Raw genomic sequence first — 57,671 nt, 5'->3', positions numbered from 1 at the left:
CGCTCCTGGCGGCCCAGCACGGGATGCTCTGGGTGAGCCTCGGCCTCCTGCCGGGCTGGAACACCACCACGTCCAGCCCGGAGGACGACAACCGCCTCGGCTTCTACCTCGGCGCCGGCGCACAGAGCTTCAACGACACCCCCGCGGTCCACGACGCGGACCTGAGCACCGCCCGCCACCTCGGCCGGCGCGTCGCCCAGCACACCCGGATACACCGCGCCGGACTGACCGCCGCAGCGCACTGAGCGACTCTGCCGGAGATCTTGTGGATCGGGCTCACCTTCCTCGCCGCCACCAGCATTCCCAGGTCAGGCCGCGTGAGTCGAGGTAACGCCGGGAGACCGTGGGGTGCCGAGGTCCCTGGCGGCGTGGTGACGTTCGTGAAGCGAGGCGCTCAAGGTTGACGGCGATGCCGGTCAGCACGTGTTGGACGTGGGTCTTGCGAAGCCCGTGGTGGCGGCTGCGCCGTGCCTGGTGCCCATCGACGAATCCGCAGATGGTTCCTTCGACGCCGGACCGGGCGGAGCAGAGCCGTCTCCACTGGAAGTCTTGCTGCTCGGTGCGGTTGCGGATCTGAAGTTCGTGCAGGTGACGGGGGAGGAAGTGCACGGTGCGGGCCGAGGTCCGCCGCGTGCAGGAGGACCGGTCGGGACACGGGCCGCACCGTCGTGGGTGGACTCGGGCGACGGTACAGGGAGCCATGGCGGGCGGTGTGATCGGACGTCCCGGGCGGCCTCCCGGACCGCCTCCGCCGCCTGCCGGTCGGACAGGTTGAACAGGAACTGCGGCACGCACACCATGGCCGGTTGAGCAGGAGAGAGACCGGGGCGGCCATCGCGTGGGTACCCGGAGACGAAGTCCTGGTCGCTCCACAGCCCGTCAAGGTGGTCGCGCACTCACATCGCCGTTGTGCCGCGAGGGTTGCCGTGGCGCCGTCCCGGGAATCCCGAGATCCCCGACAGAGCCGCTCACCGACGCAGGCGTCGTCACCGTTCCCGAATGCGCCACCACCACCAGCGCCCCGCCGTCCACCCGCTCACCCGGCCCGGGTTCGGAAGAGTCCGACGTTCGAACTCCACATCGATTCGCTTCACCAAGCGGCCCAGGTCTGCTCGGGCTCCTCCGGGCAGGTGCAGCAGGGCGACTTCCAGGTCATCTCGTCCGTCCTCGATCTCGATGCCGGGACTCTCGCCAGGACCAGTCAGATACCGTCCCGGCTGCCTGAAAGCCCACTCGAAGCGGCTGAGAGCGTCAGCAACTGCGTCCGGCCACAGGTATTCGGCTTCAACGCGTCGTACCGCTGCCCGAGTTCGGGCTGATACGCCCGAGATCCGACGGACCGGCAGGTGCTTGGGCGGCCGCCACCGCTCGGCGCGGACGGCCTTCGGACGCCTACGCGGCATCGCCCTTTCGGATCAGAACCATGCTGGCATTCTGCCACGGTCCGCATCCAGCGAGAGGGCCAACGGGCCCGGCCCCTCTCCTCAGCGTCTCGGTTCGGGCCAACGACGTTCGAGAGCGGCTGGCGCCGAACGCTTCCGCCCTGTTGTCCGTTCTTCAGATCGGCGAGGGTGACCGCCTGCGCGTTTCCTGGCACACGGGCACAGGACCCTCTGCATGCAACGGAACAGAGTCGAGAGGGAACGGCGGTCACGTCCCTACCGCCGCGGGAGCGCAGCAGTACTCGCCCGTCCGCATGCACGGCGAGCCGGACGTGGTAGCCGTCCTTCTCCAGAAGTGGAGCGAGGACGTGCCGGTGACCGGGTCGACCACGTCGGCGAGCACGTCCAGGAGCACCACGGTGTCGGCGGTGCGCTCCGCGGCGACTGGTGGACCTGCAGGGTGCCGCGGCGAGTGGTGGCCGGCCAGTGGATCCGTCGCTGACGTTCGCCGCGCACATTCGGGTGCACGCCGGTGACCTCGACGCCCTCGCCGTGCTGCACGGCGGTGTGCTCGCCGAGCCGTTGCGGCAGCCGGACCAGGATGGGTGTGAGGCCGGCGTGTCCGGGCAGGGGGAGGACGGCGACCTCTGCGAGTTCGGCCCGCACGGTGCAACGGGCCAGCCCGCCGCGGTCGTAGACGTCGGCATCGACCGTGCCGAGCTTCCAGCGGCCCCAGCGCTGCGCGGTCAGGACGAGATCGATGCGGTGCGGGCCGACCGCGAGGTGGTCGAGCCCGACCCCGTGTCCGAGGGTGACGCCGGGGTCCAGGCGGCCGGACTCACCGTCGTAGGCCACCGTGATCCGCACCCTCACCTGCTCGCCCTCGAAGCACCGCCGCGGCTCCACCTCCGCCTCGGCCGTCACCGCCTTGGGGCGCGGCCCGCTCGGCGGCGCGAAGGCGATCAGCACCAGGGGCGCGGCCGCGAGAGCAAGTACCCAGGGGCGCCCGGTGACCAGCGCGGCGGCCGGCGCGACAACGGCCGACGTGCCCAGCCGCAGAGCGCGTTCACCGGCGCGCCAGCCGGGCGGAGGCGGCGGCGGGGGTTCGGCGGTCACGTCGTGGCGGCCGTCCAGGGCCCGCCGGACGGCGGCGGCCGCACCGCGGGCCGGCATGGGCCGCGTCATGACGCGATCGACGCGCGCGGCAGGGTCTGCGGGGCGCGCACGGATTGCACGATCTCGCGCATCACGTCGATTGAACGGTGCAACGCGGATGGTCGGGGTTACTGACGTGCTGCGGAGAGACGGCCGTCGAAGGTGATGTCGAAGGTGTTCAGCGCGGTCTTCCAGCGCATGGTCCAGCGGGCCTGCCCCTTGCCGGCCGGGTCCAGGGACATGATCGCCATGGAGACGCACTTCAGGGCCGCGGTCTCGTTCGGGAAGCGGCCGCGGATGCCTTGACCGCCCTCCGGATGCGGGCGTTCGCGGACTCGATCGCCTTGGTGGTGCAGACGATGCTGGACGTGACGCGTGCGCCGCCGACGGCCACGGGGGCGGACGGAGGAGACCGGGCGCCGCGGCCATCGGCGTGCTACCGGCACCCTGCGCGAGTGAAGCGGATTCAGCGGGCGTCTTAGGTCGACTGCGGATCCGACGGGGAACAGCCCCGTGGGCCGACTGCCGGTCGTGGACTCGTCCCGGGTTTCGGGAGCCGGAGAGCGCGGAGCGGGCTGTGCGGGTGTGCCGGACCTTGGCACACCCGCACTTCGCCTGCGGTCGTTCGGGTCAGCCGACATAGCCGGTGACGACGCGCCGGGGCTGTCGGCCGGTGGCCTGTTACGCCTTACGGGGGTCGTGCCCGCCGTAGCCGGGCTTGTCCTTGAGGGTGGTGGTCGCGGTGGCGGTGCTGGTGCCGGTGGTGCCGCCGCCGGTGATGGTGGCGGTGTTGGTGACCTGTTTCGGCGCGTCGGCGGCGATCTGAACGGTGAGAGTGAGGGGTGGATAGCTGGCGCCGGGGGCGAGGACGTCACTGCGCGTGCAGGACAGGGGAGTGAGGGTGCAGGTCCAGCCGGTGCCGGAGAGACTGACCGGGGTCAGGCCGGCGGGGAGGGTGTCGGTGAGGGTGACGGTGGTGCCGTCGGTTGCCGCGTTGCCGGTGTTGGTCGCGGTGAGGCTGTAGGTCCCCTGTCCGCCGCGGACGAACTGGCCGCCGGTGGTGAGCTTGAGCAGCTTCAGCGCCGGCGCCATCGGCTTCGGCACCACCGCGAACGCCAACGCTTCCGGGGCGCGCAGACCGGTGATGGTGTCGGTGACGGTGTTGGTGGAGGTGTCGATCACCGACACCGAGCCGTCGGCTCTGTTGGCGGCGTAGACGAAGGAGCCGTCCGGGGCGACCGCCACCGGGAGCGGCTCGTCGCCGACGGGGATGGTGGCGGTGACGGTGTTGGTGGAGGTGTCGATCACCGAGACCGAGTCGCCCAGGTCGTTGGTGACGTAGACGAAGGCGCCGTTCGGGGTTACCGCCAGTCTCATCGGGAAATCGCCGACGGGGACGGTGGCGGTGACGGTGTTGGTGGAGGTGTCGATCACCGAAACGGCGTCGTCGTTGCCGGCTGTGACGTAGACGAAGGCGCCGTTCGGCGACACCGCCACCCCTTGGGGGTTGTTGCCGACGGGGATGGTGGCGGTGACGGTGTTGGTGGAGGTGTCGATCACCGAGACCGTGTTGTCGTTCTGGTTGGTGACGTAGACGAAGCCGCTGTTCGGCGACACCGCCACCTGCTGGGGGTTGTTGCCGACGGGGATGGTGGCGGTGACGGTGTTGGTGGAGGTGTCGATCACCGAGACCGAGTTGCCGAGGGTGTTGGCGGCATAGACGAAGGCGCCGTTCGGCGACGCTGCCACACCACGCGGTCGGTTGCCGACGGGGATGGTGGCGGTGACGGTGTTGGTGGAGGTGGCGATCACCGCCACCTGATCGGCGAGGAAGTTGGTGACGTAGACGAACTCGGCACCCGGCAGCACCGCCACACCACGCTCGCTGGTGCTGACGTTGACGGTGGTGACGATCGTGCCGGTGGCGGTGTCGATCACCGGTACCGTTCCGCCGTCCTGGGCGATGTAGGCGTACGTACCGGGCGGCAGAGCGTGCGCGGGCTGCGCGGACAGCACCGGCAGGGCCAGGCCGGCCACCAGGACGAGCCCTGCGACCAGTGCACGGATGCCGGCCCACCGCCACCCTGGCGGCCACGAGCTCTCTGCAGGGGGAGGGGCAGCACCGCCGGGGCCCGCAGCGGCCGGGAGACGACACGTAGTCACACAGTCCTCCAAAAGGGGAATGAGAGGCGAACCCCGGGGCGCGGCGTCACCCGGTGTGCGCCCGCTCGGACCGGACACGACAGGTACCACGGCACCCGCAGGTACCCGAACTGGTCGTGTGCGCCCGGCATCGTGTCTGAATTCTTTGCAGTAGCGTGTGCCGCTGCAACACGACCACCGCCATGACCTCGGGGAGCTGGGTCGTGCGTCAGGCGCGAACCTCCCCGAGGGAGTCGCCTGACGAACAGGACGATCGATCACTCGACCGAGGCGGCGGCCGGTGTGTCGCCTGCCGGGGCGTGGACGGCGCCCAGAGCGCGATGCGAGGACGACGAGGACCGGGCCCTGGGCGAATGGGCCGAGTCTGCCGCTGCTGGACGAACTGGAGATCCCTGCCGCCGAGGAGGTCCGAACCGGTGAGGGACTACGGCTGATGGGTGAGGGCGGGATCCTGACCGAGCGGGCCCGGCACCTGCCGCGGGCCATGCCGGAGGCCGGGACGGACCCGCACCTCCAGACGGGGGCCGTGCACCACCCGTGCCAGGGGCGTGCGACATCTGCCACGTCAACGCCTTCCAGGCCCAGCCGGACACGGAGAAGGAGGGGCTCCGATCTGCTGCTCCGCGACGGCTCGGGCGCCGTCGTCATGGACGGGGAAGGGGGCGATGCCGGACGGGGCCGCTGACCGGCCCCGCCCATGCCGTGGCCCTGCGCACCACGGCCACCGCCTTCGACGCCCACCGCGGCGAGGCCTGGTGAAGAGCACGTGTCCGAAGACGCCGCATTCCCCACCAGACGGCGATCAGCACCGTTGTCGACTGGGCATACGGGCGGGGTCGCGCACTATGCGGTCGCAACGCCCAGGAAGCGCAGCACCGCCAGGACGCGGCGGTGGTCGGCGTCGGCCTTGGGCAGGTCGAGCTTGGTGAAGATGCTGTTGATGTGCTTGGCGACCGCGCTCTCGCTCACCACCAGTTCGGCGGCGATGCCGGAGTTGGACCGGCCGCCCGCCATCAGCTCCAGCACCTCCCGCTCGCGTGGCGTCAGCCGGTCGAGCGGATCGCTGTGCCGGCGCACCAGCAACTGCGCGACGACCTGCGGGTCGAGCGCGGTGCCGCCGGCCGCCACCCGGCGTACCGCCTCGGCGAACTCCTCGACGTCGGCGACCCGCTGCTTGAGCAGATAGCCGACGCCCGAGGTGTTGGCGGCGAGCAGATCGGCCGCGTACCGCTCCTCCACGTACTGCGACAGCAGGAGCACGGCGGTACACGGGTACTGGCGGCGGATCACCAGCGCGGCGCGCACCCCCTCGTCGGTGAAACCGGGCGGCATGCGCACGTCGACCACGGCGATGTCGGGCCGGTGCTCCTCGACGGCCGCCAGCAGCCCTTCTGCGTCGTCGACTTGCGCGCACATCTCGAAGCCGGCCGCCTCCAGCACCTTGACCACACCGATGCGCAGCAAGAGGGAATCCTCGGCGATCACGGCGCGCACGGCAGCTCCACGGTGATGACGGTCGGCCCCCCGGTGGGGCTGCGGCAGGAGAACGTGCCGTCGACGGACGCGACGCGCCGGGCGAGCCCGGCGAGCCCGGTGCCGCCGGCCGCCGCGAGATCCGCGCCGCCCGCTCCGTCGTCCGCGACGACCACCAGCAGTGTCCCCCCGATCCGGTTTACGGTCACGTCCGCCCGGGTCGCCCGGGCGTGTTTGACCACGTTCGTCAGGGCTTCGGAGACCACGAAGTACGCGATGGCCTCGACCGTGGGTGAGGGGCGCTGCGGCAGGTCCACCGCCACGCGCACCGGGATCGGAAGGCGGGCGGCGACCCCGGACAGCGCGGCGTCGAGGCCGCGGTCCTCAAGGACGGCCGGATGCAGACCGCGCACCAGGTCGTTCAGCTCGGCGATCGCTTCCTTCGCCTCGCGGTGCGCCTCGTCGATCACCTTGCGGGCGTCCTCCGGCAGGTCGCCGAGGGTGGACCTGGCCAGGCCCAGGTTGACGGCGAGTGAGACGAGGCGCTGCTGCGCGCCGTCGTGCAGGTCGCGCTCGATCCGCCGCCGCTCGGCGTCGGCGGCGTCGAGCACGCCGGCCCGGCTCTCGGCGAGGTCGGCGACCCGGCGGGCCAGCTTCTCCGTGCGGCTGGGGCCGAGCAGGACCTCGGCCGCCCGGGTCTCCAGCCGCACCAGAGCGCCGGTCAGCCGGGGCCCGAGGAACAGCAGGGCGAGACCGCCGGCGGTGATGTACGCGGCCTGCGTGGTGTACCCGAGGTCCGTGACCCGCCACTGCGGGGGCAGCGCCCAGATCCACACGTAGATGGAGGCGGCCACGAGAGCGACGGCCCAGACGGCGAGGACGGCGAGGTCCAGGACGGCGAGCAGCGGACCCGCCACGGCGTGGTAGCAGACCTGCCGCCACAGGGCCCGCGTGGTCAGCCGGCGCACCGCCGACTTCCAGTTGCGTCCCGGCCCGGGTGCGGCGGGGCGCGGGAGATCCTTGCCGACGAGCGCCCGGTAGCGCCGCCGCTGTCCGGCGGTCAGCAGGGGTGTCACCACGAGCGTGAGCAGCACGGGCAGCGCCACGAGCGTGAGCAGCACGGGCAGCCGAGTCGCGGCCGGCACCAGCGCCGCCATCGTGCCGGCCAGCCAGAGCCACAGTGGCACCACGGCGAGGTGGAGCGGCAGGCCGGCGGCGACGAGCGCGGTCCGGTGTCCCGTCCTGCGGAACGGCCGGCCCGGCACCAGCTGCGGCCACGTCGTGAGTTGCATACGTCAGACGGTAAAGCCGCAGGCCATCCCCATGCCATGACGTTTCCGCCCGGTTCGGGGGTGCACTTTTCTCCACCCCGGGTCGGAACCCTGCGTGACTGACGGCGCCCCAGTGCACGCCGGAGGCTGGAGTACGTGAAGGGGACAGCCGGCGGGGAGCGGGGGAAGAGGATGCGTCAACTGGCGTTGTGCGATGAGGAAGCGGCCGGCGCGGAGGTGATCCCGCTCCACGAAGAGGCGGAGGAGCCGCGCCCGGCGCGGGGCATGCGGCGGGCCGGGGGGCTGCTGGTCGCCTGCGGGCTCGGCCTGCTGCCGTGGCTGTACGTGCTGGCCACCGGCCTGCCGGCCACCGCGACCGCGGCGCACTGGCCGGTCGCCTGGGTAGGGCTCGACGCGATGGAGGCGCTCGGCCTGATCGCCACCGGCCTCCTCGCCGCCCGCGGCGACCGGCGGCACGCCCTGGCAGCCGCCGCGACCGCGACGCTGCTTGCGGTGGACGCCTGGTTCGACACCACGACCGCGGCCCCGGGCGGCGACTTCGCCACCGCGGTCGCCATGGCGCTCGGCGCCGAACTGCCGCTCGCCACGCTGTGCGGCCGGCTGGCGCTGCGGACGCTGAGCCGGCCCGCGTGACGCCGACCGCCCGACTACGTACCACGGACCGAATCGATCCACCGGAGAACACCATGCACCGCATCACCACCGCCCCCGTCGCCCCGATCCCGGCCCGGACCCGCTGGGCGGTCGCCGCCGGCGCGGGCGCCGCGTTGGCCGCCGCCTGGTGGCTGGGCGACGCGGCGCCCTATCCGTACGCCCAACGCGGCCTCCTCGACGTACCGTTGCCGTTCCTGACCGCCGGCCGGATGGACGCCGTACTGCAACCGCGGCCGGGGGAGCGGATCCTGGAGATCGGCCCGGGAACCGGACTGCAGTCGCTGCACGTCGCCCCGCAGCTCGGGCCGGAGGGACGGCTCGATGTGCTCGACATCCAGCAGGAGATGCTCGACCACGTGATGTGCCGCGCCGAGCGCGACGGCCTGGCGATGATCAGGCCCACCTGCTCGGACGCACGTGAACTGCCCTACGCCGACGGGACATTCGACGCCGTGTACGCCGTGACCGCGCTCGGCGAGATCCCCGGGCCGGACCGGGTACTGCGCGAGGCGGCACGGGTGCTGGCACCAGACGGGCGACTGGTGATCGGCGAGTTCTTCGACCGGCACTGGATCCCCTTCGGCCGGCTGCACCGGCTCGCCGACGCCGCCGGCCTCCACCTGACCGAGCGCCGCGGCCCAAGCCCGGCATACCTCGCCCGCTTCCGCCCCTGCAGAGCCGACGCGCCAGGCCACCGGAGCGAGCGCCTCGCCCGGCGCGACGACAACGCGGCGACCGCCGCGCAGAGGTAGCCCGCGCAGGCAGTCATGCCCCACAAACGGTGCGGCTCGGGTGCCGTGATCAGCGGGAAGACGGCGGCCCACACGGCGGCCGCAAGCCAGCCGCAACACCACAATGTGCGGTTGTCCGAGGGAAGTTGACGCCTATGAGTCAGCACCCGTCCATTGCACCGGGAGCGCCTTGCCGGGGCATGACAGCCAGGTCGAGACCTCAAGGTCGGGTTTACCCGACCATGGAACCGATGCGCACCGCAGGGGGTCTCGGCATCAGGGCAGGTCAGCTTGTCTCAAAGTCGTCAGCAAGGGATCAGCGGGATCTACGCTCGGTGGCGTCCTGTGATCTTGAAGGAGCAAGAACAGCATTGAAGAAGAAGCGAGTTGTCATCGTGACCGGCGGAGGTACGGGCATCGGGGAGGCCACCGCCCGGCTGCTGCGCGAAGGAGAGCACCATGTGGTCGTCTCCGGCCGGCGCAGCGAGCCGTTGCGACGCCTCGCACAAGAGACCGGGGTGCTCGCGCATCCGTCCGACGTGCGAGACCCCGAGGCCGCCGACAGTCTCGTCGCGACAGCGCTGGCCGCGTACGGACGGATCGACGGACTGGTGCTCAACGCGGGCATCGGTCGCGGAGGAACCGTGGGCGACCTGTCGTTGGAGGACTGGGACGAGGTGATGCGCACCAATGTCACCGGCCCGCTGCTGCTCCTGCGCGCGGCGATCCCGCACCTGCTGGAGGCGAGCGGCGCGGTCGTCGCCGTCGCTTCGGTGTCCGCGCTGCGCAACGGCACGAGCAACGCCCCGTACGCCACGTCCAAGGCAGCCCTGCTCCAGCTGTGCCGTTCCGTCGCCGTCGACTACGGCGGTCAGGGGGTGCGAGCCAACGTCGTGTGCCCGAGCTGGGTGCGGAGCGAGATGGCCGACCGCCGCATGGCGCGCTTCGCCTCCGAAGCGGACCTGCCGGGAGACGGTGTGGACACGGCCTACGAGGAGGTGACCGGATTCCTTCCGCTGGGTCGTCCGGGTGAGCCGCGTGAGATCGCGGAGGCCGTTGCCTGGTTGCTGTCCCCCGCGGCGTCGTATGTGAACGGCGCCGTGCTCACCGTCGACGGCGGGGCGACGGCCCTGGACCCCGGGACGCTCGGCTTCGACTTCCGGGTGGTGCCGCGCCACGACGACGAGGCGGGCACTCGTCGGTAGCACCGCCGGTCCCGCGCCTCTCGGCCCGTCCCCTGTCGCCCGCGATCGGGTGGGTCAGGGCCGCCGGGCCGTGACGGCTTCGCTGTCGCACGGCAGCGCGTCCGTCATCGACGGCCACATCCGGGCGATCGTCAGCAAGGTCGGCCCCGCGCGACCAGGCGTTTCGCCTTCGACCGCAGCGCCTCCACCTTGGCCGGCACCGCGTTCAGGCTTGAACATCGCGGCCGACTCCTGCCAGATCAGCGGCTCTTGATGGAGCCGGTGCCGATCCCCGAGGGCCTCAAGGATGCGCTGATAGTCCACCGACAGCACCGACCGGTCCAGCCGCTCACGCCATACCGGCACCTGCGACCTGGGCATCGCGGCCCCCGCCGACGACGTCTGCTGGGCCCGTCCGCCGGCCCTCAGCACTGTCCTGCCGACCTGGACGTGGCCCTGCTCGGTCTCCTCGACCGGGTCCAGCACCTCGCCGACCCGCGAGCGGCGCCGGCCCATTCCTTCCAGTCCCGCTCGGCCATGGCAGCTCGGCCTGGATCCGGTCGGCCTTCTCCCGCAGCTCGTCCACCACACGCCGAGCCACGAGCTCGCGCTGTTCAAGCAGCCCCACGACCGACGGCATCCACGACCTCCACGGGAACGGCGACACGACAGGCCACCACTCCCACAGAGCCACCAGCCTTTGCCTGACCGGAGGAAACGCAATCTACAAGCTCGGAAAGACAACAGTGCCTAACTCTCTACCAGGCCCTCGACGCTCTCCAGGACCTGCTGAGGTGCTGGACCGGTACCTGCACCACCCGCGGACACCCCCTCCCCAGCCCTCGGAGCAGTCATAGACAGTTGGTGAGCCTTTGATTCTGCGGGTCGAGAGACGGGAGGGTTTCCACGGGTCTGGCTCGGAGCGGAGATCACTTGCGAGTGGGCCAGTGCTGGGGCAAGCGTGCACCACACGCCGGGGCGTCCCGTCGACCCGACTGCGTCGGCGCCAGTGGCATGCAGAACGCGGCTCACGTCGTACTGCAATCGCCCGGCGTGCGACGGCAGCCCCTTAATTTCCATCCGTCAATGTGCACAGTTGCCGGAAACCCGGCCCCAGTGGGTGGGCGCTGGTTTGTTGTCCGGCCACCCCACGTACACCTTGATGCACCGGGCGGTGGCTCTGTCGTACACGGTGCGTGTCCCGAGCGGGCGGCTCAGGGTGGTGGACACCGGTCCCATCGCTGAGTTAGCCGCGCATGCCGACCTCTTCCTGTCGTGCGTGATGTTCAGAGACAAGGTGACGGTTTTGTTGGTTTCCGACGCGGTCAAGTAGGCGTGGGTACACCCACCGACGGCGGCATGACCGGTGAGGGTGCGTCCGCTTGTGTCCAGGACGACGGGGCCGACCACCGGCGCGCCACCGCTCTTGGCGGGAGGCTTCGGTATGCCTGCCTTGGTTGCGTGTCCGCATCCGGCCAGAAGTACGCCGACGGTCAGGACACATGATGCGATCCGAAGGCGAGATGCAGGTCTCATACTCTTTGGATGCGTTGTGATGGCAGCAGGTTCCAACATGTCGCCTACTTGGCCGGATTCGGCTTCAGGTTGAGGTCCTTCAGGATGTCAGGGACTTCGGTCCATTCGAATAGTTGGACGCGTCACTCGGATCCTCTGTTGTGGTTTCATGTCCTGCTGAGACTATGCCGCGGGCCTGGACGCTGGAGCCGTTGTCGGCATAGACCATTCCGCCGCTGTCTCCCTCGGCAACTGTCCAGTCATTGGTCGGTAGACGGGTGCCTTCAACACCACGCGTCGTGTGCTGTTTACCGTCCGAGGAGACGATCGTGTAGGTGATATCCTGGTTTTTGACCTCTATGCCGCATACGGCGCCGAAGCCCATGAAGAACGACGCGATGCCGTCCTGGCATACGTAGTCGCCGTTGTACGAGTACGCGGTGCTAGCGATAGGCTTCCAGCTCGTACTGTCGCTGATGTCGGCACTGTTGGAACTGCCCACGAGTTCTTCCGCGTCGTAGTAGTAGGAGAAGAGCGGATCAACCGTGCCGACGTACTTGTCTTTTCCGGTGTCCGGCGCGGTGTAGAACTTCCCGGTTGCAGGCGCCGGGGGGTTGTGCGTGTAGATCCGATCGCTCGGGCGGTAGCAGTGGGCAGCGGTCAGCAGAGCTTGCTTGCCATCACTGTTGCGCACGGTGGGCAGGCCGGCCGTACATCGGTTGAGGTAATTCGGGCCGTCAGCGTGGTCGGGCCCCACAAGGCTGTCCCCGCCGATGTAGGGGGCGCTGTCGCTCCATTTGATGTCACGCCAGGCTGTCGGCCTGACTGCTGCTGCTTTGACGAATCGGATCTCGACCGGGGCCGGGTCACCCGTCAGCGGCGCGAGGGGGGCGGTAGCCGCCTGATCCGGGTCCGGGGTTCCTACTTCCAGGCCGCTGCCATCCGGCTCGACGGCGACATAGCTGAGGCGGTACTGCAGTTTCTTGTTCTGTTGCTGGATACAGAGAGCACTGCGTGCCGCATGGAGTTGAGTGAGGGTGTAGCGGGCCTTGCGTACATCGATGCTGCCCGCACGTATGCGTGGGTCACGCTTCTTGGCGGCGCGTATCAAACTGGCTGCCTGTGCGGGGTCAGTGACGTAGAGGCGGACGACGCCCGCAGGGGCGTCGATGCTCAGGCTGGAGTAGATGGCCGGGTCGACGTCGACGGTGTCGGGGTGTGCCGCATACTGCGCGCACGCTCGGATGCCGTGATCATCGCCGTAACCGCGTGCGGTGAGGGGGCGGACCGGGTCGTCAGGCACCCCCTCCCGCACCTCGGGACCAGGTCCGCCGCCCGCGGAGTAACAGGCGGGGGACGACCCTTCTCGCGTCCCGACACCATCCCGCTCGGCCAGTCCGGGCGAAGGAGTCAAGCCCCGGCCGGCGGTGCGGGCGTGATCGGCTCCACCGGCCAACGCGTATACGCACCCGTCCACCGCGCTGCGTATTCACTCATGAGCGGCAGCCCGAGAGTGGCAGCCGGCGTCTTCAGTTGCTGTGCCGCTGTGTCCTCGGGGACGGCTTCGCCATCGAGGAGGAGGCGGCGGATGCCTGCGTGGTCGGGGTGGCCGAAGTGGCCGAGACGGCAGGGGTGTCGCTCGCACCGGCCGACGGAGTCGGCGACGCGGACGGGGAGGTGCTGTCGGTGGGACCGGCGGACGGCGGCGTCTGGCCGAGGGGCACCAGAACCGCGTCGGTGACCAGGCCGTCGCGATTCGCCGTCAGGGTGACGGGGTTGGAAACGTCGAGGAGCGTGCCGCAGCCAAGGTCACTGAACGTGCCGTTGGCGCGTGCGGCGAGGAAGGCGAACAGGTTCGGCGCGGTTCCCGGGTCGGGCGAGGGCGCAGCCTCGAAGATCGCCTTGTCCTTGAACACTCGCTGGATGCCGGCCGGGTCACCGAAGAGGGTCCTGCAGTAGGAGGCCCCGTCGCCGTCGCCGTCGGCACCGAGCGCGGGCATGTTCACTCCCGTCCGGTAGGCGTTGGTCTTCTCGACGCTGACACGGCCGTCGACGAGTGTCATCGGGTCGTTCTGCGGGATCAGCGCGATCGGCTCCTGCTGGTTGGCCGCAGCGGACAGTTCGTCCAGCGCCAGGGCGGACGTGGCACGGCCGTCACTGGACTGGTTGGGAGCGGTGAACGGCTTGCAGCCCAGGGCCGGGTCCATGAACTGGGTCAGCAGCAGGTTGTCGCTGCCGTTGGCCAGGTCCGTGAGGGCGTTCGCCTTCGCCGACCTGACCCTGCCGTCGTGGCGGTGGCGGCGGTCGCCGCGGTTGTCCAGTCGCTTGGTCCTCGTCAGGGCCTTCCTCCCGGCGGCGTTGTTCTGGACGATCCGGCCGCGGGCGTCGGCGAGATAGTGGGTGACCACGTTGTCGCTTCCGTCCTGGTCCACGACGGAGAAGTCCCTCGTGGTCGGGCAGGGCAGGCCGTCCTTGGCGGTCCCGAGCCCCGGGATCGTGAGCTTCTTGGCTGCGCTCAGGTCGCCCGCGGCCTTGAAGAAGGCCGGGGCGTTGCAGTACGCGAACTGACCGAAAATGGAGTTCTGTATGCCGTTGGCACACTTGCCCTGACCGAGGCCGTCGGACCGCCCGCTCGCCTTGAGGGTCAGGTTGGCGTTGTTGAAACCGAACCATATGCCGACCGTGGAACCGGCAGGCACCGAGGGACGGACAGGACGCGCGGCCGGTCTCGTCCCCTTGTCGACGACGAGCGGGTTGTAGATGGAGAGTTTGCCGTCCTTGGTGAGGATCGCGGCTTCCACGAACGCCGCCTGGTCCGGATTGGCCTCGTGACACGACCCCTGCGCCGGGTCCGTCGCGACGAGTTCGTAGGGTGTGGCCAGCCCATCGGCGGTGAGCGGCTGACCGGGGACCTCCAGCGCGCAGTTCGCGTTGGGCTCGCCGGCCGGTGTCGGTTGCGCGGAGGCCTCCTGGGTACCCGGGCGATGGTGACGACTGCCCGCCGCGAACACCGATCCGGCGACCACCGCGAGGATCAGCGGCCCGCCGACCAGGGCGGCCGAGACCTTTGACCGCTTCCAGCGTCTGGCGTGATCCCGCCGCGACGTGCGCGAGTACTGTGTCAGATTCTTTCGGGGCACTGAACTTGCTCCTTGCCTTGTCTGCTGTTCCCCCGTGACGGCGAAAAATGACCGCTCCTGACATACGACGCTCGTCGCGGTTCTGACCAACCAACGCAATGGGTGACGGGACCAATCACCCTGGTGGCACGACGAATCCGTCCAACCTCACACGTCGGATCACATGTCACATGACGGTAACAGTGAGACCTCCGGTCGTACACAGCGATTTGCCAGATCGCGAATCATCAGTGCAGTTGGCACAGGCGGGAGTGTCTAATCAACGGCCCTGTCTCACATTCGGTGGTGACGGAGCGTGCTGCTATCCGAGGAGGATGCGGTGGCGGAGGAGGGTGAAGCCCGCGCGTCCGTGCGTCTGGCGCGCGATCCGCTTGGTCTTGGCGTTGACACCCTCGGTGGGGCTGTTGCTGTACGGAAGCGTGAGTGCGGCGTTGACGGCGTCGCGGTCTCGTTCCAGCCCTCGTGTGAAGGCGTGCAGGTGGGGCAGGGCGGCCCCGCCGACCTGGGTGGCCCAGCGGGTGAGCGCGTCGGCATTGTCGGCGTGAGGCGTAAGGAGTGGGGCGAAGTCCCGGGTACCTGCGGCCAGTTGGGTCATCTCGGGGCAGGCGGCGGTGAGCTTGGTCAGGAGCTCGTGTTGCTCGGTCTTGAGGTTGTCGGGCCTGGCCAGCAGCATCCGGGCGAGCCCGCGCGGGGAGATGTGGCTGCGGTCGGCGTCCGCGCGGCCCTGGTTGATGTACTTGTGCAGGAGATTCAGGCAGCCCGTGAAGCCGAGGGCCTTGATCTCTTCGAAGAGGTGCTTGACGGGGACGGCGGGGTCCTCGGCCCGGCGATTACGCAGGTGCTCGCGGTAGGGATCGACCAGGCCGGCCCGGTACTTGGGGACGCGGGGCATCCGCTCGGGACGGTCGGCCCGCGCGTAGCGTTTGACGGTGTTCAGGGCCAGTTGCAGGCGGCGTGCGCATTCGAGCGGGCCCACGCCCTGGTCGAGCAGGCCGTGGACCTGGTGCCAGCGTTCGAGGGTGGTCTGGGCGCGGGGCCTGTCGTAGATGGGCGCGTCCAGCACGGCAGCCCAGCAGGTGCTGTGCGCTCTGACCTCGCTCAGGGCTGCTTCGCACAGGTTGTGCCACACATGCCAGCGATCAGCGACCTGGACCGCGTCGGGCAGAGCGCGGCGGATGGCCTCGGCACAGGTGGCGGAGCCGTCCCGGCACACGACCTCGACGCCCGGACGCTCGCGCAGCCACGTCTCCAGCATGTCGGCCGTGCGGTCGGGCAGCACGTCGATCCGCTCATGGGTCTCGGCGTTGATGATCACGGTGGCGTAGCGGTGCCGCCGGCGCAGAGCGAAGTCGTCCACGCCGATCACACGGGGCACCCGCCCGACGGGCAGCGGGACCCGCAGCAGTGTGCGCAGGGCCGTGCGACGCGGCAGGCCCACCGCGAGCATCGCCGGCAGACGCGTCCCGGCCCGGCCCGCCAACTCCTTGACCACGGCCTTGACCTGCCTGGTCAGACGGGTCGTGCGGCGCTGATACCGCTCCAGCACCCCGGGCACCTGCTCGCGGAAGGTGCGGCAGCAGCCGCACGTGGGACACACCAGACGCCGCACCCGCACACGGACCACCACCCGACGCTCATCGACCGGCACGTCGAGCGGGTCAGTGCCGAGGAGCTGCGGGCTCTGGCCGCGTAGCCCGGAATCCCGGGTGCTTGCAGGAGGGGAGGGACTGCGGGCTCTCCGCCCCGCGGTTCAGTCCTCCGTGGGGTGGACGACCTGGACCCCGCGTGCCTGCATCGCCTCGACCACCGGGTTGTCTGGCGCCGCATCCGTGACGACCAGTGTGATCTCCTCCAGCGGGCAGATCCGTCCGAGCGCCGTGCGGCCGAGCTTGTCGGCCGTGGCCACCAGGATGACCCGCTGGGCCGCTTCGAGAGCTGCCCGTTTCACGCGGACGTCGTCGAGGTTGTAAGCGGTGGCCCCACGGAGCGGGTCCACACCGCAACAGCCCAGTACAAAGGTGTCGAAGCACAGATCCTTGAACGTCATGGCGGGCGTGTCGCCGTAGAAGGAGAGCTCCCCCGAACGGATCTGGCCACCGGGCAGCAGCAGCTGGATGCCAGGGTATGCGGAGAGGGCGAAGGTCGCGTGCAGCGACAGAGGGGTGACCGTGAACTGCCGGTCCTCCATGGCCTTCGCCACGGCCACGAGGGTGGTGCCGGTGTCCAGGGCGATCGTTTCCCCGTCCGTCAGCAGGGACAGCACCGTGCGCGCGAGCCGCTCCTTCGTCTCTGCGCCCGACATCGCGCGGATGGCATACGGCGGCTCGACGCCGCCAGGCATGTTGCTCACTGCGCCGCCGCGCACTCTGCGCAGGGCACTGCGGGACTCCAGTACTTCCAGATCCCGGCGGATCGTCATCTCCGAGGCCCCTGTCGCGCGAGCGAGGTCGGCGACGGTCGCGCGGTTCTCGCGCATGAGCAGCTCAATCACGAAGTTGTGTCTCTCCATCACGTTCACGTCAGTGATGGTATCGGCGAACCACGCGGGATGGCGACAGATGAGCATCCACTCTGTTTGAATGAACGTGAGATGTGAGAGAGTTGGTATGTTGATCTCATGTGAACTGCACTTTTCTGGTGGGTCGGATGTGCGTTCACCAGTCGTCCCTTGAGGAGTTCGATGTCGACAGCCCGAAGAGCCGATCCGTCCCGGGCCTCACAACCACTGCTCACGACCGTGGCGATCGTCGCCTCTTGTGTGGCATTCGTGGTGATCGGAGCCCTCCAGGCCCTGTACGGGCCCGCGATCCCGGCGCTGCGCAAGGACTTTGGCATCAGCCCGGCCGTGGCCGGACTCAGCCTGAGCGCACACTTCGCCGCCGCGGTGGTCGGCGTGCTCGGCTACCACCTGCTGCGCGAACGACTGGGCCACCGGGTCCTGCTCGGCGCCTCCTACCTGCTCATGGCACTGGGGGCAGTGGTCTTCGCCACCGCGCCCAACTGGCCCCTGGCCCTGGTCGGTACCTTCGTCATCGGCCTCGGCTTCGGCGGTGTCGACTACGGCCTCAACCAGTTGTTCGCCGTCGCCTTCGGCCGTCGCAGCACCGCGATGCTCAACCTGCTCAACGGGCACTTCGGCGTGGGCGCGATCGCGGGGCCCGCTCTGGTGGGATGGCTCGGCGCCGGGCACTACCCGGGCATCTTCCTCGGCGTCGCCGTCGTCTGCGTACTCATCCTGTTCACACTCGGCGGTGTGGCCTCCCGGGAACCCGAGCCCGTCGTCGAGGTCGCGTCCGGCGCTGGTGCGCGCGTCGCGCCGATCATCGCCGCGTTCATCGGCGTCTACGTGCTGCACGTGGCCATCGAGACCGGAGTCGGCGGATGGGAGCCCACGCATCTGGAGACCGTGGGCTTCGCCGCCGCGACAGCGGCCACCGCCACGTCGGCGTACTGGGCCGCGATGACCATCGGCCGCTTCGTCGTGGTCCCGCTCTGTCTGCGCTACTCGGCGCCCGCGATCCTCACCGTGTGCTGCGCGGGCATGGCCGGATTCCTGCTGCTCGCGACGCTTCCCTCGGCGGCGCCCTACGCCTACTTCGGGGTGGGTCTCGCCATCGCGCCGATCTTCCCCACCTGTCTGCCCTGGCTGAACCGGGCGGTGCCCAGCGTCGCCGCGGCCGGCGCCTATGTGATGGCCGCATCGATGATCGGCGGTGTCGCCTTCCCCCCGTTGCTCGGTGTCGTCATCGACGGTCTGGACGTCAAGGCACTTCCGGTCGTCCTGTTCGCCCTGGCCGGCGTCTGCCTGCTGCTCAGCTTCTGGCTGCGCGGCAACGCCCCCGATCCCGACGGGCCGACCGCATCGAACCCCGGCTCCGCCGGGACCACCAGACCTTCGGAGGTGCAGGCATGAAGGCCGTCCTGTTCGACATGTTCGGCGTCCTGGCTCGCGTCCAGTCACCGGCATCACAAACTGTGATTGAACGAACAGCTGGTGTGAGCGGAGAGGGATTCTGGGACGCCTACTGGGGGCTGCGCCCCCCGTACGACCGTGGTGACGTCATGGGCCCCGCCTACTGGAAGAACGTGGGCGAACGGCTCGGCACGCCGTTCACCGGCGGTCAGGTCGACGACCTGATCGCAGCAGACCTGGCCAGCTGGAGCGAGATCGACCAGGAGAGCGTGGACTTCCTGGCCGAGCTGGCCCGCCGGGGCGTGCGGCTCGGACTTCTCTCCAACATCCCGGAGGAGCTCGCCGTCCACTACGAGGCCACCCAGGAGTGGCTCGGCCACTTCAGCGTGGTCGGACTGTCCTGCCGGATCGGCAGCGCCAAACCGGAACCGGCCGCCTACGAGTGGTGCAGGCGCGAACTGGGGCTGTCCGCCGAGGAGATCCTCTTCGTGGACGACCGTTCCGACAACGTTCTCGCGGCCTGCGAGGTCGGCATGCGCGGCCATGTCTTCACGGGCGTCGGTGCCCTCGCCGCAGCGCTGGGGGAGGGGATCACGGGGTGACGTCGACGCCTCTTCTCCTGGCGTTGTGCGGCACGGGAGAAGGGGGAGCCTGGCCGTGGCCGGCCCGGATCGAAGCCGGACGCGCGATCGTCGGGGCGGCGCTGTACGAACTCGCGCTCGCCCGGCGGCTGGAGCTGCTGGACGACCGTGTTGTGCCGTGCGGCGTCGACACGACGGATGACCTGGTCCAGGACGAGGTGCTTCGCTGCGTCTGCGCGGCTGGCCGGCCGCGGCCGCCCTGGGAATGGGTGGAGACGCTTGGCTCCGGCGCACTGAGGCGCGTCGAGGAGGAATGTGCCGGAGCCGCCTTGCTCGGCACGCTCGGTACGCGTGTGAGCGAGGCGAGGGCGCGAGTGCGTCGCGCCGCCGAAGGGGCCGACGTCTCGGACGCCTCGGCCCTGGCGGTCGCCGTGCTGCTGGTCGCCGCCCGCCAGGGACATCTGGTGCGGCCGACGGCCCTGCCCGCGGACCGGGCGCGCCACGCGGCACAGGCGCTCGCGCTGTTGGCACGCGGCGTGCCGCATGCTGGCCGGGCACTGGGCAATGCCTCGGCCGCGGTACGGCGCTCGATCGAGATTTCTGCTGCCGCTCTGGCCTTCCCTGGATAGTAGTTGCTTGCGAATTTCCGCCCGCACTTGCCAGCGAGGCATCCGATATGATCTTGTTGCTGCGGGGGCGTTGAGTGAGTTCAGAGCACACCGCAATTCCACTCCGCCCCGTCTCCCCTGCACCGTACTCCGCACTGGCGCGGACGTGTTCAGTGGCCGGATTTAATCCACACAACTCATTGGCAATAGAGAATCGAGCGGGCGTGTACTTCATGTCTGTCTCAGGGGGAAGTAATGGACACCAAGACAGTTACCGATCACCTTTATTATCCCGTCAGCGCACAAAAGATGGACCGGGGTGAAGGCGTCTATCTGTACGACTCTGGCGGAAACCGATACCTGGACTGTGCGTCGGCGACGTTCAACCTCAGCCTGGGGTACTCCCACCCGGCCGTGATCGCGGCGATGAAGGACCAGCTCGACAGGGTGGTTCATCTCACGTCCTCGTACCAGAGTGATCCGATCAATGGGCTCGTGCAGCGGCTCGTGGAGACCTCGCCGGCCAATCTGACCCGCGTCCACCCCAAGGTCTCCGGCGGGTCGTCCGCCAACGAGGGCGCCGTCAAGATGGCGCAGCACGCCACCGGGAAGACCGAGGTCATCACGCTGTTCCGCAGTCACGTGGGACAGACGATGATGATGGCATCGATGTCGGGAAACGCGTTCCGGCGCGAGCCCTTCCCGCTTCTCTATCCGGGCAGCATGCAGGTTCCCGACCCGTATTGCTTCCGCTGCTTCTACGGGCAGAGCAAGGAAACGTGCGGCCTGATGTGCGTCGACCGCATCGACGATTTCATCGAGTACGCGAGCAGCGGCCGTGTCGCGGCCGTAATGATCGAGCCGATTTCCGGAAACGGTGGAAACATCGTGCCGCCGGACGGCTACATGCAGAAGCTGCGGGCCTTCTGCGATGAACAGGACATCGCCCTCATCTTCGACGAGATCCAGACGGGCATCGGTCGTACCGGCCACATGTTCGCGGCCCAGCATTTCGATGTCGAGCCAGATGCCATCACCACGGCGAAGGGCCTCGGCGGTTCCGGCGCGCAGGTCGCCGCCATTCTCACCAACGAGCGTCTTTCCGGCCTTCCTGCGCATCACCACTCGTTCACCTACGGGTCGAATCTCCTGGCCGCCGCAGCCGCGAACGTTACTCTCGACATCGTCCGGCAGCCGGAATTCCTGGCGAATGTCAGGCACACCGGTGACTATATTCTTGAGCGGCTGCGCGACATGCAGCTGCGCTATCCGGCCATCGGCGACGTCCGCGGCGTCGGCCTGATGATCGGCTTCGAGATGTGCGAGCCCGACGGCAAGCCCGCGGTCAAGCTCACCAACCACCTGGCGAGCGCGGCGATGGAGCACGGGCTCATCCTGCGCACCTCGCGCTACGGCTACGGAAACGTCCTCAAGATCCGTCCTCCGCTGATCCTGACCATGACTCAGGCGGAGGAGATCTGCGACAAGTTGGAGAACCTCTTCATGGCGGAGCTGGCCCGGTGAAGAAACTGCTCAAGGGCCTCGGCGAACACGTCCGCGCCGAGCTGCTGACCTACGGCCGACAGGGCCTGGCCCGCCAGGTGCACGGCGATTCCCCGGGCGGCGATGCCCAGTTCGATGTCGACGAGGTGGCCGAGAAGGCCGTCCTGGACTACCTGCGTGCCCACGCCGAGGTGCCCGTCGCCGTCTACACCGAGGACGGCGCCTTCGTCGAACTCGCCCCCGACCCGCAGTATCTGCTCGTCGTCGACCCCATCGACGGCACCCGCCCCACCTCGGCCGGCCTCGAGATGGGCGTGGTCTCCATCGCCGCCGCCCCCTACGGCGATGGCCAGCCGACCCTCGCCGACGTCACGGCCGCCTTCCTGCTGGAGATCAAGAGCGGCGCCTGGATCTACGGTGACGACACCGAGGGCCTCTCCAGCGGCGGTCACCCCACCGCCGTACCGCGGCTTAGCCGGACCACCGATCTGGCGAAGATGTTCTGGTCCATCGAGTTCAACGGCCACCCCATGGGCCTGATGGACGCGGCCTACTCCCACCTCGTGGACCAGTCGGCCAACACCGGCGGCGTGTTCGTCTTCAACAGCGCCAGCTTCTCCATCTCCCGCGTCATCACCGGACAGCTCGACGCCTACGTCGACATCGGCAACCGGATCCTGCGCGACCACCCCGACACCGAGGCCGAGTTCCTGCGCGTCGGACGCGGATCGATCCTGCACCTGTTCCCGTACGACATCGCCGCCGCGGTCTACCTCGCCCGGCAGGCCGGTGTCGTGATCACCGACGCCTACGGCGACGACCTGGGCTCGACCTCGCTGGTCGACCTCGGACCGCTGAATCAGAAGTCGTGCATCGCCGCGGCGACGCCCGAACTGCACAAGCAACTGATCGACTCCATCCGCTGGGAACTGGGCCGTGACACCGCGTCGGCCGCCAAGGGGGACGCATGAAGGCACTCACGCTGACCGGGGACCGTTCCCTGGAACTGGTCGACCGGCCCAAGCCGGAGCCTCGCGAGGCCACCGATGTCGTCATCCGCATCGTCCAGAGCGGAATCTGCGGTACCGACCGCAGCGTGCTCGTGGGCAAGTTCCCGGCCGAGCCGGGTGTGGTGATGGGACACGAGGCCGTCGGCATCGTCGAGGCCACGGGCCCCGGCGTGACCCGTTTCGCACCCGGTGACCGGATTATCGTCAACCCCACCCTGTACTGCGGCAGTTGCGTCACCTGCCTGGAAGGGCACTGGAACTTCTGCGGCAACAAGGCCGGAACCGAGGTGGGGCTGGACTACGACGGCTCCTTCGCCGAGTTCATGCGCCTGCCCGAGCTGTTCTGCCACGCGATACCCGACGGGATGAGCTTCGACCGGGCCGTCGTGGTCGAACCACTAGCCTGCGCCCTGAACAACATCGAGGCCGGCCGGCTGCAGCCCGGCGAGACCGCGGTGATCGTCGGCGGCGGTCCGATGGGCGCCGTCACCGCCATGGCCGCCGCCCGCTACGGCGCCCGGGTTCTGGTCGTCGAGCCCGACACGGTGCGTCAGTCGCTGGACCGCGAGATCTTCGCCGCCTCCGAGTTCGAGGGCCGGATCACCGTCCACGCCCCGGACGACGCCGAACTCACCCACCGTGGTCACCTGGTCGTCGACTCCGTCGGCAACCTCCTGGAGCAGAGCCTCGGTTACGCCGCCCAGCGGGGACGGGTCGTCGTCATGGGCTTCAACAGCAACGCCACCGCGACCGTGCGTCCGCTGCAGATCCTCCAGCGCGGACTGCAGATCATCGGCGCCGGCGACTACAACAGCATGATCTTCCCCAAGGCCGTCGAGCTGGCCCGTTCGATCCCGCTGGAGCGGCTGATCACGCACCGCTTCCCGCTGGAGGACCACGCGGAGGCCTTCAAGGCCCTCGCCGCGGTGCCGGGCGCCGACTACGCCGCGCTCAAGGTCGTCCTCATACCGGACCAGGACGGGAGCGCTCTGTGAGTGCCAGGCTGAATGCGGCCCTACTGCCCGGCACGGACCGCCCCGTCGTCATCGGCGAGTACCCCTACTACCGGGCCGATCCGTCCAACTGGGCGGGGAACCTACGGGAGTTGCACGCCCTCGGCGTCGACGTCGTCTCGTTCTACCTGCCCTGGCGGCTCCACGAGACCGGCGAGGGCGAGCAGCGCGCGTTCGACTTCCACGGCAAGACCGACCCGCAGCGCGACGTCGTACGGCTGATCGGCCTCGCAGCCGAGGCGGGCCTGGCCGTCCTGGTCAAGCCCGGCCCCTTCATCCACGCGGAAGTACAGCTCGGCGGGCTACCCGACCGGATGTGCGGCTCCGGCCACACGCCCTACCGGGGGCTGACCGGCGACCTGCTCACCTCCCAGGCCAAGCCGTTGCCCAGCCTCCTCGACCCGGCCGTCAAGGACGAAGTCGCCACCTGGCTGCGGGCCGTGGCCGACGAGGTCGTGTCCCCCACGGCCGCCCCCCGGGGCCCCGTCGTCGCGCTCCAGCTCGGCAACGAGGGCATGTCCGGTGACGTGCACATCGCCATCGACGCCCAGGACGCCTCCCCGGCGGCCCGCGAGGAGTTCGCCCGCTGGCTGTCCGCCCGCGGACTGACCGACGAGGCGGCGCGCGCCGGCGACGAACTCGCCGACTGGCCCAGCGCACTGCGGCTGCTGTGGTCGCGCTGGTCCGGCGAGGCCATCGCCGGGCTGTGGGACTGGATCTCCGACCTGTTCCCGGCCGGCCCCGCCCGCGTGGCCAATGTGCCCCTGGCCCGCGCCATCGGACCGGACGCCACCATCGACGCCTGGGCCGCCCGGCACCGTGCCCTCAAGGGATCCAGGTACTTGATCGGGCACACCGAGTGGGTGGGCAACCCGGCGCAGAGCCCGGAGGCCTTCGCCACGCATCTCGGCGAGATCCTGCTGGGCGACACCGATGTGCTCGAAGCCAACTGGGGCTTCACCTGGGACGACGAATCTTTCGCCGGCCCGCGCACGCCCCTGTTCAACGCCCTGCTGGCCCTGACGCTCGGATCCACCACAGTCAGCGTCTACACCGCCTGCGCGGCGGGCACCTGGGGCGAGCTGATCGACATGGACCCGGACGGGCTGCGCGCCGAAGGCGTCGACCCCGCCCTCCACGCGCCGCCGTACTGCCCCGGCGCGCCCCTCACGGAGGCCGGTGACCACAACCCCACCGCCGAGAGTCTCAAGCTGCTCGCCCGCTTCCTCGACCAGCACGGCGCTGCCCTGGCTGGCAGCCGGCTCGACCGCGACGCTGATCTGCTCGTCGACCGTGCCCTGGCGGAGGCGGGCGCGTGGCAGCGGGAGGGGAAGACCGTCCTCCAGGAACTGACCGAGGCTGTCCACGAGCAGCTGCGGGACACCCACCGTCTGGTCGGCCTGCGCTGGCTCGACGAGGCCCCGCACCGCACCGCCCAGGACGCCGCCGGAGCCCTAGGTGTGCTGCGTGCGGGCCACCCCGGCGCGAGTACCGCACCCGTCGAACTCACCGTCGCCGCGGGTGTTCCCGCGCACGGCGCCGTGGCCGAGTTCGTCGCCGGGCTGGCCACGGACGCCCGCCGCTGGACGTCCGCCCATCGGCGTGCCGTCGCCCTCACCCGGACAGGCCCCGACGGCACCCGCTTCATCGGCGCCTTCAACCCCACCGGCACGGACGACCGGGTCTCCGGTACCGACGGCGACTGGGCCGTCGAACTGCCCGCGGGGACCGCGGCGCTGGCCGTCTCCCGGGAAGGCAAGCTCCTGGGCTGGCTGGCGACGCCCACGCCGTCCTCCGCCGTCACCCTGACCTGGGGCGGTGAACAGGCCGACGCCCTGCGCGTGACGGCCTCCTGAGAACGCGGGCGGCGGGAGAGCGAACCTGACCTCGCTCTCCCGCCGCCCGTCCGCGGACCGACGAACACCCCGAACCAGCTTCGAGCCCAGGTGTCGCCTTGTTCCAGAACCACGTCCAGAACCATGACGTCGCATCCGCCACGGCCACCACCGTGTTCCGCCCCGCGGGTCGCGACACCCTCACCGCTCTGCGCGACCTCATCGAACAGGAGCATCCGATCTTCGCGATGCCCTCCTGGTTCGTGACCGCCGACTCCGCCCACGCCGGCCACCTGATCAGCGAGTTCCTGCGGGAGCTCGGCGGGTCCGGGACCCCTGCGGCCTACCGCTGCTTCTTCGCCAATTCGCGGTACGAAGCCCTCCACGGAGCGGTCAAGCTGCTGCGTCACCGCGCGGCCGATTCCGCGGCCCGGCACCATGGACGCGTTCTCGTCCTCGATCCCGATGGCACCCTCACCCGCCGCGCCGACCCGCTCGGCGACGGCCCCGACCGGGCGCTCGCCCCCGGACTCCACAGCCACCCCACCCTTGCCGCCCTTCGCACGGCCGCCGCTGGCGCCGACCACTGCGGCCTGGTGCTGCTTGGTACGGAGCGACTCGGCGCGGACGACCTGGCCGATCTGGCCGCGCTCGTCCGCTGCGTCCGGGCCCGCGGAACCCGCATCGCCGTGGACCTGCCCGACGTCGACCCGCTGGCCCCGCCGTCCCGCACCGTCCGCGCCCTGCGACCTGACCTCTTCGTCCTCGGCGAGTCGCTCACTGGCTACGAGGTGCCCTTCGGCGCCTTCGCGGGCAGCCCCGACCTGTTCGCGCCCTGGTCCACCCCCTCGACCGGATTCCTGCATTCCAACACCTATGGCGGCAACTCCGTCGCCATGCGCGCGGTCAAGGACCGGTTGCTGGGACGCTGGGACGAACGGCACGCCGTGCACCGTGTCCTGGCCGTCACCGCCCGCGACTGGCAGCGCACCCTCGACCTGTACGCCCGGCACGTCAACCCGATGACCGTCCGGATGCACCGCAAGCTGCGGGGCGCCCTCCACGTCGTACGCGCCAAGGGCTCCCGGCTCACCGTCCAGCTGGACTCGGGCCGCCGCCTCGACCTCGTCGACGGGCTGTGCGGTGCGGGTCTCGGCGTGGCCGGGCACAACCCCGTCGACGCCCTCACCGATGTCATCCGCACACACGACACGGAGCGCGACTATGTCGCCGAACTCCAGCGCGTCCTCGCCCGGGACACCGGGCTGCCCCACACCTACCCCGCCGTCAGCGGCGCCTCTGCGGTGGAGAGCGCGTTCATCCTGGCCCGGCTGGCCCGCCCCGAGCGGCGCCGGATCGTGGTCTTCAAGCACAACTACGGCGGCAAGACCCTGGTGTCCCTGCTGGCCACCGCCGCCGAGCGCACCCGTGCCCCGTTCGGGCCGCTCTACGAGGACATCCGCTACATCGACCCGTACACCCCGCACGCCGCCGAGGAGTTCCGCAAGGAGGCGGCGACCGGAGAGGTCGGCCTGGTCTGGATCGAACTCGTCCACGGCAGCTCCGACTCCTACGCGCCCATTCCCTCCGCGCTGCTCGACACCGTCTCCGAGGGCCGCGAGCCGCACGGGTACCTGGTCGGCGTCGACGAGGTCCTCACCTCGTACTACCGCTGCGGCACCCGGTTCGCGCACCAGGGCAGGCTGCCCGAGATCGACCTGATGAGCCTGTCGAAGGCGCTCAGCTACGGCTGCTTCCCCACCGGGGCCGCCCTGGTCTCCGACGCCGTCCACGAAGCAGCCCGCCGCACCAACCCGCAACTGGTCGAGGAGCTGCGCACCCAGCACGCCCACCAGCTCGGCGCCCACTTCTCCCTGCAAGCCGTCGCCCAGCTCGACGCACTGCACCTGGACCGGCGAGTGGCGGCCCTGTCCGCCGTGGTGGACGAGGGGATCGCCGCGATGGACACCGGCCCCGCCGGTGTCGTCGGGCGCCGCTTCGCCGAGGGCCTGCTGGGCCGCTTCGAACCCCGCGTGCCCGGACCGCTGCGCCGCGTCGTCGACCCCGAGGGCGAGTGGATGACCTTCGCCCTGATCATCTGGTGGATCACCCGGGCCAGAGCCTTCGTCGTCTACGACGTCTTCCTGCTGCCGCTCGTCGCCACCGAGGACGAGATCCGCCAGGTGATGCGCGGGGCCCGGGAACTCTCGCGCACCTCCCCGTGCCGGCTCCTAGCCCAGGTGGGCCTCTTCCGTCTGGGCGAGCGGGCACGCGCCGTCGCGCGCACCCTGACCACCACTAGGAGCACCGTATGAGCCGGCAGAACGTCGACGTCGTCCGCCGCTTCTTCCAGCTCTTCGACGAAGCACGACTGACGGACATCGAGGCCCTCCTCACCGATGACTTCGAGTGGGTCTACCACGGTCCGAAGTCCCTGCCCTGGGCGGGCACGTACCGGGGCGTCGAGGGCTTCCGGCAGTTCTTCACCATCGTCCGCGATCTGATCCAGGTGCAGGAGTGCGTGGCGTACGACTACCTGGACGCGGGCGACCGGGTCGTCGTCCTCGGCGTCAGCCGCACGCGGGTGCTCACCAACGACCGCCGCTACGAAGCCCAGTGGATGAACGTCTTCACCGTGCGCGACGGTCTGATCTCCCGCTACCTCGACCTCTACGACACCGCCAGCGTGGTCGAGGCCCTCGGCCAGGAGCACTGAACCAGAGCACATGAACGCAGCCAGAGCCCACAGCCTCGGCGACGCCTTCGCCGACGTCGTACGCGCCCGCGCCGAGCACACCGCGCTCGTCCACGGCGACCTCCGCCTGACTTACCGCCACCTGGCCGGCTGGGCCGCGTCCGTCGCGGACCGGCTCTGCCGTGCCGGGGCCGTCGGCGCACCCGTCGGCATCCGTTCCCCACGGTCCGCTGGGGCCGTCGCCACCGTCCTCGGCGCGGTCCTCGCCGGATGCGCCTACGTGCCCCTCGACCCGGACGCGCCCGACGCTCGACTGAGCGCCCTGGTGGAGGACTTCGGCCTGCGCACCCTGTGCGTGGCGCCGACCGAGGCCGACCGGCTGCGCACGCTGCTGCCGGGGGTGCGGATCCTGACCGTCGACGCGGAGATGCCGGACCCCGCACCCCTCGCCGTCGCACCGAGCGCCCCGGACACGCTTGCCTACGTCATCGCCACATCGGGCACCACCGGGCGGCCCAAGGGCGTGCAGGTGGAACACCGCGGCGTCCTCACGCTCGCCCGGGCCCCCGAGGCGGGGTTCCGGCCCGACGACGTGGTGCTCCAGCTCGCCCCCCTGAATGTCGACCCGTCCGTCTTCGAGATCTGGGGCGCCCTGCTGAACGGGGCCACCCTCGTCCTGCCCGAAGCGGCCCGGCCCGGCGTCCACGACATCGGGCGGGAGGTGCGCCGGCATCGGGTGAGCGTGCTGCGGCTCGCCGCACCTCTGTTCGCGCTGGCCATGGAGCACATCACCGACGCGCTGCGTGGGCTGCGGCTGTGTGTGTCGGGCGGTGACCGGGCCTCGGCGAAGGCTGTGCGCGCGGCACTGCGCGAGCTGCCGGGCTGCCGGATCGTCAACGGCTACGGGCCCACGGAGACCACGGTCTACGCCTGCTGGCTTGTGCTCGACGCCCAGCACCCCTACGCCGAAGACTGGCCGGACGTGCCGATCGGCCGTCCCTTCGCCGACACCACCGTCCACGTGGTCGACCCCGACCGGCGGCCTGTCGCCCTCGGAGAGGAGGGCGAACTCTGCATCGGCGGGCCGGGCGTGGCCCGCGGCTACCTGGGTCGGCCCGACCTCACCGCCGACCGCTTCGTCCCCGAACCCGGCCGGCCCGACCGCACCGCCTACCTCACCGGCGACCGGGTCCGGCTGCTGCCGGACGGCAACCTCGCCTTCCTCGGCCGCACCGACGACCAGGTCAAGATCCGGGGCCACCGGGTCGAACCGGTCGAGACGGAACGGGCCCTGCTCGACCATCCCGCGGTCCGCGACGCCGCCGTGGTGGCGCACGGCACCGGCGACCGGCGCAGGCTCGCGGCGTTCGTCGTCCTCCGGGACGTGGCCCCCGAGCCGGACCTCATCGCCCACGTGGCGACACTCCTGCCGTCGCCGCAGGTCCCGGCGACGTTGACGGCGCTCGTGCAGCTGCCGGTCACCCCGAACGGCAAGACCGACCGGCCCGCCCTCGCCCAACTGGCTGGGCAGGCGTCCGACATGACTGGGTCCGGCCTCCCGGACACGTCCAGCGAGCGTGTCGTGGCTGACCTGTGGCAGCAGGCGCTGGGCGCCTCGGTCGGCACGGACACCGACTTCCTCGCCGCGGGCGGCGACTCGCTCACCGCCATGGTCGTACTGGCCCGCCTGGAGCGCGCGACCGGCGTGGCCCTGTCGGTCGGGGACCTGTTCCGGGCGGCTACGGTGCGCGGGCTCGCCGCGCTCGTCGACGCCGCCGCTCTGTCCGGGACCGGCACGCCACTCGCCGTGGAGCGGCAGCCCGACGGCACCTGCACCCCACCGGCCGCCGAGCGGCAGCCGGACACTCACGGCCGCGTTCCGCTCCTGCCAGGGCAGGAGGGCATCTGGTTCGAGCAGCAGGCCAGGCCCGGGAAGCGGTACGTCATCTCCCGCGCTTTCCTGGTACGGGGGCAGGTCGACGTACCCCGGCTGCGCCGTGCGCTCACCCGGCTCGGGCAGCGGCAGACGGCCCTGCGCACCGTCGTCCGGCAGCACACCGACGGCTGGTGGCAGACGCCGGACGCGGATCCCGGCGCCGCTGTGGACCACCACGACATGACCCGGATGCCGCCGGCCGAGCAGCAGCATCGGATCCGCGCGCTCATCGCCGCCGGGGCGGCCGCCGGCGAGGCGTCCCCGCTCGTCCGCACCCTGGTGGTCACCCTCGACGAGTCCACCGCCGTCGTCCACTTCGACATCCATCACATCCTCGCCGACGACTGGTCCCTCGACCTCTTCTTCACCGAGCTGTCGGCTCTCTACGACGACCCCGCGGCCCAACTCACGCCGCTGCGGCTGACATTCGCCGACCATGTGCGCGAGGCCCTGGACCGGCTGCCGGAACGCGAGCACGCCGCGCTGGAGTTCTGGCGTGGCGCCCTGAAGGGCGGCGCGGCCACTGCCGACCTCGTCACCGATCACCCCCGGCCGGCCGCACTCAGCGGCGCCGGCGACCGCGTCCGGCTGCGGATCGACGCCGCCGAGAGCGCCCGGTACGCCGAGGCCGCCCGCCGGCACGGCATCAGCCGCTTCATGCTCTGTCTGGCCGGCGTGTACACCGTCCTCGCCGCGCACACCGAACGCGACTCCCTGTGCCTCGGCAGCTTGGCGACGGGCCGCGGGCGGGCCGGTACCGAGGACCTCGTCGGCTACTTCGTGAACCTCCTGCCGATCCGGGTCGAGGCCACCGCGGACACACCGGTCGCCACCCTGTTCCGGCGGATCCGGGAGGCCTGCACCGCCGCACACGCCCACCACCACGTGCCCTTCCAGACGGTGTGCCGGGAACTCGGCGCCGCGGGTGTGTCCCGCGGATCCAGCCCCTTCCGCGCGGTCGTCAACCATCAGCAGCACCCGCCCCGCCCGCTCCGGCTGGGCTCCGCGCCCGTCGAGCCCCGGCCGCCAGCCGAAGACGACACCGCAAAGTTCGAGCTGACCTTCACCTTCCAGGAGTCGTCCCAAGGAATCACTCTCGACGTGGAGTTCAGCACCGACCTCTACCGCCGGGACACCGTCGAGCGACTCGCGGGCCAGCTGGTCGCGGTGCTGGGCCGGCTCGCCGACGCCGGTCCGGACACCGCCCTGCGCGACATCGAGTTGTTCGAACCCGGCGAGCGCGGACGGCTACTTGCCGCACCGGCGTCCGAGCGGCCCCCGGCCCACCCGGACACCACCCTCACCTCGCTGTTCGCCCGTACGGCCGCCGCCCACCCCGGCAAGACCGCCGTGGTGGGGGAGGAGGCCGCCCTCACCTACCGCGAACTCGACCGACTCGCCGACGAGATGGCCAACCGGCTCCTCGCCCGAGGCGCGCGCCCCGGTGAGCGCGTCGCCCTCTGCCTGGAGCGCACGCCCCTGCTGATCGCGGCCGTCCTCGGCGTGCTCAAGACCGGCGCCGCCTACGTCCCGCTCGACCCGGCGTATCCGGCCGAGCGGCTGCGGTACGTCCTCGCGGACGCCCGGGCCCGGGCGCTGGTGACCTCGAAGGACATCACCGACCGGCTGTTCCGACCCGGCTCGGAAACCGACGGCCTGCCGCCCGTCCTGGACATCGACCGGCTCGTGTGCCCCTCGGACGAGCCCCCGCCCGCGCGGGCGGGGGCCTGCGCCACCGACCCCGCCTACATCATCTACACGTCCGGCAGCACCGGCCGGCCGCGCGGCGTCGTCGTCTCCCATCGCTCGGTCGTCAACACCCTGCACGCCGGCCTCGCCCGCCACCCCTTCACGCCGGACGACGTCTGGCTGCAGCTCACCTCGCCCGGCTTCGACGTGGCGGCCTACGAACAGTTCATGCCTCTCGTCTCCGGCGGCACCCTGGTCTACTGCGCGGACGCCGCTCGCGGTGACGCCGCCGCACTCGTCCGAGCCCTGCGCGACTACGGCGTGACCGTGATGGTCATCGTCCCCTCGCTCCTGCGCGCGCTGGGCCGGCCGGACCTCGCCTCGGTACGGGTCCTGATCGTGGCTGGCGAGCCCGCCGACCCGCACGACACCCGTCACTACGCCCAAAGCCGCGTCGTCATCAACGGCTACGGCCCCACCGAGGCGGCGATCCTTGCCACCACCCACGAGGCCGGACCGGACGGGGACCGCGGCAGGATCCCGATCGGCCGGGCGCTGCCGGGAACCACCGCCCATGTCATCGACCGCCACGGCAGGCTCGCCGCCACGGGAGTCCCGGGGGAACTCTGGCTGGGCGGCGCGGGGCTCGCCCTCGGCTACTGGAACAACCCCGAACGCACCCGTGACCTGTTCACCACCGTCCCCGTCCTCGGCGACCGGCGCCTGTACCGCACCGGGGACCGGGTACGACGGCTGCCCGACGGCAACCTGGACTACCTGGGCCGACTCGACGGGCAGATCAAGCTGCGCGGCTTCCGCATCGAACTCGGTGAGATCGAAGCGACCCTGACACGCCATCAGTGCATCGGTGAGGCCGTCGCGGTGCTGATCGGCCAAGGTCCCGACGCCGATCTCGGCGTCGCCTACGTGGGCACTGCCGACGAGCAGGAGGCGCGCGCCCATCTGGTCCGCCACCTGCCCGGCCACATGGTGCCCCGGCTCGTCGTGCCGGTCCCGCACATCCCCACCAGCAGCCACGGCAAGGCCGACCGTACGGCGCTCGCCGCCCGCCTCGCGTCCCACGCGCGCGACCACGGCCCCGCCGAGGAGATCGGCCGCGCCGCGAATCCGCTGGAACAGGAGCTGCTGGCCCTGTGGCGGGAGGTCCTCGGCAGCGGCCCGTCCATCGGCCTGTCGGACGACTTCTTCGCGCTCGGCGGGCACTCGCTGCGTGTCATCCGCCTGCTCGGCGAGCTCGAACGACGTTACGGTCACCGGTTACCGGTCCGGGGCTTCCTCGCCGAGCCTACGGTCAGGGCCACCGCGCGCACACTCGCCCGCCCCGATGCCGGCACACGATCGGCGACCGTGCTCGCCGAAGACGTAGTGCTCGACCCCGGCATCACCTTCGCCGGGCCCGTCACCGCGCCGCGCCGCACGGACTCCGTCCTGCTCACCGGTGCCACCGGGTTCGTCGGCAGCCACGTCCTGAGCGAGCTGCTGGAGCGTACAGAGGGACCGGTGCTGTGCCTCGTACGCGCCGCGACGCCCGAAGCGGCCCGCGCGCGGCTGGCGCAGACGGCCCGCCGGTACGCGCTCGCCTTGGAGGCCGCCGACCCCCGGATCGTGCCGCTGCCCGGCGACCTCACGCTGCCCGGCCTGGGACTGGCGGGAACTCCCGGGCTGGACGCGGCCCGTGCGGCGGCCACCGTCCTCCACCTGGGCGCGGAGGTCCACCACCTCTCCGGCTACCAGCACCTTGCCGCGGCGAACGTCGGCGGGACCCAGGAACTGCTGAGGATCGCCGCCGAGGGCCGGGCCGCCCGCTTCCACCACGTCTCCACGCTCGCCGTGCTGTGCGAGGACACCCCGGACGGCCGCCCGCGCACTCTGAGCGAGTCGACACCGGCCGAGCACGAACGCCACCCGCGCGGACGCGGCTACGCCGCGGCGAAGTGGGCCGCCGAACAGCTCGTCCGCCAGGCCGTCGCCCGGGGAGCCGACGCCCGGACGTACCGGCTGGGCCGCGCCGGGGGCAGCGCGACGACCGGCGCGCTCAGCCGCGACGACATGCTCACCCGGCTCCTGGTGAGTTCGGCCGCCCTCGGCTGCTACCCCGACCACCCGGTCCTCGCCTCCGACGCCCTGCCAGTCGACGTGATGGCCCGCGCACTGGTGGCGCTGGCCCTCGCCGACGCCCCGCCAGGCACGGTCCGCCATCTGCACCATCCCCGCCGCAGCGGGCTTGGTGTCTTCCTCGCCGGCCACGACCGGCGCACCGGCGCCCGCACCCGCCCGGTCGCCCTGCGCACCTGGCTGGCACGGCTGGACGACGCGGTGGCCCGGGGCACCGAACTGCCCGCCCTGGCCTACCGGGAGCACCTGCGCGAGCTGTGCGACGCACCCGACCGGGCGCAACCCGCCGACTACCGCAACGAAGCCACTCTCGCCGCCCTGTACGCCCACGGCATCACTCCGCCCGACTGGGCCGACACGGTGGTCGACCGCTGGTGGCAGTACCTCGCACCGACCGGAGAGACGAGCGAATGACGGAAGTGCTGTATCCCATGGCCCGCCAGTGCCCGTTCGCCCCGCCCGAGGAGGTCACCCGGCTGCGCGACGAGCCGGAGGTGCCCCGCGTCCCGATCTGGAACGGCGTACGCCCCTGGCTGTTCACTCGCTACGAGGACGCCCGGCTGGTGCTGAGCGACCCCCGGTTCAGCGCCGACAAGAGCCGTCCCGGCTACCCGCTCTCCAGTGCTGTCGCGGCCGCCGAGACGGCCGTCGAGCCGACGCTGCTCATCATGGACAACCCCGAGCACGACGCGCTGCGCCGCCTGGTGCTCGGCGAGTTCACCGTCCGGCGGGCCGAGTCCTGGCGCCCCGCCGTGCGCTCCGTCGTCGCGGGCTGCCTCGACCGGATGCTGGACGGACCGCGCCGCGCCGACCTCGTGACCGATCTCGCGCTGCCCGTCGCGCTCTCGGTGATCTGCGAGTTCCTCGGCGTGCCCCTGGCGGACCGGGAGCTGTTCCGCTCGCTCACCCACACCATGAACGCCGTCGCGGGGACCACCGGGACCGCAGCCGCGGCCCGTCAGGAACTCCAGGACTACCTCGAATCCCTTGTGGCCGCACGAGAGAAGGACCCCGGGGACGACTTCATCGGGCGCATGGTGGTCCGGCATGTGGGCACCGGCGCGATGAGCCGCCGCACCCTGAGCGCAATGGCGTTGTTGCTGCTCACGGCTGGGCACGACACCACGGCCAACATGGTCTCTCTCGGCATCCTCACCCTGCTGCGCTACCCCGGCCGCTTCGCTGCCCTGCGCGGTCACGAGGACCCTCGGCAGCTCGCGGACACTGTGGAGGAGCTGCTGCGCCACCTCACCATCGTCCAGCGCGGCATCCGCCGGATCGCCACCGAGGACGTCGAGGTGGGCGACCGTCTCGTGAAGGCGGGGCAGGGGGTGATCGCGGCGATCAACGTGGCCAACCGGGACCCCTCGCGCTTCCCCTCCGGCGAGGACTTCGACCCGGACGTACGCGCCCACGGCCACCTCGCCTTCGGCTACGGCCCGCACCAGTGCCTGGGCCAGTCCCTGGCGAAGGTCGAACTCCAGGAGACCTACCACGCCGTCGCCCACCGGCTGCCGGAGCTGCGGCTCGCCGTGCCCGTCGAGGAGATCCGCTTCAAGTCGGACATGGCCGTCTACGGCGTCCACGAACTCCCCGTGACCTGGTGAAACCTCCGCACCCGGGTCGCCTGTCCGCCCTCTTGACCGCCAAGGAGCCAACCACCTTGAAGATCACCCTCGAACCCGAGCGATGTGTCGGAGCCGGGCACTGCGTCCTGTCGGCACCCGAGGTCTTCGACCAGGACGAGAGTGACGGCGTCGTCGTGCTGCTCGACACCGAGCCGGGCGCTGCGCTCGCCGACGCCGTCCACGAGGCGGCGGACCTCTGCCCGGCCCGCGCGATCCTCGTCGGCGGCGAGGACGGAACCCCGTGAGCCTGATACAGCGGCTGCGGGACTCGGTGGGCGACGCCGCCGTGCTCACCGATCCGGACGCGACCGAGGGCTACGCCCGCGACATGATGCCGCTCGCCCCGGCGGGCCGCCCCCTCGCCGTAGTGCTGCCCGCCGACACCGCCGAGGTGCAGGCCTGCGTCCGCGCGTGTGCCGAAGCCGACGTACCCGTCGTCCCGCGCGGTGCGGGCAGCGGTCTGACCGGCGGCGCCAACGCGGTGGACGGGTGCGTCCTCCTGGTCACCACCCGGATGGACCGGATCCTCGAACTCGACGCGGACAACCGCCTGGCCGTCGTCCAGCCCGGAGTCGTCAACCGGACGCTCCGGGACGCCGCCGCCGCGCACAGCCTCTTCTACCCGCCGGACCCCTCCAGCCTCGAATGGTGCACGCTCGGCGGCAACCTCGCCACGGACGCCGGCGGCCTGTGCTGCGGAAAGTACGGCGTGACCAGCGACGCCGTCTTCGGCCTCGAAGTCGTCCTGGCCGATGGCTCGTTGCTCACCACGGGCCGCAGAACCGTCAAGGGCGTGGCCGGTTACGACCTGACCCGGCTGTTCGTCGGCAGCGAGGGCACGCTCGGGATCATCACCGAGGCGACGCTGAAGCTGCGTCCGCTGCCCGCCGCGCCGGGCACGATCGTCGCCGCCTTCGACTCCGTGGAGCGGGCCGGGGAGGCCGTCAACCGCGTGGTCCGGGCCGGGCTGATGCCCTCCCTGATGGAGATCATGGACGCCACCTCCCTGCGGGCGTCCGCCGAGTTCCTGCGGGCGGACCTCGGCGCGGGCGACAGCAGCGCCCTGCTGCTGTGCCAGTCCGACGCGGGCGGCGAGCCAGCCTCCGCCGAACTGGACGCCATGGAACGGCTGTTCAAGGACACCGGCGCGCAATGGACGCACGCGACCACGGACCCGGCCGAGGGTGGTCTCCTGCTCCGGGCCCGCCGGGTGTCCCTGCCGGCACTGGAGGCGCGCGGAGCCTGCATGACCGAGGACGTGGCGGTGCCCCGCACCCGGATCGCCGAACTTATGGCTGGCTGCGAGAGGATCGGGGCGCAGGCCGGGCTGACCGTGGCCGTCGTAGGCCACGCGGGCGACGGCAACATGCACCCCACCGTCCTGTACGACGGGGCCTCGGCGGAGCAGTACGCCCGTGCCCGCGGCGCCTTCGACGCCATCCTCGCCCTTGCCCTGTCGCTCGGCGGCACCGTCACCGGCGAGCACGGCGTCGGCAAGCTCAAGACCGAGTGGCTGGAGAGGGAGCTTGGGCCCGTGTCGATGCGGGTCCACCGGCAGCTGAAGGACGCCCTCGACCCCGCGGGCCTGTTCAATCCGGGCGCGTTGTTCGCCCGCCGGCGCCCGGCTGGCGGGCGCACTCCGTGATCACCCGTACCGTCCGCGCAGTCACGGGGCTCCCCGCACCCCTGCGCACTCTGTTCTTCACCACCCTGATCTTCCGCACCGGCACCATGGCCTACCCGTTCCTCGCCGCCCACCTGCTGGTGCACGAGGGGCTCGGCAGGGGCACGACCGGCAGCGTCCTCGTCTGCTTCGGCGTGGGCGCCCTCGGCGCCGACCTGGCGGCGAGCGTCCTGCTCGGCAGGGTGACCGCCCGTGCGCTGATGCTGGGCGGCCTGGTCCTCAACGGGGCGGTCCTGGCCGTGTTCCCCTTCCTGCACGGCGTGGCGCCGCTGGTCGCCTCCGTCGTCGTGTGGGGCTTCGCATACGAGATCTTCACCCCGGCCGCGTACTCGGCGACCGTCGCCGCCGCCGGTTCCGAGGAGCGGAAGGTCGCGTTCTCCTGCTACCGGCTCGCCATCAACCTCGGGATGGCCGCCGGGCCCCTCGCCGGCGGGCTGCTCTTCGCCGTCGAGCCGCGGCTGGTGTTCTGGGCGAACGCCGGCTGCGCCCTGGCCGCCGCCGGACACCTCGCGACACGCTCCCGTGGAGCGCCGTCCGTGGCCCCGGCAGGACGCGACACCCCGAAGACCGGTGTCGTCCCGCGCACACGGTACGAGCGGACCCGTTTCTGGACGATCTTCGGTCTCTCGTTGCCCGTCCAGCTCGCCTACTCGCTGCCGTCCGTCTTCGTCTCCACCTACGTCATCGTCGGACTGGGGCTGCCCGGGTACTGGGCGGGCGTCGTCTTCGCCGTCAACGCGGCGGGCATCGTCCTGTTCGAGGTCCCTCTCAACGTACGGATGGCCAGGACGGGACACCTGCCCACCCTGCTCCTCGGCTACGGCCTCGCGGGCGCCGGCTTCCTGTCGATGGCGCTGTCGGGATCGGGTCCGCTGCTCGTCCTGTCCACGCTCGTGTGGACTGCCGGGGAGATCGTCGTGTTTCCGGGGCTCCTCGGCTACGTCAGCGAGCTGTCCGGCGAGGACTCGGCGGACCGCAACCTCGCTCTCTACTCCACCGGCGTCAACATCGCCTTCATCCTGGCGCCTCACCTCTCTCTGCTGCTCGCCCGGCCGTCCGCCCCCGGCATCCCGTGGGCCGTCGCGGGCGGCGCCCTGTGCGTCGCCTGGCTCCTGCTGACGGTGGCCCGCAGCAGCCCCCACACCTGGTACAAGGAGGAACCCTCATGCACCGACGCGATCTGACCCCGTTCATCGGCGTCGAATACACCGGAGTCACCTACGAGGACCTGCGGAGCGAGGAACTCTTCGCAGACGTCGTCGACTCCGTCCACCGGCGCGACCTGGTGGTGCTCCGGGACATCCGGCTGACACCCGAGCAGCAGATAGGGCTCGCCGCCCGCCTCGGCACCCCCGTCCCCTTCCTGCTGAGCGACTGGCGCCACCCGGAGTTCGCCGAGATCCTCGTCTCCTCCAACGAGCGCCGGAAGAACAAGCCTGTCGGCGTCCCCCGGGTCGGAAACTTCTGGCACCAGGACTCGTCGTACAACGCGCGTCCGGCCGAGTACACGGTGCTGCACGGGGTGAACGTGCCCGCGGAGCACGGCCACACCCTCTTCGCGTCCGCCGCCGACGTCCACGACCGGCTGCCCGAGGAGTGGAAGGCCCGCCTGGAGGGCCTCACCGGACGCCACACCCTGACCAGGCAGCAGCGCATCGAGCCCCGCCACGTGGGCCTGTCCATCGCCGAGATGCGGGCCCTGGTCGCGCACGAGTACCCGGCGGTCGAGCACCCCGTCGTCCGCCGCGACGCCTTCACCGGCCGGCACTTCCTGTATGCCGCCCGCGAGTACATGGAAGCGGTCGTCGGTCTTGACGCCAACGGCAACGAGGAGTTCTTCGACCTGGTCGACTCCCTGGTGCAGGACCCCGCGCATGTCTACGAACACCACTGGACGCGCGACGACCTGCTGATCTGGAAGACCGCGACCACCTACCACCGGGCGACCCACCTCCCGGAGGGCGTCGGCCGGACCGTGCACCGCATCAGCGTCGCCGCCGCCTGACCAGCCGCGCACGGAAAGGACCCGACCTTCCATGAGCCACCCCGCCCCGAGCCGTCCCGTCGGCGTCGTCGTCGACGGGTACTCGATCGGCAAGTTCCTGCCCGCCGCGCTCCGGCGGCTCGGCGCCGACGTCGTCCACCTCCAGTCCACCCCGGAGTTCCTCGCCTCGGTACCGCCCCCGGACCTCGGGCCGTACATCGCCAACGTGGTGCACGGCACCGGCGACTGGGACCGCACCGTCAAGGAACTCGCCGCCTACGCCCCCGTCGGCGTCCTGCCTGGTCAGGAGACCGGCGTCCCTCCGGCCGACGCTGTCGCCGAGCGGCTGGGCCTGCCCGGCAACCCGGCCGCGACCTCGGCCGTGCGCCGCGACAAGCACCGGATGATCGAGTCACTGCGGGCCGCCGGGCTGCGGTGCGCCCGGCAGCTGAAGTCCGCGGACGCCGCCGAGATCGTCGACTGGGCCGAGCGCGACGCCGGTTACCCCGTGGTGGTCAAGCCGCTCAGCTCGGCCTCCACCGACGGTGTCTCGATCTGCCGCAGCGCCGAGGAGATCCGCACCGCCGCGGCCGCCGTGCTCGGAGCCTACGACATCTTCGAGCGCCGCAACGCCGAAGTCCTCGCGCAGTCCTTCCTGCGGGGCCCCGAGTACATCGTGGACGTCGTCCGGGGCCCCGGCGGCGGGCGCCATGTGTGCGGGGTGTGGCGGTACGAGAAGACGGAGACCGGGACCAAGCGGATCTACGACAAGGACATCCTGCTCGACCCGGACAGCCCCGAGGTGCCCGTCCTCGTCGACTACGTGGACCGCGTTCTCGACGCCCTCGGCATCCGCTTCGGCGCCGCCCACGCCGAGGTCGTGCTGACCCCCGAGGGCCCCGCACTCGTCGAGGTCGGGGCCCGGCTCAACGGAGACATGGTGCCCGCCGTCCACGACACCTGCATGGACGGAAACCAGGCGGACCTGCTCGCCCTCGCCTGCGTACGGCCCGAGGAGTTCCAGCGCAGGTATGCCGGCCGCACGATGTACCGAAAGCACCGGGAAGCTCTCGTCGTGCACGGGCAGACCACCCGGGAGGGAATCGTCGAGGAGATCGACGAGGACGTCCTCGCCCGGATCGCCGCCCTGCGCACGGTCCGCCTGGCCGTGCCCCGGCTTCGCCCCGGTGACCGGATGCGCCCGACCACCGATCTGCTCTCCAGCCCGCTGCGGGTCTTTCTGGTCGGGGAGCACCCCGAGGACCTGCTCGCCGACCACCGGCGCATACAGGGCCTGCAGGACGGACTCTTCCGGCTCGCCGAGCCGGCCGGGGCGAAGCGCTGAGCCGGCCGTATAGCCCCACGCCGCACGCACGAAAGGAAGCTGCCCCATGGGTGTTCCCACCCGAGCCGATCTGGCCAGCATCCCCGACTACATCATTCCCGGCCAGCCTCCGGGCACGATCCTGCTCAACTCGAACGAGAGCTCCCTGCCGCCGCTGCCCTCGGTCGTCGAGGCGGTCACCCGGGCCGCAGCCGAGGGAAACCGGTACCCGCAGTGGTTCTCCGAGGACCTGGTGGCCCGACTCGCCGACGAGCTGCGGGTCCCGGAGTCCTCGCTCGCGATCGGCTGCGGTTCGGTGAGCCTGTGCCAGCAGCTCGTCCAGGCTTACTGCGCAGCAGGTGACGAAGTGTTGTGCGCCTGGCGTTCGTTCGAGGCGTACCCCGTATTCGCACGGGTCGCCGGGGTGCACGCCCGTACCGTCCCACTGGATGCTGAGCACCGCCATGACCTCACCGCCATGGCGGACGCCCTCTCCCCGGCGACCCGCGTGGTCTTCGTCTGCAACCCCAACAACCCCACCGGCACGGCGGTGAGCGCCCGAGAGGTGCGCGAGTTCGTGGAGCGGGTCCCCGACGACGTCCTCGTGGTCCTGGACGAGGCGTACCGTGAGTTCGTGACGGACCCAGACGTACTAGACGGCGTCCTGCTCACCCGTGAGCACGAGAACGTGGCCGTCCTGCGGACCTTCTCCAAGGCCTATGGGCTCGCCGGCATTCGGGTCGGGTACTGCGTCGGGGCGCCCGCCGTCGTCTCGGCGGTCAACAAGGTGGCGGTCCCTTTCGCGGTCGGTCGGCCGGCACAGGCGGCGGCGATAGCCGCACTGGCGGACACCGAGGGGGTGGGCGAGCGCTGCCGGACCGTGGCGGCGGAACGAGAACGAGTGCGGGAGGCGCTGCTGAGGGCGGGCTTGCGTGTCCCGGCGTCCCAGGCGAACTTCCTTTGGCTTGCCCTGGGTTACAGGTCCGGCGACTTCGCCGCGTTCTGTGCTCGACGCGGTGTCGTGGTCCGGCTCTTCGGGAACGAGGGGATACGGGTCACAGTCGGTCTGCGGCACGAGAACGACGTCTTCCTGCAGGCGGCGGAAGAGTTCGCTGCGATCACACTGCACGGGTAAGTCGACTCGTCGGTCATACCCGTACCTCGACTCCCCGAGGCTGGTAGCACACGTCCGCATGCCAAGAACCAGGTGTGACTGTGACAGCAAGATGACCAGGACCTGAGCTTGACTCTGACGCGTAAATAGGTGCAGGTCAGGGTCGGTGTGGGCAGCACTGGACGCCCGGTGGCCGTGGGGTCGCCGGGTGTCCGGGGTCGTCGGTCAGGCTGGCTGCTCCCTCGGGTTGAGGGTGACGGTGTAGCCGAGCTGGTTGAGCTGGTTGATCGCGCGGCGGGTGGCGCGTTCGGGGTCGCGCTGGGTGAAGTAGGTGCCGCCGAGCTCGTGGTAAGGGACGTTGTCGGTGAGCATGTGCCAGATCGCGGTGATGATCGAGTGTTCGACGGCGACCAGGGCCCGCAGCGGGCCGCGACGTGAGGTCAGCCGTTTGTAGCGGGCCTGCAGGTAGGTGTCCTTGGTTCGCACCGCGCCGAAGGCGGCCAGGCCGAGGGCGCCCTTGAGGTAGGGGTTGCCGGGGCGGACCTTGGTGTTCTTGGTGCGGCCGGCGGACTCGTGGTGGCCGGGGCAGACCCCGGCCCAGGACGCGAGGTGCCCGGCCGAGGCGAAGCGGGCCATGTCGCCGCCGGTCTCCGCGATGATCACCTCGGCGACGGCCTGGTTGATGCCAGGGACGGTGTCGAGCAGGTCGAGGGCGCCTCGGAAGGGGGCCATCGCCTCCTCGATCCGTTCGTCCAGCTGTCCGATGGCGTCGGTGAGCTGGTCGTAGTGGTCCAGGTGCAGCCGGGTGAGGAAGGCGTGGTGGTCGCGGAAACGGCCGGTCAGGGCCTCGGTGAGTTCGGGGATCTTGTTGCGGAGCTTGCGTTTGGCCAGGTCCGCCAGCGTCTGCGGGTCGCGCTCGCCGCGGATGAGGGCCTCCAGCATGGCCCGGCCCGAGACGCCCATGATGTCGGAGGCGACCGCGGCGAGTTTGATCCCGGTGTCCTCCAGCAGTTTCTCCAGCCGCTGGACGATCTGCCCGCGTTCGCGGGTCATCTGGGTGCGGGCCCGGGTCAGGTCCCGCAGTTCGCGCACCGGTGCGGGTGGCACGAACGAGGGACGGACCAGGCCGTGCGCGCCCAGCTGGGCCAGCCAGGCGGCGTCGGAGACATCCGTCTTGCGGCCGGGCAGGTTCTTGGCCTGCCGGGCGTTGACCAGGATCACGTTCAGGTCCTCGGCCAGCAGGTGGTAGAACGGCTTCCAGTAGTCCGAGGTCGCTTCGATCACGACGAGGGTGACCTCGGCGGCGACCAGATGATCCCGCAGGGCGAGCACGGCGTTCGTGGTCGAGCCCCAGGCCGTGGTCTCGTTGGTGAACGAGCCTCGCCGTTTCGTACTCGGGCTGCGGACACACGCCTTGGCGTCCTTCTTGCTGATGTCCACACCGGCGCAGCGTTCGTGCAGCACGTCCACGGCCCCGCTCCCTCCCTCACCGAACGGCCAAGCAGTACGCCGTTCCGGGAGGGCCAGGGTGGAACAGGAATTCTGACGCCCGTGCTTCGCAGCAACACTCCACGGTTCCCGTGGACAACCCTCAGCGCCACGCTGACCTGCGAGCTCACCGGCATCACAGAGCAATCGGCTTCGGCCGGAACGAACCCCACCAGCGTCCCGGACCGGCATCAACCCCCGTCAGGGCAGACAGGAAGCACCCCGGCGCGCGCCACGGCATTTACCACGCCCCCGGCGCGCACCGAAGGTGCGCTGGATCGCTGACCTGCTGTTATTTACGCGTCAGAGTCAAGCTAAGACATGCAACGAGGCCGCCATCTGGAAAGGGCGGCAGCCGAACGTGGATGCTGCTGATGCCCTGCGGGGAGTTACTGACCAGCTGCCAAAGGCTCCCCGCAGGGCGGTGTACCGGGTGCAGCGCCACCTGCAACACGAGAGGGCAAGGGTCATCGGGCGTCCGGGCCCGCGTTCGGCCCGACGACTCCTATCCGGCCGGCTGCAATGCCCAGTAGTGCGGTTCGATGGGTGCCCGCCTCACCACGATCCGGCCGGTCACGCCGGGATCGTCCACGATCTTTCCGTACGAGGGGGAGAAGTCGCCGGGCGTGTGCTCGATGTCGGCCCACACCACGCTGCCGGGCCCGTCGGAGCCGTAGGAGAAGGTCCACTCGGTGTACCTGCCACCGCAGCTGCTGACCGACACGCTGTGCTGCGATGTCACCTTCAGGCAGGTGCGCGGGTCCGAGCCTGACGGGGAAGCTTCCATCGTTCCGTCCGGGCGGCTCAGCACCTGCCAGTTCGCCGAGGTCGACGCGGTCCCGGCGCAGGCGCCCAGCGACACCACGCCGACACTCGCGTGTGTCTTGGGCCAGACCAGACACTTGCCGTCCGTGAGAGCCGCGAACCGGTAGACCCCGTCGACGAGCGGGGCGGCGTGGGCGGGTTGCGCGAGTGCCGCGGTGGCCGCGAGGGCGGCGGCCGTGACGGCGATGACGCGTGAACGCATGGGGTGAGACTCCTCGAACAGCCGTGGTCGATCCGATCACACGGCACGGACGCGGTGGAGAGCAGCTGCCGTCGGAGACGGCTGCGGGACTGATCCTGGAACACCGGTTCCGACAGCACCGGCTTGCGGCGGCCGCTGCCACTCGTCTGGCCGAGCCGTGTCATCCGATGGCATGGCGGTTCGGGATGCGGCCTCGCCGCCGAGACTCCGTGATCACTATCGGGAGGGAAGGACGCCGCCCTGTGTGGAGCGATGCTCAAGACCTGTGGATCGGTTCCGGGAGGGACGCGAAGGGCGTACCTTCCCGAATGATCCTTTGATGGTCACCGAGTAGGCCCGCGTTCGCAGCGCGGGTCGGGAAGGCACGCCCGTGCTCAGCGTAGTGAATGTCGACGGTTCCGCCGAGTCCGGCTCCCTGATCGACGAGATCGTCCGCGAGGGCGCCCGCCGGATGCTGGCCGCGGCGCTGGAAAGCCGAAGTCAACCCAGTACATGGCCGAGTTGGCTGGCGAGACCGGCGAGGCGGGCCGTCGCCTGGTCGTCCGCAACGGCCACCACCGGCCCCGCATCGTGGTTACCGCAGCCGGCCCGGTCGAGGTCGCCGCGCCGCGGATCAACGACCGCCGCATCGATGAGGAGACAGGGGAGCGCAAGCGGTTCTCCTCCAGAATCCTTCCGCCGTGGTGCCGCAAGTCGCCGAAGATCTCCGAGGTGCTGCCACTGCTCTACCTGCACGGACTGTCCTCCGGCGACTTCGTGCCCGTGCTGGAGCAGTTCCTCGGCGGAACCGCCGGCCTGTCCGCCGCGACCGTGACCCGCCTGACTGAGGGGCCACGCGTTTCCCGGACAGGCTTCTGGCCGTTCATTTCACGCGGCGATTCGCAACTTCTCGTACTCGGCGTGGACTTCGCGCGGAGGGCGGTAACCCACCGCCGAATGGAGACGTTTGCGATTGTATCAGAATTCGATGTAACGAGTGATGTCCTGCCGGGCGGCCTCGCGGGTCAGGTAAGTCACCCTCGATACACGCTCGTTCTTCAGGGCGCCGAAGAATGATTCGGCCATGGCGTTGTCGAAACAGATCCCGGTGCGACCGGAAGACCTGCGGAGTCCGAACCGGTCGAGCGTCTTCCCGAGCTCGGCTGACATGTAGTTACTTCCGCGTTCGGAGTGAAATATGGCACCGGCCGAGAGCTGCCTATTCCGTGCCGCGTTGCGGATTTCCCTGGATATCAGTGGAGTTTGATACTGGTCGTCCATCGCATAGCCGATTACTTCCTTCGTGCAGCAGTCGATGACCGTTGCGAGGTACAGCCAGCCTTCCCCGGTCGCAGCCCGAGTGAGGCTGAACCTCTTCGGCCGTGGCAGGCAGGGCGCCAGGCCCAGTTCGCGCATGAGACGGCGGACCAGCTCCACGCCCGCGGCGACGCCCCAGCGGTGCAGCTGAGCCTGGATGCGCCGGTGCCCGTAGGTGCTGTCGGGACATGTCGAAGGCTTTCTCGATGAGCAATTTGAGTTCTTCACGCCGCTGAGCTGTCGCGGATTCCGGGCGAGATCTCCAGTCGTAGTAGCCGGATCTGGAGGCGCCGAGCCGACCGCACATGAACTCGACGCTTTATGCGTACTTCTCGGTGTCGAGCCGCATCTCGTCGATGAACTCGTACTTGCTTGCTACCGGGGATCCTTCGCGAAGTACGCTGCGGCTTTTTTCAGGAAGGTAACTTCCATCTCCAGCTCACGGTTACGTCGTTCGAGTTCCTTCAGGCACGCCCGCTCGTTCATTGTCAGTTCCGCATCGGGGGCGCCGGTTCCTGCTGCTTCTGATACTTCTTCACCCAGCCGCGTAGCGTCTCCGGGTTCAGTTCAAGCTCCCGGGCGACTTCGGAGATCGTCTTGCTGGACCTCAATGCGATCTGGACGGCTTCCTCACGGAACTCCGACGAGTACTTACTGGGTAGCGCCACTTCTTCCTCGTTTCCTTGTTCAGGACAACCCTATTGGATGCCTGTCCGGAAACTTCGTGGCCCCTCACGGGGCAGACCGACGGCACGCAACGCGATCGCCCGCACCCGGGCGTCGCGCATGGCGGCCAGGACTTTCATCTCCTCCTCGGTCTCAGCCGCGTCCTCCCTGCTCATGCCGGTCGGCGATTCGACTCTCAGCGGCTGACACGATTCTCGCCTTCGCCAAGAGGTGTTCCGGCTGATGTATCACGCCCAGTGGCGTTTCCGGTGCCGAACACCACATTGAGCGAGAGCAAGCCGCGCGATCGCATGGACGGACGCCAGCGCACTTTGTCCCGCGGACCCTCCAGCGCGAGGCCAGGCAAGCGTCGGAACACTGTTTCCAGGGCGATGGCAGTCTCCAGACGGGCCAAGGGCGCGCCCAGGCAGTAGTGGATGCCGTGCCCGAGCGCAAGATGCCCTCCCGAGGCCCGGCATGCGTTCAAGGTCTCGGGGGCGGCGAAGTGGGCGGGGTCTCGGTTGGCGGAGGCCAGGGACAGCAGTACGGTCTCCCCCGCGGGGATGTGCACACCGCCAATCTCGACGTCCTCGGTGGGAAAGCGGCGGATCGCCAGCGGCGCCGGCCCGTCGTATCGCAGCAGTTCCTCCACCATGTCGTGTATCAGACCCGGGTCCTCACGCAGCAGCGCGGCTTGCTCGGGGTGGTCCAGCAGAGCCAGGACGGCGTTGCCGATCAGATGGACGGTGTTCTCGTACCCGGCGAAGAGGATCAGGAATGCCAGTGAGGTCAGCTCGTCCTCGGTTAGCCGGTCGTCGCGGTCACGAGCGGCGATCAGATCGGTGAGCAGGTCGTCGCCGCCTTGACGGCGCTTGTGAGCGATGAGCTCGGTGAAGAACCGCCACAGGCCGGCGACCGCGTTCTTGGCCCGTTCAGGCTGGGTGGGGTCAGGAGCGGTCAGGGCGTCGGTCCAGGCGCGGAAATCGGGGCGGCATACCGCAGGAACGCCGAGCAGATCGCAGATGACCGCGATTGGCAGTGGAGCGGCGTAGGAGCTCACCAGGTCCGCACGGCCCAGCGGGGCGATGTGGTCGATGAGTTCGTCGGCGATCCGCTGGATCGAGGGTCGTAACTGTTCTACACGGCGGCCGCTGAACGCCGGACCGATCAGGCGGCGTATACGGGTGTGGTCGGGTGGGTCCATGTTGAGCAGGTTCGCGTCCAGTGCCGGAGGCAGCGACATGCCCCGATACTGGCCGGGCAGCGCACTGCGGCGGTCCAGGGACAACCGGGGGTCGCCCAAGGCTGCTTTGACGTCGGTGTAGCGGGTGACGAGCCAGAAACGCAGTCCGTCCGGCCCGGTGACCGGACTTACGGGAGCGTCGTGCCGTAGCAGGGCCAAAGTCCTGTAGGGGTCGGCGGCCAGCGAGGCCGCTCGGTCGAAAGTGGTGCTGTCCGGCATGGTGGTTGTGCCCTTTCAGGTCGTGGCTGGGACGCCCCGGCCTAGCGGGCGGCTGCACCGGCAGCTGGGCGCCCTCGCATCATGACGCATCGCCCCTGAGCTGGGTCAACCCCGGCCCGGCCCTGGACCGATAAGCTCTCTGTGCACCAAACTCAACTCACAGTTGACATGGCGATCATGGCAAAGCGAACATCGTCAGAGTAATCCGACAGTCGGAACAGCCTGGCAGGGCGTCCATCGTGGAAGAGCACCACACACCCGGGAACAACGGTTCGGGAGCTTCTGGCGAGCACGTGCGAGCCGCATGGCGGCCTGTGTCTTCAGCGTTGGGGAAGACATCCCGCAGAACATCTGCGCAACCATGCCCAGATCGGACAGGCCTGCGCCCCACTGCGGCAGAGGGCCCTCCTCCACATGTGTCCCCCGGGCACGTTCCGGCTTCCCCTCTGCGGCTTCGGCAGGCGGCTCGAAGGGCGCCTTCGAAGTCCGCGCTGCGGACTGTCAGTGTGCCGTTCGAGCCGCAGCAGACGCAGACCAGCTTTAGAGGGCTTCTCTAAACCGAGTGTGGGGCTGGGGGTTCCGTACGGGTGTGCTGTTCAGGTGATTGTGGCCGCGCGGGGGCGTGAAGGCAGGGCCTCTCGGTAGCACAGAGGGGTCTTGTCCCCGAGGGGGGACACCTGTTCGTGTCGTCATGCGGCGAGTGTCAGGGTAGCTGACTGCTGTTCGTAGGCGATCGGTGCCTGCTGTCCGTTCGCGGAGTGCCGCCGGCGGGTGTTGTAGCGGGTTGGTCCGGCGGAAGACCGCCAGGCGACAGGCGCGGGCCCCGTCGAAGCGGCGGGCGCCGCGGAGCGTCTCGTGTTTGAGGGCCGCGTTGAAGCTCTCGGCGAGCGCGTTGAAGTGAGGGTAGCCGTTCATCGAAGACCTCGGCCGGGGTCTTCCAGCCGAGGGTCTTGCGGGGCCGATTGTTGAGTGTGTACGCCACGGCTTCGAGGTCTTCCGCGGACCATTGCCGCCGCGCACCGGGTGGCGCCTGCGGCATCTGCTTCCTCGGTAGTCCCACTGCACACCTCTGCGATCAAAGGTGTTGCGACGATCAGTTGAATTCACCCGACCGCGTCACCGCCGACCCGCGCAACGCCGTGCTCCTGGTGGTCGTTCTCCCGGGCTTGTCTGAGTGTGGCGGACGCGGTCGAGCTGGACCGATGACGACGGCCAGGAGGAGTGACCGGAGGCCCTCCAGGTCATTCACCGCCGCGCTGGACCAGACAGGATGTCAGCCAACTGTAGCCGGGCCGTGCCGTGTTCTGGCGGTCCGGAACCGGGCACAGGTGTTAGGTGTCGGACCTGAACGCACCGACGGGCCACACGACATCGACGGCCAACCCGGCCAAGCGGGCCGCGGCCACCGTGTCTGCCGTACCGCCGCCACGACCTGTGGGGGCGCTGCCGTCCCAAACGGCGACGAGGCGGTCCGCGCCCTGGAGAAGCCGGCGATTGGCCGCTTCGTAGGCGGCGCGGTCAGCGTGCTCGTACGGCAGGACCACCACTTCGGCGGCGGCGTCGCGTAGAGCGTCGAACTCGGCGAGGTCTGCGGGGCGGACCACCGCGTCCCGATAGTCCCGGGACGGGATGATCGCCGACAGTCGGCCGCCGAGCGAGAGGATCTCCTCGGCGAAGAGCGTGTCGGCACCGCGGGCCAGGCACGAGCGCCCCACCAGGGCGCCGTCATGCAGGTCGGTCAGGAGCTCACGAAGGTCTGTGCGGATCCGACCGACTGCCTGGTCGGCCAGGTCCATGTGTCCGGTGACGGCGATGGTGACCATGTGGCAGCCCGCTTCCGGCCGAGGCGCTTTGCCCTTCACCCTAACCCGCTCCGGTGGCGGGGCGTGGGCGATAGCTGGTGTCGCCGCCGTCACAGCGCGACGGCGGCGAAGCCCAGAAGGTAGGCCACGGCGAAGAGGAGAGGAATCCAGCGTTCGACACGGTTGAGCGGGAGATAGACGCGCCAGTCCTGCCCCTCGCCGAGAGCGCGCCATTCGGCGGCCACGAAGGCTCGGGCCGGCAGGCGCTCCTCGAACGCTCCGATCACCTCGAACTTGCCTTTGTTCAACTGCTGGTAGGAACGGACGGTGATCCACCAGGTGGCGCACATGCCCAGCAGGACCAGCAGCGCCGCGAGCGCGAGTACGACCGGAGTCCCGCGGTGGTGCTCCTGGGCCAGCCAGGTACTGAGGAAGACGAGGAGAGTGCTGTGGAGGGTCAGGAAGAAGGTGTTGGCGAGGTTGCGCCGGGCACTGACCCGGTCGGCCATCTCCACGCACAGTTTGTACTGCTCGAAGACCGCGGCGTGATACGTCGCGGCCGGGTCGCGGAAGTTCTCCGCGTCGACGTCCTCGTTCCACAGCGAGTCACTGATTCCGGCCAAGATGGGCATCTCCGCTTGTCGTTGCGGGGCCTCAGACCGCGTTTCCGGCATGCCCGTAGGTCTGCCACGCGGTGACGCGCCTGACGATGAGGATGAGGAGTAGGCCGGCCGCCACGTAGAGAGCCGTGAGCAGGGTGCACAGGTTCGCGTTGGCAAGCACCTGGTGCTCGCTGTCCAACTGCGAGGACACGCGCCACTGGATCGGCTTGACGATGACGTTGGCGACCGCGTACAGCGCCCACCAGGCGCTGATCAAGGTGACGGGGACGGACCGCCGGGGGGCGCTGGCCCGCCAGACGTCCGACACGACCTGGTAGGGGATCCACAGGTTGGCTACCGGGACCGTCCAGCCGCCCACCACCCAGCCCCGGGCCCGGCGGTGCGCGGCGGCACCGCTCATCAGCTCGGAGTTGATCCGGGCCCGCCACAGCCAGACGAGCCAAGCGATGCCGGCCGCGACCCATACCAGCACCAACACCCAGACCGACCCCAGCTTCGCGAGGGCATCGGAGTCGGCGGCCAGCACGTCCGCGGCCGTCGCCCTCCCGGCCAAATAGTCGTGGACGAGAAAGTAGAGGCGCCAGCCGGCCACCGTGACCAATAACTCACGCACGAGCTCCAACGAGATCAGTACCGTCACGGTGGTGGCCACCCCGGTCACCGCCCTGGGCCGCTCCGCGGCGAGCGGGCTCGCGTTCGTCGGCATGCCTTGCTGTGGACCGTCCATGATCTTCCCCCGAAGATTGTCGACCCGCCGTGCATTGCGTGGGATGGGATGCTACTGGCCGCTGCCTTGTTATGTCCCCGGATTCCTGGGACGTCACGCGGGACAGTGGTAACGGAACGGCCCTAACTGATACCGACGAGTTGCAGCGCCCGGCCCACGAGCCAGCCCAGCAGGGCCAGGGCCGTGACCAATGCGAACCCCTTCCATAACGATGTCTGCAGGGCGAAGATGGCCCGCCAGGCCATCGTCCGCTTGCGGATCCCGACGGACGCCAGGGCGTCCTTGATGGCGCGGGCCAGGTGGTGCGCGGGCGTGTACATGAACATCACCGTCCAACCGGCCTTCACGGCGCGGGCACCGCGGCGCAACAGCGCGCCCCGCGGGAGCGCGGCACGGGGCACGGGCCCCACCGGGTGCACCTGAGGTGTCCACTCGGCGTCGAAGGTGATGACGGCGCCGGTCCAGGGATCGTTACCGGCAATTTCGGCCAGCCCGGACGGGGTCGGCAGGTACTCGTCCAGCCGCTCGACCAGATCCGGCAGCCCGCCCGGCGCCAGCAGAACGAGCTTGCGCGCGGGCTGGGTGGCACGGGCCTGCTGGACCTCCCACCACAGTCCCTCGCCCAACCCCAGGCGCAGCACGATGAGCTGGGACAGCTCCATCAGCCGCAGCACCGTCGGCTGCCAGTCGTCGAGCGGCAGGTAGAACCGCGCCGCGCCCAGGCGCGGCAGCGGCTCTCCGGGTCTGCCCACAGTGATCACGGGCCCGACGGCGCCCAACGCCCCCGTGAGCTGCTCCTCCCGCGAGTGGATGCTGACGAAGGCCGACGAGTCGTCGACCTGGGCCGCGGTCTCGTCGTCGGCGAAGCTGCGCAGATAGAGCACAGGTCGGCGGCCGTCGGCCAGCAGGGCCTGGGCCGCGCCGCGCGCCGCGCGCGGGCGTGTGTAGCGCAGGCTCAGGACCCCGGCCCCCGCCGCGGCCAGGCCCCCGACCAGCAACCCCACCATGGTTATCGGTGGCATGGTGTAGCCCCGCCGCTGCGCCGTGCTCACGGCGAAAAAACCCGCCGCGAACAGCACATATCCGGCACCGCTGGCCAGCAGGAACAACGGACGCTGCCACCACGGCTGACGCAGCGCGAACCAGCTGACCACGCTGATGATCTCTGCGGCGCCCGACCGGCGCTGCCGCCGCAGCCACAGCGCCACCCCGAGCAGCAGCGCGGCGGGCACTGCCCAGTACAGCGCGGTCGCGCGCGACGAGCCGAGTTTCCGGTCGAGCCGCGCCCGGTCCCGTTCGACATCCGCCGCCAGCCCGGCGGCCCGCTCGCGGGCGAGGGAGACCCGGCCCTTCTCGACGTCACCCGTGGCGGCGGAGACTGTGGAGCGGCCGGCTCCCGGCGGGGCGTTCTCCTTGAACCACGTGTCGCCCGCGCGGATCTCGGCGCGCGCGGACATCTCGCCGGCGGCGTACTGGTCCAGCGCGGCGGTGAACGCGGCGGCCCGTGCCGGGGCGTCATGGAAGCGGTCGCAGGCCCGCAAATCCAGGCCCGCGCTGATTGCCAGGTGCAGCGCGACATAGGCCGTAACGATCGCAACCGCCGTGCTCAGCCGGGCCGACGCCCGTAAGCGCGAGGACACCTCGGCTCACCCCCCCGTCTCGCCGGTACCGTCACCCGGCGGACCGCGTCCCGTACTACCACCTCGCCCCACGGGCTGTCAGCCCCGACTTCTGTGAGGCTGGGTGCTTCCCATAAACGGCCAAATGAAAAGCCGCCGCCGCACCCCCGGGCGCTGTCCAGCAGACCTTCCTCGGCATGCCCTGCATCCGCCAGCCCCTGCCCGACCGTGTCCGAGCCCGTCACCGACTGCATCCGCTTCGAGCACGCCATCACCGACGCCAACTGCCGCGCCGACGAACAGGTCCGCTGGCTTCCCCGCAGCCGCGCCTCCATCCTCGCCCTGCCCGGCAACGACTTCTGGCTCATCGACGGCCGACTCGTGCGCTGGAACCTGTTCTCCGGTGACGGCCACGCCCACGAGCCCGACCACACCGACGACCCGCAGGCGGTCAAGCTGTGCGCAGAGGCGTTCCGATCGGTGTGGGAACTGGCCACCGACCACGCCGATCACCTCACCCGCCTTGACGCCGCCGAGGCGACCTTGAAGGCCCTGTCCGTACGCCTCCTGCGCAGCAGCCAGGCCGCCGAGCACCTGGCCGGCATCGCGGGCGGCCTGGTCGACATCGACGGCGCCTTGCACTTCGGCTGCCTGCTCAACCTCGCGAAGAAGCCGGAAGGAGCGCTGTGGTGGTGGCAGTACGCCGCAGGTGCCAGCGACGCCACCGCCGCCTACTGCCTGCACCTGTTCCACCTTCGCCGCGGTGAACTCCGGGACGCCGACCACTGGATGTGCCAGGCCCTCGACCTGGGCTACGACATCGGCCTCGCCCTCGCCCACCGCCCCACCTGGCCCGTCCAGCCACGGGTCCGCCATCCGCAGGCCCTGCGCGAAGCCGTGGAGCGCCTGAGCTTGACTCTGACGCGTAAATAACAGCAGGTGGGGGCTCATTCGGGCAGGAGTGTCGGCCCGGTCGGGTCTGTCCGCCGGGCCCCTTCCCCCCTGTTCACCCGGCGGCCTCCATCGGGTCGAGGGTGACGCGGTATCCGAGATCGTTCAGTCGGGATACGGCTCGGCGTGCGGCTCGTTCGGGGTCCCGCCGGGTGAAGTAGTCGCCGCCGAGCTCGTGGTAGGGCACGTTGTCGCTGAGCATGTGCCAGACCGCGATGATGATCGAGTGCTCGACGGCGACCAGTGCCTTGATCGGGCCACGGCGGGCGGTCAACCGCTTGTAGCGTGCCTGCAGGAAGGAGCCCTTGGTCCGTGCCGCTCCGAACGCGGCCATCCCGAGGGCTCCCTTGAGATAGGGGTTGCCGGGTCGGACCCGGGTGCTGCGGACCCGGCCCGCCGATTCATGGTGCCCCGGACACAACCCGGACCAGGAGGCCAGGTGTTGGGCCGAGCGGAACCGGGTCATGTCACCTCCGGTCTCCGCCACGATCACCTCGGCCACTGCCTGGTTCACCCCGGGAATCGTGTCCAGCAGGTCCAGCGCCGGGCGGAAAGGGCTCATCGCCTCCTCGATCCGGACGGTCAGCTGTTTGATGGCGCCGGACAGCTGGTCGTACTGATCGAGATAGAGACGGGTCAGGAAGGCGTGGTGCTCGCGGAAGCGACCGGTCAGCGCCTGGTTCAGCTCGGGAATCTTGCTGCGCATGCGGCGTTTGGCGAGGTCGGCCAGGATGTGCGGATCACGTTGCCCGTCGATCAGTGCCTGGAGCATGGCGCGGCCGGAGACCCCCATCAGATCGGAGACGACGGCGGAGAGCTTGATGCCGGCGTCTTCCAGCAGCTTCTCCAGGCGCTGTGCGACCTGGGCGCGTTCGCGGGTGAGCTGGGTGCGGGTCCGGGTGAGATCCCGCAGCTCGCGTACCGGCTGCGGAGGCACGAAGGAGGCGCGGACCAGGCCGTGGGAGCCGAGTTGGGCCAGCCACGCAGCGTCGGAGACGTCGGTCTTGCGGCCGGGCAGGTTCTTCACCTGACGGGCGTTGACCAGGATGACGTTCAGTTCCTCGGCCAGCAGGTAGTAGAAGGGCTTCCAGTAATCGCCGGTCGCCTCCATGACCACCAGGGTGACCCCCGCGCCGAGGAGGTGTTCGCGCAGGTCGAGGATGGCGTTGGTGGTGGCACCGAAGGTCGTGGTCTGCTGGGTGAACGTCCCCTTCCGCCTGGGACTGGGGGTACGCACGCATCCCTTGGCATCTCGTTTGCTGATGTCGATTCCGGCGCAGCGTTCGTGAAGGACGTCCATGGCCACGGCTCCGATCCCGTTCGGTTCTCATTGCCTGGTGCCGTTCCGGGAGGGCCAAGGCAGTACGCAGAATCTGACGCGCGTGCTCATGGCAACACTCCACGGTTCCCGTGGACGGCCCTCAGTACCACGCTGTCGTGCGAGCTCGGAGGCATCACAGAGTCATCGGTCTCGTCCGGAACGAACAGTTCCACTGTCCCGACGCGACCGTTCCCGCGGCAGGGCGGTCAAGGTCGCGCGCGGCGCATACCGACCCATTTACTGTGCCCCCGGCGCACGGCGAAGCCGCGCTGGATCGCTGTCGGGGATCTTGGAGTTTTCCGGTGCGGCAGCATGGTCGACGGGCATGCTCGGGTGGTTTTGCCGACCGATGAAGCTGTCGAGGTACCCGTTGTCCCTGCGCCTCCGTTCCGGCGAGCACGTTCCGCCTCTGACCGCGCGGGTTGCCCGGGCGAGCAACCCGGGTGGCACGACGGCGATATGGGTGCGCGACCGGCTGGACGGGCTGTGGCGCGACGAGGACTTCGCGGACTGGTACCCCAGGGACGGACGTCCGGGGCTTTCGCCAGCTCAGCTGGCCACCGTCTGCGTGCTGCAGTTCATGCTCGGCCTGTCGGACCGGCAGGCCGCCGAGGCGGTCCGCTGCCGCATCGACTTCAAATATGCGATGGCCATGGAGCTGGACGATCCTGGCTTCCACCACGGCGTGCTGACCGACTTCCGTGATCGTCTTGCTGAGGACGGCCGTGCCGACCGCCTCTTGGACCTCGCGCTGGCCCGGCTCAAGGAGGTGGGACTGGTGCGCGAGAGCACCACGCAGCGCACCGACTCCACTCACGTCCTGGCCGCGGTGCGTGACCTCACCCGCCTGGAGCTGATCACCGAGGCGGTTCGCGCCGCACTCGAAGAGGTCGCGGGCACGTCCCCGCACCTGTTGGACGAATTGGTGGATGCGGACTGGGGGCACCGCTACGGTCGGCCGGTCCGCCTGGGGAAGAACCCCACCAAGCCCATGACCCGGATCCTTGCCACCGGAAACGACGCCGTCCGGCTCCTGGAGCACCTCCACCAGCACGGCCCGAACCGCATGTCCGGTGCTCGTGTCCAGGCTCTGCGGCAGATCATGATGCAGAACTACCACTGTGATGCCACTGGGTTATGGCCCCTGTGATGTGCTGCGGACCAGAGCAGGCCGGCCTGACGAATGAAGGGGCGGCACCCTCTGAGTGCCGCCCCTTCATTCGTGCGCCGCGTCAGGGAGTGTGGACCACATCCAGGTTGGTCACCTTCGCGCAGACCGCGAAGGCCTGGATGGTGCCCGGATTGCTGGTGTCCGAGTTCGTGGCATAGGCCCACCATGTCTCGCCACCGATCGGCCTGCTTGCCCCGAGGTTGTAGCGCTGGACGAACGAGTTCCCGGCCTTGACCTCGGCTCCGCCGCCCGTGAGGACCTCCCCGGCCGGGCACTTGGCCGAAGCCGCAGCGGTCCCCGCGTAGCCGCCGCCGGGCGACGCGGGAAGCGTGACCAGCTGACCCTCGACGATGTGCATCGTTCCCGTGCTGTCGGCTGCGGCGAAGGTGCCCGAGCCGACCAGCATCGCCGCAGCCGCTGCGGCCACGAAACCGCACTTCAACGCGCACTTGACCACTGAGGTCTCCTTCATTTCTTCGAGAGGGGAGCCCCTGAGCTCAGTGGGGCTCGTCGATACGTCTACATGCTGCAGATCAGAACATTGTGTGATGACGCACTATTTGTGAGGGAATTTCACCTGTGTTGATCAAGCTGCTATCCCGGCTGGCCTCGCGGGAGGCGGGCTGTCCTCTTGCAGGGGGTCCGGCGGGTGATGGGCCTGGTCATCAGAGTGATCGCGGCCCGGGTGATCAGAGATCCCGAGTCAAGATCCTCGCGTCGATCCCGGACGAGAAGGAGCGGTTCGAGGCGGTCGCCAGCCCTCCGGCCCATCCGCGCGGGGGCCAGCGCGTGGACGCACGACAGCGCGAAGCGGATAGTGGGCTGGAAGGTCGACACCCCCGAGAGCGTCCAGGAGAAGGTGGACGCGATCCACGACCTGGCCGCCGACGACCAGGTCGCGGCGAAGGTGACAACGGACTTCCTGCGCCGGCCCGCGGTCGCCTCGAAGGCGATGGCCGACGATTATCCGGACTACGGGTTGGCTGCCGCCTGATCTCAATGAGGCCAGGTCCGCAGCGGTACGCCTGGATAGGTCGTTCTGCAGACGGGCTACTCGTGATGACCGCCTTACCGGGCCGTTCCCCGGGTCAAAGAGTGGTGCGTGTGCCTGGTCCGCGAGACCCACGGGATGATCGCTGCGGCAGAATCAGATCCATGGCCACGTCAACTGATCCCGCTGCTCTGTATCCCGACGTCGCTATGGAAGGGAGCCTCGCCGCGGCGCTCCGAGCCGCCGCAATCAAGGACGGCTTCTCGGTCCCGTTCACCGCCTCGGAATCCGACCTGCTGCGTCATGCCGCCGTCGTGAGCACCGTTCCGCAACGGACGATCTTGGAGATCACCGCGTGGGTAGCCGAACGGCGGTGGTCAATCCGCGGCTGCGAGTCATTCCAAGGCATGGCACTGATCGACGGAACCACGCAGGACCTGGCCCAGGTCGCCCGGGCGGCGCAAGCCTGGCACGACGGGGCAGCGCTGACCGAAATCTCCCGAGCCGCGTCGTTCGTGCACCTCACCGGCCGCTTCGAGGTGGCCGACCACGATCCGGTGCGACTGGCCGAGTCCGAGTGGCAGCACCTGCTCACGGAGGCAGACGAAGCGGACTGGCCCGAGTATCGCGCGCTTGTGGAGGCGGCATATGCCGAACCGGCACTGCGGGGGCTCTACCCGTTCACGAGCCACTGGACGCTACGATTCTCCACCAGTACCCGCCCTCGCCTCACGGTCATTCCGCTTTGCTTGGACGCGCATCGGGACAGCCGCTACACCCTCAGTGCCAGCATCATGGGTGAGGTCCTCGTCGACACGATCACGGTGGCGGACGCCGTGTCGACAGCCGTGCGCCATCTGCCTTCCGGCCTTGGACCTGTCACTTCTGGAGCCGCCTGAAAAGCGCCTGGTCTCGGGTGGAAGGATGACGTGCATGGACTTGCCTCAACCTGATGATCTGACCTCGCTGGTCCTGCGCACCGACTTCAGCAGTGAGGCGGCCTGGGAGACGGTGCAAGCAGCGATCGACGGCTCGGGCGACTACCGCAACGCGACTTTCGTCAGTGACTCCTCCTTCACCGATGTCAGTGTTCAAGCGCTGGTCGACACAGATGTCGCCGCTGATGACGACGACAAGCTGTGCTACGTGTTCCTCGCTGACGTGAGGTTCCCCCGAGATGCGGGA

General features: G+C 69.9%; 45 protein-coding genes and 7 pseudogenes (1 of these 52 running past the window's edge). 27 read left to right on the top strand and 25 right to left on the bottom strand.

The genetic code is table 11. From position 1 onward, the window contains the following. Nucleotides 1–245, top strand: the final stretch of a protein-coding gene (locus VT52_RS21355; RefSeq protein ID WP_071387514.1) for a flavodoxin family protein. The gene continues 343 nt to the left of window position 1, outside the view; the window shows 245 of its 588 coding nt (coding positions 344–588); its start codon lies beyond the left edge, outside the window; its stop codon occupies nt 243–245. Between the two features lie 31 nt (nt 246–276). On the opposite strand, the gene VT52_RS39740 is transcribed toward VT52_RS21355, so the two are convergent. The 7 genes and pseudogenes from VT52_RS39740 to VT52_RS21330 all read right to left on the bottom strand — a co-directional run bounded on the left by VT52_RS39740 (nt 277) and on the right by VT52_RS21330 (nt 7,465). Continuing rightward, the gene (locus VT52_RS39740; RefSeq protein WP_079175168.1) at nt 277–702 is read right to left on the bottom strand and encodes a transposase; all 426 of its coding nucleotides are present in this window, start codon (nt 700–702) and stop codon (nt 277–279) included. A gap of 44 nt (nt 703–746) precedes the next feature. Next, nucleotides 747–896 (bottom strand): annotated as a pseudogene (locus VT52_RS39880) (transposase); the annotation flags it as partial. A gap of 762 nt (nt 897–1,658) precedes the next feature. Then, nucleotides 1,659–2,567, bottom strand: coding sequence for a DUF58 domain-containing protein (locus tag VT52_RS21350; RefSeq protein ID WP_240509833.1), 909 nt, complete (start codon nt 2,565–2,567; stop codon nt 1,659–1,661). Nucleotides 2,568–2,665: 98 nt separating this feature from the next. After that, a pseudogene (locus tag VT52_RS35860) lies at nt 2,666–2,898 on the bottom strand (transposase); the annotation flags it as partial. A 320-nt stretch (nt 2,899–3,218) separates the two neighbouring features. Then, nucleotides 3,219–4,574: a beta-propeller fold lactonase family protein gene (locus VT52_RS39425; RefSeq protein ID WP_071387513.1), complete on the bottom strand. Its 1,356-nt coding sequence runs from the start codon at nt 4,572–4,574 to the stop codon at nt 3,219–3,221. 969 nt (nt 4,575–5,543) lie between these two features. Further along, nucleotides 5,544–6,194, bottom strand: coding sequence for a response regulator transcription factor (locus VT52_RS21335; protein WP_071387511.1), 651 nt, complete (start codon nt 6,192–6,194; stop codon nt 5,544–5,546). After that, nucleotides 6,182–7,465 (bottom strand): sensor histidine kinase, encoded by a 1,284-nt coding sequence (locus tag VT52_RS21330; protein WP_071387510.1) that lies wholly within the window; start codon nt 7,463–7,465, stop codon nt 6,182–6,184. The genes VT52_RS21335 and VT52_RS21330 overlap by 13 nt, the downstream gene beginning before the upstream one ends. Nucleotides 7,466–7,600: 135 nt before the next feature. Here VT52_RS21330 and VT52_RS21325 point away from each other — a divergent pair, with 135 nt between their 5' ends. The 3 genes from VT52_RS21325 to VT52_RS21315 all read left to right on the top strand — a co-directional run bounded on the left by VT52_RS21325 (nt 7,601) and on the right by VT52_RS21315 (nt 10,055). Further along, nucleotides 7,601–8,098, top strand: coding sequence for a hypothetical protein (locus VT52_RS21325; protein WP_071387509.1), 498 nt, complete (start codon nt 7,601–7,603; stop codon nt 8,096–8,098). A 53-nt stretch (nt 8,099–8,151) separates the two neighbouring features. Continuing rightward, nucleotides 8,152–8,871 carry a class I SAM-dependent methyltransferase gene (locus VT52_RS21320; RefSeq protein ID WP_107481396.1) on the top strand — a complete coding sequence of 240 codons (720 nt, stop codon included), beginning with the start codon at nt 8,152–8,154 and terminating at the stop codon, nt 8,869–8,871. A gap of 350 nt (nt 8,872–9,221) precedes the next feature. Beyond that, nucleotides 9,222–10,055, top strand: coding sequence for an SDR family NAD(P)-dependent oxidoreductase (locus VT52_RS21315; protein WP_071387508.1), 834 nt, complete (start codon nt 9,222–9,224; stop codon nt 10,053–10,055). 131 nt (nt 10,056–10,186) lie between these two features. Here VT52_RS21315 and VT52_RS21310 read toward each other — a convergent pair. The 5 genes and pseudogenes from VT52_RS21310 to VT52_RS21285 all read right to left on the bottom strand — a co-directional run bounded on the left by VT52_RS21310 (nt 10,187) and on the right by VT52_RS21285 (nt 17,198). After that, nucleotides 10,187–10,674, bottom strand: a pseudogene (locus tag VT52_RS21310) (hypothetical protein). A gap of 975 nt (nt 10,675–11,649) precedes the next feature. Continuing rightward, on the bottom strand, nt 11,650–12,852 hold the full coding sequence (locus VT52_RS38045) for a trypsin-like serine protease (RefSeq protein ID WP_167377720.1): 1,203 nt from the start codon (nt 12,850–12,852) through the stop codon (nt 11,650–11,652). 226 nt (nt 12,853–13,078) lie between these two features. Beyond that, entirely contained in the window at nt 13,079–14,689 is a 1,611-nt protein-coding gene (locus VT52_RS21295; RefSeq protein WP_071387504.1) for a hypothetical protein, read from the bottom strand. A 301-nt stretch (nt 14,690–14,990) separates the two neighbouring features. After that, nucleotides 14,991–16,340: pseudogene (locus VT52_RS21290) on the bottom strand (ISL3 family transposase); the annotation flags it as partial. 99 nt (nt 16,341–16,439) lie between these two features. Further along, complete coding sequence (locus tag VT52_RS21285; RefSeq protein WP_071387525.1) at nt 16,440–17,198, bottom strand: DeoR/GlpR family DNA-binding transcription regulator; 759 nt, start codon at nt 17,196–17,198, stop codon at nt 16,440–16,442. A 249-nt stretch (nt 17,199–17,447) separates the two neighbouring features. On the opposite strand from VT52_RS21285, the gene VT52_RS21280 reads away from it, so the two are divergent. The 17 genes from VT52_RS21280 to hisC all read left to right on the top strand — a co-directional run bounded on the left by VT52_RS21280 (nt 17,448) and on the right by hisC (nt 41,363). Then, nucleotides 17,448–18,602 (top strand): MFS transporter, encoded by a 1,155-nt coding sequence (locus VT52_RS21280; RefSeq protein WP_338059195.1) that lies wholly within the window; start codon nt 17,448–17,450, stop codon nt 18,600–18,602. Next, nucleotides 18,599–19,204, top strand: a complete 606-nt coding sequence (locus tag VT52_RS21275) for an HAD family hydrolase (RefSeq protein ID WP_071387501.1) — start codon at nt 18,599–18,601, stop codon at nt 19,202–19,204. The genes VT52_RS21280 and VT52_RS21275 overlap by 4 nt, the downstream gene beginning before the upstream one ends. Then, a complete protein-coding gene (locus VT52_RS21270) occupies nt 19,201–19,812 on the top strand; it encodes a GPP34 family phosphoprotein (RefSeq protein WP_071387500.1) in 612 nt (203 codons plus the stop codon). Before VT52_RS21275 ends, VT52_RS21270 begins: the two co-directional genes overlap by 4 nt. Before the next feature lie 234 nt (nt 19,813–20,046). Next, nucleotides 20,047–21,315 (top strand): aspartate aminotransferase family protein, encoded by a 1,269-nt coding sequence (locus tag VT52_RS21265; protein ID WP_071387499.1) that lies wholly within the window; start codon nt 20,047–20,049, stop codon nt 21,313–21,315. Next, nucleotides 21,312–22,265, top strand: a complete 954-nt coding sequence (locus VT52_RS21260; protein ID WP_071387498.1) for an inositol monophosphatase family protein — start codon at nt 21,312–21,314, stop codon at nt 22,263–22,265. The genes VT52_RS21265 and VT52_RS21260 overlap by 4 nt, the downstream gene beginning before the upstream one ends. After that, the gene (locus VT52_RS21255) at nt 22,262–23,299 is read left to right on the top strand and encodes a zinc-dependent alcohol dehydrogenase (protein WP_071387497.1); all 1,038 of its coding nucleotides are present in this window, start codon (nt 22,262–22,264) and stop codon (nt 23,297–23,299) included. The genes VT52_RS21260 and VT52_RS21255 overlap by 4 nt, the downstream gene beginning before the upstream one ends. Then, nucleotides 23,296–25,173: a beta-galactosidase gene (locus VT52_RS21250; RefSeq protein WP_071387496.1), complete on the top strand. Its 1,878-nt coding sequence runs from the start codon at nt 23,296–23,298 to the stop codon at nt 25,171–25,173. Before VT52_RS21255 ends, VT52_RS21250 begins: the two co-directional genes overlap by 4 nt. Before the next feature lie 98 nt (nt 25,174–25,271). Next, nucleotides 25,272–27,467, top strand: coding sequence for an aminotransferase class III-fold pyridoxal phosphate-dependent enzyme (locus VT52_RS21245; protein WP_071387495.1), 2,196 nt, complete (start codon nt 25,272–25,274; stop codon nt 27,465–27,467). Next, nucleotides 27,464–27,868 carry a nuclear transport factor 2 family protein gene (locus VT52_RS21240; RefSeq protein WP_071387494.1) on the top strand — a complete coding sequence of 135 codons (405 nt, stop codon included), beginning with the start codon at nt 27,464–27,466 and terminating at the stop codon, nt 27,866–27,868. Before VT52_RS21245 ends, VT52_RS21240 begins: the two co-directional genes overlap by 4 nt. Before the next feature lie 10 nt (nt 27,869–27,878). Continuing rightward, nucleotides 27,879–34,022, top strand: a complete 6,144-nt coding sequence (locus VT52_RS21235; protein WP_071387493.1) for a non-ribosomal peptide synthetase — start codon at nt 27,879–27,881, stop codon at nt 34,020–34,022. Next, nucleotides 34,019–35,215, top strand: coding sequence for a cytochrome P450 (locus VT52_RS21230; RefSeq protein WP_071387492.1), 1,197 nt, complete (start codon nt 34,019–34,021; stop codon nt 35,213–35,215). Before VT52_RS21235 ends, VT52_RS21230 begins: the two co-directional genes overlap by 4 nt. Before the next feature lie 56 nt (nt 35,216–35,271). Continuing rightward, nucleotides 35,272–35,481, top strand: a complete 210-nt coding sequence (locus VT52_RS21225) for a ferredoxin (protein ID WP_071387491.1) — start codon at nt 35,272–35,274, stop codon at nt 35,479–35,481. Further along, nucleotides 35,478–36,881 (top strand): FAD-binding oxidoreductase, encoded by a 1,404-nt coding sequence (locus tag VT52_RS21220; RefSeq protein ID WP_071387490.1) that lies wholly within the window; start codon nt 35,478–35,480, stop codon nt 36,879–36,881. The genes VT52_RS21225 and VT52_RS21220 overlap by 4 nt, the downstream gene beginning before the upstream one ends. Continuing rightward, nucleotides 36,878–38,104 (top strand): MFS transporter, encoded by a 1,227-nt coding sequence (locus VT52_RS21215; RefSeq protein WP_079175163.1) that lies wholly within the window; start codon nt 36,878–36,880, stop codon nt 38,102–38,104. Before VT52_RS21220 ends, VT52_RS21215 begins: the two co-directional genes overlap by 4 nt. Next, nucleotides 38,086–38,925, top strand: a complete 840-nt coding sequence (locus tag VT52_RS21210; protein ID WP_071387489.1) for a TauD/TfdA dioxygenase family protein — start codon at nt 38,086–38,088, stop codon at nt 38,923–38,925. The genes VT52_RS21215 and VT52_RS21210 overlap by 19 nt, the downstream gene beginning before the upstream one ends. 31 nt (nt 38,926–38,956) lie before the next feature. Next, a complete protein-coding gene (locus VT52_RS21205) occupies nt 38,957–40,249 on the top strand; it encodes an ATP-grasp domain-containing protein (protein WP_071387488.1) in 1,293 nt (430 codons plus the stop codon). 46 nt (nt 40,250–40,295) lie between these two features. Next, nucleotides 40,296–41,363: a histidinol-phosphate transaminase gene (gene hisC, locus VT52_RS21200; RefSeq protein WP_071387487.1), complete on the top strand. Its 1,068-nt coding sequence runs from the start codon at nt 40,296–40,298 to the stop codon at nt 41,361–41,363. 204 nt (nt 41,364–41,567) lie between these two features. Here the strand turns inward: hisC and VT52_RS21195 are convergent, their stop codons facing one another. Together VT52_RS21195 and VT52_RS21190 are read right to left on the bottom strand one after the other, a co-directional pair. Beyond that, a complete protein-coding gene (locus tag VT52_RS21195) occupies nt 41,568–42,812 on the bottom strand; it encodes an IS110 family RNA-guided transposase (RefSeq protein ID WP_071387486.1) in 1,245 nt (414 codons plus the stop codon). A gap of 523 nt (nt 42,813–43,335) precedes the next feature. Then, a complete protein-coding gene (locus VT52_RS21190; protein WP_071387485.1) occupies nt 43,336–43,857 on the bottom strand; it encodes a hypothetical protein in 522 nt (173 codons plus the stop codon). A gap of 370 nt (nt 43,858–44,227) precedes the next feature. On the opposite strand from VT52_RS21190, the pseudogene VT52_RS21185 reads away from it, so the two are divergent. Next, nucleotides 44,228–44,682: pseudogene (locus VT52_RS21185) on the top strand (transposase); the annotation flags it as partial. A gap of 132 nt (nt 44,683–44,814) precedes the next feature. On the opposite strand, the gene VT52_RS35850 reads toward VT52_RS21185, so the two are convergent. The 9 genes and pseudogenes from VT52_RS35850 to VT52_RS21155 form a co-directional block, all read right to left on the bottom strand. Then, nucleotides 44,815–45,381 (bottom strand): DDE-type integrase/transposase/recombinase, encoded by a 567-nt coding sequence (locus VT52_RS35850; protein ID WP_079175162.1) that lies wholly within the window; start codon nt 45,379–45,381, stop codon nt 44,815–44,817. A 260-nt stretch (nt 45,382–45,641) separates the two neighbouring features. After that, nucleotides 45,642–45,821 carry a transposase gene (locus VT52_RS21180; protein ID WP_071387484.1) on the bottom strand — a complete coding sequence of 60 codons (180 nt, stop codon included), beginning with the start codon at nt 45,819–45,821 and terminating at the stop codon, nt 45,642–45,644. A 194-nt stretch (nt 45,822–46,015) separates the two neighbouring features. Continuing rightward, a complete protein-coding gene (locus VT52_RS21175; protein WP_071387483.1) occupies nt 46,016–47,281 on the bottom strand; it encodes a cytochrome P450 family protein in 1,266 nt (421 codons plus the stop codon). A 689-nt stretch (nt 47,282–47,970) separates the two neighbouring features. Continuing rightward, nucleotides 47,971–48,175: pseudogene (locus tag VT52_RS38895) on the bottom strand (integrase core domain-containing protein); the annotation flags it as partial. Further along, nucleotides 48,168–48,287, bottom strand: a pseudogene (locus VT52_RS39735) (IS30 family transposase); the annotation flags it as partial. The pseudogenes VT52_RS39735 and VT52_RS38895, both read right to left, overlap by 8 nt. A 325-nt stretch (nt 48,288–48,612) precedes the next feature. Further along, nucleotides 48,613–49,104: a hypothetical protein gene (locus VT52_RS21170; protein ID WP_071387482.1), complete on the bottom strand. Its 492-nt coding sequence runs from the start codon at nt 49,102–49,104 to the stop codon at nt 48,613–48,615. A gap of 89 nt (nt 49,105–49,193) precedes the next feature. Beyond that, nucleotides 49,194–49,706: a RipA family octameric membrane protein gene (locus tag VT52_RS21165; RefSeq protein ID WP_079175169.1), complete on the bottom strand. Its 513-nt coding sequence runs from the start codon at nt 49,704–49,706 to the stop codon at nt 49,194–49,196. Between the two features lie 31 nt (nt 49,707–49,737). Beyond that, complete coding sequence (locus tag VT52_RS21160) at nt 49,738–50,412, bottom strand: DUF4328 domain-containing protein (RefSeq protein WP_240509831.1); 675 nt, start codon at nt 50,410–50,412, stop codon at nt 49,738–49,740. Nucleotides 50,413–50,555: 143 nt separating this feature from the next. Beyond that, nucleotides 50,556–52,073, bottom strand: coding sequence for a transferase (locus tag VT52_RS21155; RefSeq protein ID WP_071387481.1), 1,518 nt, complete (start codon nt 52,071–52,073; stop codon nt 50,556–50,558). A 207-nt stretch (nt 52,074–52,280) separates the two neighbouring features. On the opposite strand from VT52_RS21155, the gene VT52_RS39580 reads away from it, so the two are divergent. Next, nucleotides 52,281–52,985: a DUF6879 family protein gene (locus VT52_RS39580; protein ID WP_071387480.1), complete on the top strand. Its 705-nt coding sequence runs from the start codon at nt 52,281–52,283 to the stop codon at nt 52,983–52,985. A 73-nt stretch (nt 52,986–53,058) separates the two neighbouring features. Here VT52_RS39580 and VT52_RS21145 read toward each other — a convergent pair whose 3' ends face one another. After that, a complete protein-coding gene (locus tag VT52_RS21145; protein WP_071387479.1) occupies nt 53,059–54,303 on the bottom strand; it encodes an IS110 family RNA-guided transposase in 1,245 nt (414 codons plus the stop codon). A gap of 484 nt (nt 54,304–54,787) precedes the next feature. Between VT52_RS21145 and VT52_RS21140 the strand changes: the two genes are divergently transcribed. After that, nucleotides 54,788–55,474: a transposase gene (locus VT52_RS21140; protein ID WP_240509830.1), complete on the top strand. Its 687-nt coding sequence runs from the start codon at nt 54,788–54,790 to the stop codon at nt 55,472–55,474. An 82-nt stretch (nt 55,475–55,556) separates the two neighbouring features. Here VT52_RS21140 and VT52_RS21135 read toward each other — a convergent pair whose 3' ends face one another. After that, complete coding sequence (locus tag VT52_RS21135; RefSeq protein WP_167377719.1) at nt 55,557–55,967, bottom strand: hypothetical protein; 411 nt, start codon at nt 55,965–55,967, stop codon at nt 55,557–55,559. Nucleotides 55,968–56,312: 345 nt separating this feature from the next. Between VT52_RS21135 and VT52_RS38885 the strand changes: the two genes are divergently transcribed. From VT52_RS38885 to VT52_RS21120, 3 genes are all read left to right on the top strand, one after another. Continuing rightward, nucleotides 56,313–56,489, top strand: a complete 177-nt coding sequence (locus VT52_RS38885; protein WP_240509829.1) for a DUF6192 family protein — start codon at nt 56,313–56,315, stop codon at nt 56,487–56,489. A 161-nt stretch (nt 56,490–56,650) separates the two neighbouring features. Continuing rightward, entirely contained in the window at nt 56,651–57,385 is a 735-nt protein-coding gene (locus tag VT52_RS21125) for a DUF6193 family natural product biosynthesis protein (RefSeq protein ID WP_071387477.1), read from the top strand. Nucleotides 57,386–57,419: 34 nt separating this feature from the next. Beyond that, on the top strand, nt 57,420–57,671 hold a 252-nt coding region (locus tag VT52_RS21120), incomplete at its 3' end, for a DUF6924 domain-containing protein (RefSeq protein WP_206306576.1).

Origin of the sequence: Streptomyces malaysiense (assembly GCF_000980885.2) — a bacterium.
GTDB lineage: Bacteria > Actinomycetota > Actinomycetes > Streptomycetales > Streptomycetaceae > Streptomyces > Streptomyces malaysiense.
The sequence above is the reverse complement of the archived record's forward strand: the minus strand, read 5'-3'. Positions and strand labels throughout refer to the sequence as shown.

Bases quoted from the DNA above. Each gene is read 5' to 3' on its own strand.
- VT52_RS21275 (WP_071387501.1), top strand. From the start codon at position 18,599: ATGAAGGCCGTCCTGTTCGACATGTTCGGCGTCCTGGCTCGCGTCCAG.
- VT52_RS21125 (WP_071387477.1), top strand. From the start codon at position 56,651: ATGGCCACGTCAACTGATCCCGCTGCTCTGTATCCCGACGTCGCTATG.
- VT52_RS21240 (WP_071387494.1), top strand. From the start codon at position 27,464: ATGAGCCGGCAGAACGTCGACGTCGTCCGCCGCTTCTTCCAGCTCTTC.
- VT52_RS21205 (WP_071387488.1), top strand. From the start codon at position 38,957: ATGAGCCACCCCGCCCCGAGCCGTCCCGTCGGCGTCGTCGTCGACGGG.
- hisC (WP_071387487.1), top strand. From the start codon at position 40,296: ATGGGTGTTCCCACCCGAGCCGATCTGGCCAGCATCCCCGACTACATC.
- VT52_RS21330 (WP_071387510.1), bottom strand. From the start codon at position 7,465: ATGCAACTCACGACGTGGCCGCAGCTGGTGCCGGGCCGGCCGTTCCGC.
- VT52_RS21175 (WP_071387483.1), bottom strand. From the start codon at position 47,281: ATGCCGGACAGCACCACTTTCGACCGAGCGGCCTCGCTGGCCGCCGAC.
- VT52_RS21170 (WP_071387482.1), bottom strand. From the start codon at position 49,104: ATGGTCACCATCGCCGTCACCGGACACATGGACCTGGCCGACCAGGCA.
- VT52_RS21235 (WP_071387493.1), top strand. From the start codon at position 27,879: ATGAACGCAGCCAGAGCCCACAGCCTCGGCGACGCCTTCGCCGACGTC.
- VT52_RS21160 (WP_240509831.1), bottom strand. From the start codon at position 50,412: ATGCCGACGAACGCGAGCCCGCTCGCCGCGGAGCGGCCCAGGGCGGTG.
- VT52_RS21255 (WP_071387497.1), top strand. From the start codon at position 22,262: ATGAAGGCACTCACGCTGACCGGGGACCGTTCCCTGGAACTGGTCGAC.
- VT52_RS21350 (WP_240509833.1), bottom strand. From the start codon at position 2,567: ATGACGCGGCCCATGCCGGCCCGCGGTGCGGCCGCCGCCGTCCGGCGG.
- VT52_RS21135 (WP_167377719.1), bottom strand. From the start codon at position 55,967: ATGAAGGAGACCTCAGTGGTCAAGTGCGCGTTGAAGTGCGGTTTCGTG.
- VT52_RS21265 (WP_071387499.1), top strand. From the start codon at position 20,047: ATGGACACCAAGACAGTTACCGATCACCTTTATTATCCCGTCAGCGCA.
- VT52_RS21190 (WP_071387485.1), bottom strand. From the start codon at position 43,857: ATGCGTTCACGCGTCATCGCCGTCACGGCCGCCGCCCTCGCGGCCACC.
- VT52_RS39740 (WP_079175168.1), bottom strand. From the start codon at position 702: ATGGCTCCCTGTACCGTCGCCCGAGTCCACCCACGACGGTGCGGCCCG.
- VT52_RS21145 (WP_071387479.1), bottom strand. From the start codon at position 54,303: ATGGACGTCCTTCACGAACGCTGCGCCGGAATCGACATCAGCAAACGA.
- VT52_RS21210 (WP_071387489.1), top strand. From the start codon at position 38,086: ATGCACCGACGCGATCTGACCCCGTTCATCGGCGTCGAATACACCGGA.
- VT52_RS21230 (WP_071387492.1), top strand. From the start codon at position 34,019: ATGACGGAAGTGCTGTATCCCATGGCCCGCCAGTGCCCGTTCGCCCCG.
- VT52_RS21320 (WP_107481396.1), top strand. From the start codon at position 8,152: ATGCACCGCATCACCACCGCCCCCGTCGCCCCGATCCCGGCCCGGACC.
- VT52_RS21285 (WP_071387525.1), bottom strand. From the start codon at position 17,198: ATGGAGAGACACAACTTCGTGATTGAGCTGCTCATGCGCGAGAACCGC.